The organism is Bacillus sp. CGMCC 1.16607 (assembly GCF_042683745.1).
GTDB lineage: Bacteria > Bacillota > Bacilli > Bacillales > Cytobacillaceae > Pseudoneobacillus.
Map to the genome: position 1 here is coordinate 1 of NZ_JBHUJX010000011.1, position 53,674 is coordinate 53,674.

Annotated in this window: 49 protein-coding genes, 1 tRNA gene, 1 other RNA gene and 1 riboswitch; of the genes, 17 read left to right on the forward strand and 34 right to left on the reverse strand. The window is 34.2% G+C overall.

Annotated features, from left to right (window positions below; translation table 11 throughout):
* Positions 1 to 157: 157 nt before the first annotated feature.
* The gene (locus ACFSO7_RS06935; RefSeq protein WP_377876576.1) at positions 158 to 781 is read right to left on the reverse strand and encodes a pyridoxamine 5'-phosphate oxidase family protein; all 624 of its coding nucleotides are present in this window, start codon (positions 779 to 781) and stop codon (positions 158 to 160) included.
* A 148-nt stretch (positions 782 to 929) separates the two neighbouring features.
* Here ACFSO7_RS06935 and ACFSO7_RS06940 point away from each other — a divergent pair, with 148 nt between their 5' ends.
* Positions 930 to 1,415, forward strand: a complete 486-nt coding sequence (locus ACFSO7_RS06940; protein WP_377876577.1) for an NUDIX domain-containing protein — start codon at positions 930 to 932, stop codon at positions 1,413 to 1,415.
* Positions 1,416 to 1,497: 82 nt separating this feature from the next.
* On the opposite strand, the gene ACFSO7_RS06945 is transcribed toward ACFSO7_RS06940, so the two are convergent.
* Positions 1,498 to 2,031, reverse strand: a complete 534-nt coding sequence (locus tag ACFSO7_RS06945; protein ID WP_377876578.1) for a DinB family protein — start codon at positions 2,029 to 2,031, stop codon at positions 1,498 to 1,500.
* A gap of 181 nt (positions 2,032 to 2,212) precedes the next feature.
* On the opposite strand from ACFSO7_RS06945, the gene ACFSO7_RS06950 reads away from it, so the two are divergent.
* Positions 2,213 to 3,148, forward strand: coding sequence for a DMT family transporter (locus tag ACFSO7_RS06950; RefSeq protein ID WP_377876579.1), 936 nt, complete (start codon positions 2,213 to 2,215; stop codon positions 3,146 to 3,148).
* Between the two features lie 30 nt (positions 3,149 to 3,178).
* Positions 3,179 to 3,375, forward strand: a non-coding RNA gene (gene ssrS / locus ACFSO7_RS06955) — 6S RNA.
* Positions 3,376 to 3,525: 150 nt separating this feature from the next.
* Here the strand turns inward: ssrS and ACFSO7_RS06960 are convergent.
* A complete protein-coding gene (locus tag ACFSO7_RS06960; protein WP_377876580.1) occupies positions 3,526 to 4,452 on the reverse strand; it encodes a manganese-dependent inorganic pyrophosphatase in 927 nt (308 codons plus the stop codon).
* A 182-nt stretch (positions 4,453 to 4,634) separates the two neighbouring features.
* On the opposite strand from ACFSO7_RS06960, the gene ACFSO7_RS06965 reads away from it, so the two are divergent.
* Positions 4,635 to 5,648 (forward strand): LCP family protein, encoded by a 1,014-nt coding sequence (locus ACFSO7_RS06965; protein ID WP_377876581.1) that lies wholly within the window; start codon positions 4,635 to 4,637, stop codon positions 5,646 to 5,648.
* A gap of 71 nt (positions 5,649 to 5,719) precedes the next feature.
* Here the strand turns inward: ACFSO7_RS06965 and ACFSO7_RS06970 are convergent, their stop codons facing one another.
* The 11 genes from ACFSO7_RS06970 to ACFSO7_RS07020 all read right to left on the reverse strand — a co-directional run bounded on the left by ACFSO7_RS06970 (position 5,720) and on the right by ACFSO7_RS07020 (position 18,480).
* Positions 5,720 to 7,297, reverse strand: a complete 1,578-nt coding sequence (locus tag ACFSO7_RS06970; RefSeq protein ID WP_377876582.1) for a hypothetical protein — start codon at positions 7,295 to 7,297, stop codon at positions 5,720 to 5,722.
* A 167-nt stretch (positions 7,298 to 7,464) separates the two neighbouring features.
* Positions 7,465 to 8,271 carry an alpha/beta fold hydrolase gene (locus ACFSO7_RS06975; RefSeq protein ID WP_377876583.1) on the reverse strand — a complete coding sequence of 269 codons (807 nt, stop codon included), beginning with the start codon at positions 8,269 to 8,271 and terminating at the stop codon, positions 7,465 to 7,467.
* A 1-nt stretch (position 8,272) separates the two neighbouring features.
* Positions 8,273 to 9,313, reverse strand: a complete 1,041-nt coding sequence (locus ACFSO7_RS06980; RefSeq protein WP_377876584.1) for a P-loop NTPase family protein — start codon at positions 9,311 to 9,313, stop codon at positions 8,273 to 8,275.
* A 164-nt stretch (positions 9,314 to 9,477) separates the two neighbouring features.
* Positions 9,478 to 11,265, reverse strand: a complete 1,788-nt coding sequence (locus ACFSO7_RS06985) for a S9 family peptidase (RefSeq protein ID WP_377876585.1) — start codon at positions 11,263 to 11,265, stop codon at positions 9,478 to 9,480.
* A gap of 161 nt (positions 11,266 to 11,426) precedes the next feature.
* The gene (locus ACFSO7_RS06990; RefSeq protein WP_377876586.1) at positions 11,427 to 12,074 is read right to left on the reverse strand and encodes a DUF3108 domain-containing protein; all 648 of its coding nucleotides are present in this window, start codon (positions 12,072 to 12,074) and stop codon (positions 11,427 to 11,429) included.
* A gap of 124 nt (positions 12,075 to 12,198) precedes the next feature.
* Complete coding sequence (locus tag ACFSO7_RS06995) at positions 12,199 to 12,891, reverse strand: ECF transporter S component (protein ID WP_377876587.1); 693 nt, start codon at positions 12,889 to 12,891, stop codon at positions 12,199 to 12,201.
* Positions 12,870 to 14,522, reverse strand: a complete 1,653-nt coding sequence (locus ACFSO7_RS07000; RefSeq protein ID WP_377876588.1) for an ABC transporter ATP-binding protein — start codon at positions 14,520 to 14,522, stop codon at positions 12,870 to 12,872. Before ACFSO7_RS07000 ends, ACFSO7_RS06995 begins: the two co-directional genes overlap by 22 nt.
* Complete coding sequence (locus ACFSO7_RS07005) at positions 14,504 to 15,382, reverse strand: energy-coupling factor transporter transmembrane component T (RefSeq protein ID WP_377876589.1); 879 nt, start codon at positions 15,380 to 15,382, stop codon at positions 14,504 to 14,506. The genes ACFSO7_RS07000 and ACFSO7_RS07005 overlap by 19 nt, the downstream gene beginning before the upstream one ends.
* A gap of 1 nt (position 15,383) precedes the next feature.
* Positions 15,384 to 16,133 (reverse strand): DUF4430 domain-containing protein, encoded by a 750-nt coding sequence (locus ACFSO7_RS07010; protein WP_377876590.1) that lies wholly within the window; start codon positions 16,131 to 16,133, stop codon positions 15,384 to 15,386.
* A 13-nt stretch (positions 16,134 to 16,146) separates the two neighbouring features.
* A complete protein-coding gene (locus tag ACFSO7_RS07015; protein WP_377876591.1) occupies positions 16,147 to 16,713 on the reverse strand; it encodes a class D sortase in 567 nt (188 codons plus the stop codon).
* Positions 16,714 to 16,719: 6 nt separating this feature from the next.
* The gene (locus ACFSO7_RS07020; protein ID WP_377876592.1) at positions 16,720 to 18,480 is read right to left on the reverse strand and encodes a DUF4430 domain-containing protein; all 1,761 of its coding nucleotides are present in this window, start codon (positions 18,478 to 18,480) and stop codon (positions 16,720 to 16,722) included.
* A gap of 126 nt (positions 18,481 to 18,606) precedes the next feature.
* A riboswitch (cobalamin riboswitch) is annotated at positions 18,607 to 18,801 on the reverse strand.
* Between the two features lie 141 nt (positions 18,802 to 18,942).
* Here ACFSO7_RS07020 and yfkAB point away from each other — a divergent pair.
* Positions 18,943 to 20,061, forward strand: coding sequence for a radical SAM/CxCxxxxC motif protein YfkAB (yfkAB, locus tag ACFSO7_RS07025; protein ID WP_377876593.1), 1,119 nt, complete (start codon positions 18,943 to 18,945; stop codon positions 20,059 to 20,061).
* A gap of 262 nt (positions 20,062 to 20,323) precedes the next feature.
* Here the strand turns inward: yfkAB and ACFSO7_RS07030 are convergent, their stop codons facing one another.
* Positions 20,324 to 22,114: a DEAD/DEAH box helicase gene (locus ACFSO7_RS07030; protein WP_377876594.1), complete on the reverse strand. Its 1,791-nt coding sequence runs from the start codon at positions 22,112 to 22,114 to the stop codon at positions 20,324 to 20,326.
* Between the two features lie 102 nt (positions 22,115 to 22,216).
* Positions 22,217 to 23,056, reverse strand: a complete 840-nt coding sequence (locus ACFSO7_RS07035; protein WP_377876595.1) for a GNAT family N-acetyltransferase — start codon at positions 23,054 to 23,056, stop codon at positions 22,217 to 22,219.
* A 145-nt stretch (positions 23,057 to 23,201) separates the two neighbouring features.
* On the opposite strand from ACFSO7_RS07035, the gene ACFSO7_RS07040 reads away from it, so the two are divergent.
* The gene (locus ACFSO7_RS07040) at positions 23,202 to 23,639 is read left to right on the forward strand and encodes a peptidylprolyl isomerase (RefSeq protein WP_377876596.1); all 438 of its coding nucleotides are present in this window, start codon (positions 23,202 to 23,204) and stop codon (positions 23,637 to 23,639) included.
* A 92-nt stretch (positions 23,640 to 23,731) separates the two neighbouring features.
* On the opposite strand, the gene ACFSO7_RS07045 is transcribed toward ACFSO7_RS07040, so the two are convergent.
* The 3 genes from ACFSO7_RS07045 to ACFSO7_RS07055 form a co-directional block, all read right to left on the reverse strand.
* Positions 23,732 to 24,292: an FAD-dependent oxidoreductase gene (locus ACFSO7_RS07045; protein WP_377876597.1), complete on the reverse strand. Its 561-nt coding sequence runs from the start codon at positions 24,290 to 24,292 to the stop codon at positions 23,732 to 23,734.
* Positions 24,293 to 24,480: 188 nt separating this feature from the next.
* On the reverse strand, positions 24,481 to 25,437 hold the full coding sequence (locus ACFSO7_RS07050; protein WP_377876598.1) for an alpha/beta hydrolase: 957 nt from the start codon (positions 25,435 to 25,437) through the stop codon (positions 24,481 to 24,483).
* A 15-nt stretch (positions 25,438 to 25,452) separates the two neighbouring features.
* A complete protein-coding gene (locus ACFSO7_RS07055) occupies positions 25,453 to 25,989 on the reverse strand; it encodes a helix-turn-helix domain-containing protein (protein ID WP_377876599.1) in 537 nt (178 codons plus the stop codon).
* Positions 25,990 to 26,194: 205 nt separating this feature from the next.
* Here ACFSO7_RS07055 and ACFSO7_RS07060 point away from each other — a divergent pair, with 205 nt between their 5' ends.
* Both ACFSO7_RS07060 and ACFSO7_RS07065 read left to right on the forward strand, forming a co-directional pair.
* Complete coding sequence (locus tag ACFSO7_RS07060; protein ID WP_377876600.1) at positions 26,195 to 26,410, forward strand: spore coat protein; 216 nt, start codon at positions 26,195 to 26,197, stop codon at positions 26,408 to 26,410.
* A complete protein-coding gene (locus ACFSO7_RS07065) occupies positions 26,410 to 26,844 on the forward strand; it encodes a spore coat protein (protein ID WP_377876601.1) in 435 nt (144 codons plus the stop codon). The genes ACFSO7_RS07060 and ACFSO7_RS07065 overlap by 1 nt, the downstream gene beginning before the upstream one ends.
* A 99-nt stretch (positions 26,845 to 26,943) precedes the next feature.
* On the opposite strand, the gene ACFSO7_RS07070 is transcribed toward ACFSO7_RS07065, so the two are convergent.
* From ACFSO7_RS07070 to coaW, 3 genes are read right to left on the reverse strand one after another with little or no spacing between them, the layout of a single operon-like run.
* The gene (locus ACFSO7_RS07070) at positions 26,944 to 27,750 is read right to left on the reverse strand and encodes a DODA-type extradiol aromatic ring-opening family dioxygenase (protein ID WP_377876602.1); all 807 of its coding nucleotides are present in this window, start codon (positions 27,748 to 27,750) and stop codon (positions 26,944 to 26,946) included.
* A gap of 10 nt (positions 27,751 to 27,760) precedes the next feature.
* A complete protein-coding gene (selB, locus tag ACFSO7_RS07075; protein ID WP_377876603.1) occupies positions 27,761 to 29,656 on the reverse strand; it encodes a selenocysteine-specific translation elongation factor in 1,896 nt (631 codons plus the stop codon).
* A gap of 52 nt (positions 29,657 to 29,708) precedes the next feature.
* Complete coding sequence (coaW, locus tag ACFSO7_RS07080; RefSeq protein ID WP_377876604.1) at positions 29,709 to 30,512, reverse strand: type II pantothenate kinase; 804 nt, start codon at positions 30,510 to 30,512, stop codon at positions 29,709 to 29,711.
* Between the two features lie 132 nt (positions 30,513 to 30,644).
* Here coaW and ACFSO7_RS07085 point away from each other — a divergent pair, with 132 nt between their 5' ends.
* On the forward strand, positions 30,645 to 30,836 hold the full coding sequence (locus ACFSO7_RS07085; protein WP_377876605.1) for a hypothetical protein: 192 nt from the start codon (positions 30,645 to 30,647) through the stop codon (positions 30,834 to 30,836).
* Positions 30,837 to 30,936: 100 nt separating this feature from the next.
* A complete protein-coding gene (locus ACFSO7_RS07090) occupies positions 30,937 to 31,395 on the forward strand; it encodes a GNAT family N-acetyltransferase (protein WP_377876606.1) in 459 nt (152 codons plus the stop codon).
* A gap of 158 nt (positions 31,396 to 31,553) precedes the next feature.
* On the opposite strand, the gene ACFSO7_RS07095 is transcribed toward ACFSO7_RS07090, so the two are convergent.
* The 4 genes from ACFSO7_RS07095 to ACFSO7_RS07110 all read right to left on the reverse strand — a co-directional run bounded on the left by ACFSO7_RS07095 (position 31,554) and on the right by ACFSO7_RS07110 (position 38,793).
* Entirely contained in the window at positions 31,554 to 34,691 is a 3,138-nt protein-coding gene (locus tag ACFSO7_RS07095; RefSeq protein ID WP_377876607.1) for an AAA family ATPase, read from the reverse strand.
* Positions 34,688 to 35,833: an exonuclease SbcCD subunit D gene (locus tag ACFSO7_RS07100; RefSeq protein WP_377876608.1), complete on the reverse strand. Its 1,146-nt coding sequence runs from the start codon at positions 35,831 to 35,833 to the stop codon at positions 34,688 to 34,690. The genes ACFSO7_RS07095 and ACFSO7_RS07100 overlap by 4 nt, the downstream gene beginning before the upstream one ends.
* Before the next feature lie 198 nt (positions 35,834 to 36,031).
* The gene (locus ACFSO7_RS07105) at positions 36,032 to 37,756 is read right to left on the reverse strand and encodes a methyl-accepting chemotaxis protein (RefSeq protein WP_377876609.1); all 1,725 of its coding nucleotides are present in this window, start codon (positions 37,754 to 37,756) and stop codon (positions 36,032 to 36,034) included.
* 173 nt (positions 37,757 to 37,929) lie between these two features.
* The gene (locus ACFSO7_RS07110) at positions 37,930 to 38,793 is read right to left on the reverse strand and encodes a hypothetical protein (protein WP_377876610.1); all 864 of its coding nucleotides are present in this window, start codon (positions 38,791 to 38,793) and stop codon (positions 37,930 to 37,932) included.
* Positions 38,794 to 38,999: 206 nt separating this feature from the next.
* Here ACFSO7_RS07110 and ACFSO7_RS07115 point away from each other — a divergent pair, with 206 nt between their 5' ends.
* The 3 genes from ACFSO7_RS07115 to ACFSO7_RS07125 all read left to right on the forward strand — a co-directional run bounded on the left by ACFSO7_RS07115 (position 39,000) and on the right by ACFSO7_RS07125 (position 42,040).
* Positions 39,000 to 40,088 carry a CotH kinase family protein gene (locus ACFSO7_RS07115; protein ID WP_377876611.1) on the forward strand — a complete coding sequence of 363 codons (1,089 nt, stop codon included), beginning with the start codon at positions 39,000 to 39,002 and terminating at the stop codon, positions 40,086 to 40,088.
* Positions 40,089 to 40,222: 134 nt separating this feature from the next.
* Positions 40,223 to 41,281, forward strand: a complete 1,059-nt coding sequence (locus ACFSO7_RS07120) for a spore coat protein (RefSeq protein WP_377876612.1) — start codon at positions 40,223 to 40,225, stop codon at positions 41,279 to 41,281.
* A 93-nt stretch (positions 41,282 to 41,374) separates the two neighbouring features.
* On the forward strand, positions 41,375 to 42,040 hold the full coding sequence (locus ACFSO7_RS07125) for a DUF2642 domain-containing protein (RefSeq protein ID WP_377876613.1): 666 nt from the start codon (positions 41,375 to 41,377) through the stop codon (positions 42,038 to 42,040).
* Between the two features lie 707 nt (positions 42,041 to 42,747).
* On the opposite strand, the gene ACFSO7_RS07130 is transcribed toward ACFSO7_RS07125, so the two are convergent.
* Together ACFSO7_RS07130 and ACFSO7_RS07135 are read right to left on the reverse strand one after the other, a co-directional pair.
* Positions 42,748 to 43,584 (reverse strand): hypothetical protein, encoded by an 837-nt coding sequence (locus ACFSO7_RS07130; RefSeq protein WP_377876614.1) that lies wholly within the window; start codon positions 43,582 to 43,584, stop codon positions 42,748 to 42,750.
* Positions 43,585 to 43,638: 54 nt separating this feature from the next.
* Complete coding sequence (locus ACFSO7_RS07135) at positions 43,639 to 43,821, reverse strand: hypothetical protein (protein ID WP_377876615.1); 183 nt, start codon at positions 43,819 to 43,821, stop codon at positions 43,639 to 43,641.
* Between the two features lie 161 nt (positions 43,822 to 43,982).
* On the opposite strand from ACFSO7_RS07135, the gene ACFSO7_RS07140 reads away from it, so the two are divergent.
* A tRNA-Sec gene (locus tag ACFSO7_RS07140) sits at positions 43,983 to 44,079 on the forward strand.
* Between the two features lie 109 nt (positions 44,080 to 44,188).
* Here the strand turns inward: ACFSO7_RS07140 and ACFSO7_RS07145 are convergent.
* From ACFSO7_RS07145 to ACFSO7_RS07160, 4 genes are all read right to left on the reverse strand, one after another.
* Entirely contained in the window at positions 44,189 to 45,316 is a 1,128-nt protein-coding gene (locus ACFSO7_RS07145; RefSeq protein ID WP_377876616.1) for a tyrosine-type recombinase/integrase, read from the reverse strand.
* A gap of 77 nt (positions 45,317 to 45,393) precedes the next feature.
* A complete protein-coding gene (locus tag ACFSO7_RS07150) occupies positions 45,394 to 45,612 on the reverse strand; it encodes a helix-turn-helix domain-containing protein (RefSeq protein ID WP_377876617.1) in 219 nt (72 codons plus the stop codon).
* A gap of 34 nt (positions 45,613 to 45,646) precedes the next feature.
* A complete protein-coding gene (locus ACFSO7_RS07155; protein WP_377876618.1) occupies positions 45,647 to 45,808 on the reverse strand; it encodes a hypothetical protein in 162 nt (53 codons plus the stop codon).
* A 215-nt stretch (positions 45,809 to 46,023) separates the two neighbouring features.
* Positions 46,024 to 46,872: a hypothetical protein gene (locus ACFSO7_RS07160; RefSeq protein WP_377876619.1), complete on the reverse strand. Its 849-nt coding sequence runs from the start codon at positions 46,870 to 46,872 to the stop codon at positions 46,024 to 46,026.
* Positions 46,873 to 47,377: 505 nt separating this feature from the next.
* Here ACFSO7_RS07160 and ACFSO7_RS07165 point away from each other — a divergent pair.
* From ACFSO7_RS07165 to ACFSO7_RS07175, 3 genes are read left to right on the forward strand one after another with little or no spacing between them, the layout of a single operon-like run.
* Positions 47,378 to 48,688 (forward strand): tyrosine-type recombinase/integrase, encoded by a 1,311-nt coding sequence (locus ACFSO7_RS07165; RefSeq protein WP_377876620.1) that lies wholly within the window; start codon positions 47,378 to 47,380, stop codon positions 48,686 to 48,688.
* Positions 48,681 to 49,793 (forward strand): tyrosine-type recombinase/integrase, encoded by a 1,113-nt coding sequence (locus tag ACFSO7_RS07170; RefSeq protein WP_377876621.1) that lies wholly within the window; start codon positions 48,681 to 48,683, stop codon positions 49,791 to 49,793. Before ACFSO7_RS07165 ends, ACFSO7_RS07170 begins: the two co-directional genes overlap by 8 nt.
* Positions 49,768 to 50,727, forward strand: a complete 960-nt coding sequence (locus ACFSO7_RS07175) for a tyrosine-type recombinase/integrase (protein WP_377876622.1) — start codon at positions 49,768 to 49,770, stop codon at positions 50,725 to 50,727. The genes ACFSO7_RS07170 and ACFSO7_RS07175 overlap by 26 nt, the downstream gene beginning before the upstream one ends.
* Positions 50,728 to 51,260: 533 nt before the next feature.
* On the opposite strand, the gene ACFSO7_RS07180 is transcribed toward ACFSO7_RS07175, so the two are convergent.
* Positions 51,261 to 51,428 (reverse strand): hypothetical protein, encoded by a 168-nt coding sequence (locus ACFSO7_RS07180; RefSeq protein WP_377876623.1) that lies wholly within the window; start codon positions 51,426 to 51,428, stop codon positions 51,261 to 51,263.
* 669 nt (positions 51,429 to 52,097) lie between these two features.
* Positions 52,098 to 53,285, reverse strand: a complete 1,188-nt coding sequence (locus tag ACFSO7_RS07185) for a hypothetical protein (protein ID WP_377876624.1) — start codon at positions 53,283 to 53,285, stop codon at positions 52,098 to 52,100.
* Between the last annotated feature and the right edge of the window lie 389 nt (positions 53,286 to 53,674).

Sequence of the window (53,674 nt, forward strand, 5' to 3'; positions counted from 1 at the left end):
CCTTTAATATCTTCAATTTTTCCTCTACAGGATAAGCCCTTTTAGACAAAATAAATACTCCCCTTGAGTAAACAGATTTTTATTTTTTAATCTGTCTACTTAAAGGGGAGCATATCATAGATGGTGGGGATTTATTTTTTTATTTCAATTAACAAAATTAGTATAGTCTTTTGATATACCCTTCTTCTAGCCTCTCCTTCATCTTTCTTTCATCCATACCAGGAATATTAACGTGAGCGGAAAGAATTTTTGCTGCAGAAGGCAGATTCCCATCGTTTAACCACGATTCTTGTTGCCAAAGCGATGAACGTTTTAACGCTTTACCACATTGAATAAAACACTCTTCAATTTCTACCGCAATCCCTACCAATGGTTTTTTCCCGTTAGCCACCATTTGTATCATAATATCTTCGTCTTGGATAATAGACGCTTTTCCATTAACCCTCAAAGTCTCTTTTAAACCTGGAATGATGAAAAGTAAACCAACTCGTGGATTTTGCAATATATTTCGTAATGAATCCACTCGATTATTTCCTTTCCTCTCCGGAATGACCAAATATCTCTCATTTAGAGTCAAAACAAACCCAGCCTGGTCCCCTCTTGGAGAAACATCACAAAAACCATCCTTATCAGTTGTGCTCATTACAAGAAATGGCGATTTCGAAATAAAATCTTGACAATGCGAATCAAGAAAATTAATCACTTTTTTCTGAGCAACCTCACTCGGTTTACCGATTAAATCTCTTAAAATATTTTCTGAGTCAATGATGCTATTAAACATAATACACACTCCTATTCTATTTGCTCATATTAATTTTTAATTGCTACCCTTTTTTCCTTTTTATGTGCTATTTTCGATATAAGATAATAATTTTCCGATTTTATACCCTTCATTTGATTTAAAAAATAAAATTAGAGAGGTCTTAGATATGCAAAAATCCATTTATGTTGATTGGAATGGCCACAACGTTAAACTTACATGGTATCCTGGTTTTCTACCTAATTATGATAAAGTGACAAGTGTACATGGTGTTTGTTTTGAACAAGAAAAAGTTTTATTAGTCCAAATTGAAGGAAGAGGTTTTAATTTCCCAGGAGGTCATGTTGAAAAAGAAGAGCTACCAGAAAATGCAATACATCGTGAAGTATATGAAGAAGGCTATGTAAAAGGAACAATTAAATTGTTAGGCGCTATCGAAGTAAGCCATAAAAATAATCCATTATTTGATCCAAACGGAAAATATCCACTCATCGGATATCAATTATTTTATCGAATGGATATTTCAGAATGTTATCCTTTTCTACGTGAAAATGAGGCTAAGACACGTATTTGGGCTGAACCAGCCGAGGTCCCGTTTATAATAAATGATCATGAACTTATTCATTTTATTCTTGAAAAAGCTTTAATACTATAGATAGTCAATGATTTCGTTTGATTTTTCGAAAGCCCTCATTTTTCGAAATACGTGCTAAAGGAGGGCTTTCTTCGTTTTATCATTATAAAGGATAATCCTCCGATTCCAGATATCGTTCTTCTAATATTTTCCGATGATGAAGTTCATGCCCTGCTATAATATATGCCAATGCATTGACAGTTACTTCAAATCCATTTGCATTCCCTCTTCGGTTCCAAGCTTGTTCATTTAAACTATTTAGTAATTGAAGTGTGGATTGCCTTACAACTTTCCAATTTTCTATCAGATCGTTCATTGACTGCATTTCAAACAACCCATTTTGAACGTATACTTTATCGTCATATCCCGGTAGATCCCCTGTTTCCCCCCTTGCAATACAAAGGAGACGGTAAGTCATAATTTGTTCCGTATCTGTTAAATGACCAATTACCTCTTTGATACTCCATTTATCTGTTCCATAACGATAATGTCCTTGATCCTCTGAAATACCCTTAAGTAAATGCAGTGATTCAATAAACTGCAGTTGAAGAATATTTCTAACTTCCCCACTGGGAACAAGTTTAATATAAGTAGCATAATAAGGTGCAAAGTCGTTCGTTTCTGGTCGCTTCTCCATCGCCTTTCCCCTCCATCTAATATGGTCCATATAATTCCAATAATAACATATATGTGAAAACCGTAATAACAAAATTCTCCTACTAAAGTTGTAGTCCAAGACCTTCCATCAGACGATTCTTCTGCCAAAAAGTGATGTTAACATGTAAATATGATAAATAGTTAGCAAAGGAGAGGTCCCCATGAAAAAGTCCGGATTATATATTGTATATATTTTTGCCATATTAAACGCGAGTATTGTTGGTTTATCCTTTTTATTTACCAAAACAGCAATCATGATTTCTAGTCCTTTAGATACTTTAGCATTCCGATTTACCATTTCATTTTTTGCCCTTTTAATACTTGCATTACTAAAGGTTGTAAAAATTAATATAAGCTTAATGACAATAAAGAAACTCATTCCATTGGCTTTATTTTATCCGACCCTTTTCTTTAGTTTTCAAGCATTTGGTCTTAAATACTCTCCATCTTCAGAAGGCGGCATTTTATTTGCAACGACACCAATTATAACCGCAATATTTGCATCATACTTTTTAAAAGAAAAAACAAATTATATTCAAAAGCTTTCCATATTATTATCTGTTTTCGGGGTTATTTTCATTTTTATCATGAAAGGAAGATCTATTGATCTGGATAATCTTTTAGGAATCAGTCTTCTATTATTATCATGCCTTTCGATTTCAGGTTATACCGTCATGGCTAGATCGCTAGCTAAAGATTTCAAACCTCTTGATATTACCTTTTTTATGCTTGGTTTAGGTTTAATTTTCTTTAATGGTATGGCTATTATTAACCATCTTAATTCTGGCACTTTAGTGGAATTCGTAGCACCATGGTCAAACATGAAATTCGTCATTTCCATTGTGTTTTTAGGAATATTTGCGTCTCTAGTTACTTCCCTGCTTTCTAACTTTATTTTATCAAAGATTTCAGCGTCACAAATGAGTGTTTTTTCAAATTTATCTACAATCGTCTCTATTATTGTAGGAGCTATATTCCTAAATGAAACCATTCATCTTCATCATATTGTTGGATCGATATTTATCATTCTTGGAGTTGTTGGAACGAATTATTTTGGAAATAAAAAAGAAAAGCTTAAAGGTAACAACTGCCATTGAAAATGGTAAATAATTAAGGTATTATACTAATACAAGCTGCGTTGTACGTAATGATAATTAAGTTTTAACCTTTAAGCTGTAATAGGGAGTTTTTATCGAAGGTGAAATGACATGCCTCTGTCTATACGACAAGGAGGACAAGCAGGAAACCTTTAGCGAACACCCACTTTGAGGAGTGGTGGTTTAAAACTTTCTTATCACATAAATACGGCAAAGGCGGCTACATAACCTTTCTAACAAACCAGTTCCTCATGGAAGCTGGTTTTATTTTTATCTAAAAACGAAAAAAGGACAAAAACTTGTGTTTTCATCCTTTTTGAATACGATAAAAGTGTAAATTTTTTAGTCATCGAAAAACAGAACAGTTCTTTTCTAATTTAACTAAATGTTGCAGTTAACGGTGGTACAATTTGCTTTTTACGTGAGACAACACCTTTTAGTGTTGCTGTGTTATTATCCAATGTAACATTAAATGCTTGCTCTACATTCTTTGTTGCTTCACCTAATGCGACTGCAATAGAATCATTCGTTAAAATATCTGTCACAACAAATACAAATAAATCTAACCCTTTTTCTTCAATAACTTCTGTAAGAGCTGCTTCAAGTTCTTTTTGACGAGAAAGGACATCATTTGTGTCTACCGCATTTACTTGGGCAACCTCCACTTTTGATGAACCCATTGGGAATACTTTCGAATCTAATGAAATTAATTCACTAATACTTTTTACACTTAAATTTGCTCCTGCCTTCAACAAATTTAAGCCATATTCCTCAATATTAACTCCGGCAATGGCTCCTAATTCAGTAGCAGTATCGATATCTTCTTTCGTACATGTTGGTGATTTAAATAATAATGTATCGGAAATAATAGCTGATAGCATTAAGCCAGCTATTTCTTTCGGAATAGAAACTCCATTTTCTTTGTACATTTTATTTAAAATTGTTGCCGTACAACCTACTGGCTCGGCACGGAAATACAAAGGATCTTTCGTTTCAAAATTTGCGATGCGATGATGATCGATTACTTCTAAAATACGAACTTCAGTAATGTCCTCAGCACTTTGTTGACGTTCATTATGATCAACTAAAATGACATTTTCCACTTCCGTTGCAACTGCTTCAACTAAACGCGGCTCTTTTACTTTAAAGTAGTCTAATGCAAATTTTGTTTCTTCACTTACGTGTCCTAAACGAATAGGCTCTGTGTTAAATCCTAATTTATTTTTTAGTTCAGAGTAAGCAATAGCTGAACAAATTGTATCAGTATCAGGATTTTTATGACCAAAAATGAATATCTTTTCCATTTTGACTCTCCTTATTTCTTGTAAATAGGAATAATCACTTTATTATTCCATCACTTATCTTACCATATGTTATCATTTTTTTTAAATAACAATTCATTTGTTTTAATAAGTCCAACTATCTTCCAATATTTAATATACTTAACTCCTTTAATTAGTGAAAAACTAAAATAGGAGGGAGGTGTATGATGTTTAAACTGTTTTCCATTTTCATTCTTTTATTGTTAACGTCATGTGCACAATTTTTCCCAGAAGACAATGAAGGAAAAACGCCTACTCAAAGTGTTTTACCCGAACAGCAAAAAAATCAAATAAAATTGCGCTTTTCCGATGCAAAAAATATCCAAAATGAAGATTTATCTAGATTGAAAAAAGAGCAAAATCAAGCTAAACAAATGAAGAAAATGAAGAAAAATGATGAGGGAACAATCAATTTCCTTTTGTTAGGCAGTGATACACGCGGGGAGAAAGTATCACGTGCAGATTCTATGATCGTTGCCCAATATGACTCAAAGCATCGAAATATAAAATTAGTCTCTTTAATGAGAGATTGTTATGTAGAAATTCCAAATTATAGTAAAAAATATAATAAATTAAACTTAGCCTATTTTCTTGGTGGAACAGAATTATTAAAAGAAACAATCAAGAAAAACTTTGATATTTCAATTGATCATACTGTAATCATTGATTTTCAAGGTTTTGTGAAAATTATCGATACGCTTGCACCGGAAGGGATTCCTGTCCATGTGAAGCAAGATATAGTCAACGATATGCGTCTAAATTTAAAACCAGGAGTTAATTCTCTTCATGGAAAAGAATTACTTTCTTATGTTAGATATAGACATGATGGAGAAAGTGATTTTGGCCGAGTTAGAAGACAACAAGAAGTCCTGACCCTTCTTAAAGATACATTACAAAATCGTCTAGTTTCATTTGAGGGTTTCACGAAAATGCCTTCACTTGTTTCCGATTCATTTGAACATTTAGATACAGATATACCATTAGAAAAAATGCTATCCATCTCATCAAAAATGCTTTTAAACCCAATAGATAAAGTAGAAACATTAAGAATCCCTGTCAAAGATGGTTATGTCAATGAACAATACGAACATAGTGGCGCAGTTTTGAAGTTAGATATGCCTAAAAATCGCGAGGTCTTAAAGGACTTCCTAAGTGAACCAGAGCCAGTGAATAATTAAATGAGCGGTCTTTACAATTCCCAAAAAAGAGCCGACAAGAAGTTTTTTACCTTCTGTCGGCTCTTTCAACCTTATCTTGCCACAGCATCTTTAGAGTAAGCTGTAACCGTACGTGAAATTCCATCTGGACCAGTTAAGAACCATGAAATTTCCGTCCCTTTAAAAGTTGTTTCAAATACATTCGTTTGTACACCTGGTTTAAACTGATCTTTTTTAGCAACTTCATTTTTTAATACTAGACCTTTGAAGTTACTACTACCAGCATTTACTTCCACAATGTTTTGATTCTGATAGCCCCAAACAGCAGTAAATGTTCCATCCCCGTTGTTATATACTTTACTTAAGGTCGGGATTAATGCTGAATACTTCGGTGCGTTAGAAGAATAGGCTGTAACGATTTTCTTCTGTCCATCCGGACCTGTTATTTCCCATATCAAATGAGTACCTTTAAATATTGTTGAGAAAGCCTCTTGATTTGTTCCTGCAATAAAATCATTCTTCATTGGTTGACTTTTGATGTCCACATCTCCAGAAATAAACTTACTTTCTTTTGCATCCACTGTTACATCATTCCTATTTTGATAACCCCAATAAGCTGTAAATGTACCATTACCATTATCGTAAACTGCTTTAACAGTTGGAAATAACTCTACATAGTTTTTAGCAAAACGTGATTCAGCAATAGCGGTATGACTTGTGCCATTTAATCCTTCTAAGTTCCATGACAGTGTTAATCCATTAAAATTCGTTTTAAAAGCTTCATGAACAAATCCAGGCAGAAAATTTGTTTTCATAGGTTGTAAATTATTTAGGGCCGGGGTTGTAAACTGGCTTACCTTTGAATCAACCTTAACATTATTTTCATTATGATAGCTCCAATATGCAGTGTAAGAACCATTTTGATTATTATATACAGCTTTTACTAAAGGTTGAACCGATTTATACGATTTAGCATTACTTGCATATGCAGTTGAGGTTCTCTTCACTTTATCAGGCCCAGTTAATTCCCAAGAAATAGAAGGACCAACAAATATCGTTTTAAAGGCTTCCTCCACTTTCCCTTCTGCAAAGCCTTTTAATATTGGAGCATCCCCTTTATAAACATACGCGGATATAAGCCTACTGTCCAATGCGTCTATCGTAACATCGTTCTCATTTTGGTAACCCCAATACGCGGTAAATGTTCCATCCCCATTATCATAAACATCCTTAACAAGGGGAAAAATTGGCTTATTTAAGGTAAATGTGGAATACTCATCTTTATCATCTTCTGTTCCATCTTCAGAATCTGAAAGATCGATCCAGTAATTAATTGTCCCTTTACTACCAGTAACTTTTGTAGGATTATAAGAATCTGTTTCATCATCTTCTTTAACTTTAAATGTGACATCCTTCGTAGCTTCAAACCCGCTCGGTTTACTTGCTTTGTAAAGTGAGCTATTTTGTCTACTGAAAGAAATCTGCTTCTCTTTATCTTTTTCCTTATAAATGAGAGTAACTTTTGCATTTTTGTTCAGCTCTCCACTTTGAATATGCAAGTGAATTTGCTCTGATTTACTTTTACCCAAGGTTGTTTGAGGTATTGCGAAACTAACAAATAATACAAATGCCATGATCCAATACACATTGATTTGAAAAAACTTCTTCATTCCTTTGCCCCCTATTCATTTTCGTTGTTCATTTTTACCTAAAATTATCTCCATGTATTTCCTTAAAAGGTTCGAATTCACATTTTTGGAATTTGGGGGTGTTTTTTGAATTTATTAAAAATAGGTAAGATGGCATAGATTATAATTTACTAATTAGGATTTCATGCCTACAAATATAAATCATTTAGAAAATTTATTACGGTTTGATTAAAAAGTTTGGGATTTTCTAAATTCATAAAATGGGCAACATTAGGAACCACTACTATTTGACTATTTTGTATTTGTTGATGATAAAAATCAGCCATTTGGTGGTAATCCTCAAAGTCTAATTCTCCTACTAGTATCAGAGTGGGAACATTGATCGTATGTAGTAACTCCCTTGTATCCCCCGTTGGAAGCGGCTTCCCGTCTCGGGGGACAATTGCTAGAGCATGCAGAAACATTTGATCAAGTAATTGGCAAATTTCATCTAAACCTTCTTCTTTCCGATACGGACCGTATACACTTTTCCATTTTAGAAGCTTCATCATCTCCTCATAATTATTTTCACTATATGTTTCTTGGAATCTTTTAAAATATACACTTACTTCGTCAGACCATCTGTGTCCAACCATTCCTGCACTCGTTAATATTAGACTTTTCACTTTTTCTGGGTATTTTATCGTAAACGATGGCGCTACTGTCCCGCCATAAGAGTATCCTAAAATATGAGCCTTTTCTATTTTTAATTCATTTAATAAATCATATAGATCATCAAGCAATTGAAATTCGCCAGCTGGCATGATTGTTTTACCAAATCCACGAAGATCGATTCGAATCGTTTGAAAATGCTGGGAAAATTCATTAAACTGAGGCTCCCACATGCGCGAATCTGAATCGATTCCATGGATGAGTAACAAAGGCTCCCCAGCTCCTGCCATCTCATAATACATTTCAACATTTGAAAGCTTTACATAACCTTTAACCACTTCCATCCTATTTTACCTCCTCTAGGTTTCCAATATAGATAAGTGACTCTACATCCACATGATCAAATTCCCCTTTAATAATCCTTTGTACCTCCGAAAGGGTATTTTGTAACGGTACAAATACACCTTGTTTTTTTGTAAATGGCTCAGCAATGAAAAATGTTTGAGTGAAATAAGCCTCTAAGCGGAGACCCTTTTGAAAAATTTCGTTCTCTAACGCAGGCATCTTCCCCTTATCCAAAAATCTTAACTCACGATAACGGCGAAGTATTTTTCTAGCTTGTTGTTGCGTTTGCATATGATTTTTATCTAAATGCGCCCCTTCAAGTAATACGGATGTTGAATAAATGGGGTTGATAGCTGGATACATTTTTCTTGATATAAGCTCTGCATCGAACTGCCATAAGGAATCAAGCGGTCCATAAGGGTCTTGTTCATCAACTGCATCTCCACGTAAATCCACTAATAATGTGGTCGTTAATACTCCAGCATTCTGAAGTTTCTCAATTAATGAATAAATTTCACCAGTGAGAACGTTTTGACGGTCAGCAGCTAGAAATATATTCTGTTTGTTATCGATTTCGAGGATTTTTTCATATACTTCCTTTGGAGAGTGACATAAATATTTCGTTTCATTGATCACATCACTTAAACCGGGCACATCTTCTTCCGGTAATAAAAAGACAGTTGGATGACCTTGTTGATTCATTCTGCGAAAGATTTCTGCCAACATAACTAATTGCCCCATTCCAGGCCTTGCCACAAATCCAATCGTTCCACCTCGAGTTAAAGGAGCAAACAAATCTATAACTTTAATTCCCGTTTCAAGCATCTCTGCTTCCTCCCCTCGAATAATGAGTTCATCCACTGAACATTCCGCAAGATTAGCAAGAGCTACAAGTGTTTTTACCTCTGCTCTTCCTAGCGGAATTTTCCCTGTACAAAGATTGGAGACCGTTGCCGGACGTAAGCCAACTGTGGCAGCTGCAACGGTTAGATTGTGAACTCTTTGCCGCAAAAGCTCAACATTTAATCTTAAATCATTCATTTTAACCTCTCCCTTTTTACTCTAAAGAGCAATAAAAAATACTTCTAACAGTAATATACATTTCATTCAATTCCAATGTCAACAAAATTTTCCAGCCCAAACAACAAAAAAATTCGCATATGAGTTCGTTTCCGAAAACACATGCGAATTTTGATTATATTTAACTAAATAAAACGGTCAAAGAATTCTAGAACGGCTCGGTATACCTTCATTTCGTTTTCTTTCTTCGAGAACCCGTGACCTTCGTCCTCAAGGACCATATATTCAACACTTGCACCATTCTTTTGAAGTGCTTCTACGATCTTGTCTGATTCCGCTTTGACAACACGTGGATCCGTTGCACCTTGAATGACTAGCATCGGCTTAACCATTCCTTCTAAATAGGTGATTGGTGAATACTCGATTAATTTTTCTCGGTCTTTTACAGGGTCACCTACCCATTGATTCATAGCTGGCTTCCAATGCTCCGGTACTGATTCGATGAATGAGAATAAGTCGCTCGGTCCAAATATATCAACAACTGCTTTAAAGTAATCCGGATGACGTCCATGAAGTAGTAAGGCCATGTAACCTCCGTAGCTTCCACCCATTAAAAGAATTTTATTACGGTCCGCGTAGCCGTTATTAATTAAAAACTCAAGACCTTCTACATTATCGAGACGAGGTCCGTGACCCCAATCACCTTCTACCATTTTCATAAATTTTAATCCATACCCTGAAGAACCACGGAAGTTCGGAGCAAAAATACTATAGCCTCTATTCACTAAAAATTGGAATAGCGAGCGAAATGATTTTCGTTCAGCTGATTGCGGACCACCATGAGGCCACAAAATAACGTGACCATTATTTGTTTCTTCCTTTGCTTTGAAAAATAATGCCTCGATTTTTAGACCATCAAATGAAGGATAAGTTAATACTTCTGGTTCGATTAATTCAATCACATCGACGCCTGGGACTCCATAGTTTGTTAATGCTTCCCAATTTGGTTGGGATGGCCCCTTTTTATAAATATTAAAAGGACTTGTTGCAGAGCGAGCAAGAAGATAGAGATTTCCGTTCTCTGTCACTTGGATTTTTTCAATAATGCTTGCAGGTATTTCTATTTTTGTTAATTCACCGGTTTGTAAATCGTAATGATAGAGATAATCTTCCACTCCTTTAGATACTCCTAAATAGAGGGCATTTCGGTTCTTATCATATTTAATTTCTGAAAAGTCTTCTCCATCTTTAGCTAGGACTTTCGTAAATTCTTTTGTGTTCAAATTAAATTTAGCCAAATAGGATAGGTCATCGTTATAATTTGTCAGAAGGCATAGTTCATCTTCTGATATATAGACTGCACCATTAATGGTGTGTTGTTCTACTGTTGCAGGTGTTAGTAGAATTTCTTCCTCATTCCGTTTAACGTATGCTAGCGTGTGAGTATTGGCAAAATGTTTGAAATATAAATAGCTTTTTTCCTCTGGGCTTGTATTTAACAAGTATGTTGCTGCATCTACACCTTCAATGACAACGGTTTCTTCTTCTGTTTCAAGATTGTAGCAATAGGCTTTTAAACAAGTTGGATCGTCTTTTGTAGATGTGTAATAAAGTCGTTTTCCATCCTTTGAAAGGAACGGACTCATATGACGATGGCCTTCTTGCGTTCGCAAAGGCTTTAATTCTCCACCTTTAGGAGGTAGTGCATATAATTGAGCATTCTCGTCCCCATCTTTATCAAAGCCAGCAATAACAAATCGACCTTGTTTATCATACACAATACCGTGACTACTTTGGTCAATAAAGGTTAGTGGGTATGGAAATACGTTAGGAAGATCCATTGCCCACAAGTTATATTTGCCACTAATATTTGTACTAAAAATAAGCTGTGTTTCGTCATGATTAACCGCAAAATCCTGTATAGCGAATGTACGGAAAAACTGTTCCACATCCGGCTTCTTAAAAGATAACATTCCTATTGACCCCATTTCTAAATAAATTCACTTATGTATATTCTAGTGAAAAGGAACTAATTCCTGCTTGTTTATTTTGAATATTTAAACAGTTCCTTTAGCGAATTAACGCATCCGGGGTCTGACCCCCGATGCGTTAATTCGTTAAAGAAAGTATTATTCTATCTCACAAAGTCAAAATAGACTCCTTCAGATAATTTTACGGATTGTTTTAATAGTTCCTTCGTTTTACTACTAATCCAATAGGTTTGTAGATTTTCTCCAAAATGAAGTTGGATACACCATGCATCAACCTCTTTTATACCGTCTGATATTTTATCTATTCCTGTCACTTCAATTTGTACGGGTACAGTAGCTTTTACCATATGATTAAAAGCCTCGAGCTCTGCTTTATAGCCAATATCCAAAGGTAATAGCCTTAGCAAAAGCTCAAGCGAAAACAAGTCAAAAGCTCCATGATCCTTATCAATGGTCATCGTTCGGATATTATCTCCATCAGTAACCTCTAAATCTATGTATTCAGTATGATATTCCAGTTTTACAATCATACTTCCTTCATCCAGGCAATTAAGAGGTTCGAAGGTTGAATGTTTAATCGCTAACTGTATCGTGCGACTTCTCTTATTTGGATCTAAAAACACTAATTTTTGCTGTCTGAAGAGGATATCGTTTTCTTCATCTAGCCAAATCTTTTCACTCGTCGTTCCAATCTGATTGGTCTGCCCGTTTTCCATCCAAACTACTTTTTTCTCATCGCTACAAGCCTTAAATGATTTCCAATCTACTACTTCATCCCCAGTTTTAATCATTAAATTCACCTCAACATATTCTTCTCACCTAATTATACCAAGGATAGATAATTTTGTATGAAAAATCTCTTTTTTCTAAAAATAGATAAAACCCCCAGAGTGATCCTCTGAGGGATTATATTGATTATTCTAGTAGACCATACTTTTTCTTAAATCTTGAAAGAATTTTCATCCAGACATTTCCGAAAACTAAAAGGAAAAAAACGTTTGACATGGAATGCATAAAGTCAAACAATGCACTTCCCACTAAATAGGTCAAAAACGATTTACTATTTAATATTTCGCCTGATTGAGTAAAAGAAAATAAAGACCATAAATTCATAATCCATCCAAAAAGAAAGCCCCAAATGACTCCAAATATGATTTTCCCCAAAATGCTATTCATAAATCTGGTTTTATTTAATAGTCCAGCTGTCAGACCAACAAACCCCCATGCCACCATTTGCCAAGGTGTCCAGGGTCCTTGACCCAAAACCATATTTGAGGCTAAAGCTGCTACTGCCCCAATCATAAAGCCACTTTCTGCACCAAATACAAGTCCTGACATCATAATCACAAATGTTGTAGGTTGAACACTGGGAATACTTGCAAACGGGATTCTACCAACTGCCGCAATCGAAGCTAACACGGCAAGTAGAACTAGCTCACGTGCATCCACTTTTCTATTCTCAAATCGAAAAATTAGATATAGAATGGATAGGATAACAAGTCCAAAACTCAATAATAAGTAATTTTCATCCCATATAAGAGATACCCAAAGTAACACTGTGACCAAGAGAATAAGTGCAGGCAATGCTACTTTTGTTCGATTCCGCAAAGTAGACGCGCCTCCTCGAATGTCACAATATCAACATCAGGATGGTTCCTAAACAATCTTTGCACCATCGTTGTGTAAAAGAAATTCCCTTTGAAAAACTTTCTCGGACTATTTTCTGAAGTAATATTCCCTTGAAACATCATTCCGCATTTGGTTGCGTACTGTGCCGCGAATTCCACATCATGGGTAGACATCAAAATCGTCATACCACTTTCCTTTAACTCTAACAAAATTTCTGCAAAATTTTCCTTTGAAATAGGATCTAACCCTTTTGTTGGTTCATCTAGTAACAATACTTCCGGTTTACGTAAGAGCAAGCAAGCTAATGCTGCTTTTTGAAGCTCTCCTCCACTTAAATCATATGGGTGACTTTTCCGAAGATGTGCGATTCCTAATTGGTTTAATAATAAATCTACTTCCTGTTGAGACGTTATCCCCCATCTATTCATCGTTTCTTCGATTTCTTTTTCGACCGTATCATGGATAAAGAAGATTTTTGGATTTTGAGGTAAATATCCTATCCTTCTTGATAGTTCATTTTTTCCCCATGATTTTAGTGGTTGATTATGAAGGAATAACTTACCTTGAGTTGGCTTATGTATTCCCGTTAAAAGTTTTAAGAAAGTTGACTTCCCAGAACCATTTCCCCCTAGTAAAGCATAAATTTCTCCCTGCATTAGAGAAAATTGAAAGTCCTTTAATACGAAGTCATCTTCTTTACTATAACGATAATATATGTCTTTTACGTCTAACACCTTTTGAGTGCTCTGTTTCCATACTTCTTGATTTCCCTGGTTTTGTTTCTGAAGTGTTTTCTCTCTTATCCAATTTCTCCCATCCTTTACTGACAAAGGGACCTTTTTATCTGCATCTTTTTTTGTGCTACTTAAATAAAGTGATGGAATCGATGGGACAAATGCATGTTGTCGTGAATTCCATATCGATTCCATGACCTTTTGTGGTTCACCATCTGCAATAATCTTCCCATTTTCCATCATGACAATTTTATCTGCAATCGTGAAAACCTCATCTAGTCGATGCTCCGCAAGAATAATAGTCATACCAAACTCTTCGTTTAAACGAACTAACATATCTAAAAACTCTCTTGCACTTACAGGATCTAATTGAGCAGTAGGTTCATCTAGAAGCAATATTTCAGGCTGCATGAGTAAAACGGAAGCTAAATTGATTTGCTGCTTTTTTCCACCTGAAAGTTCATTTGTTTTACGATGAAGAAGTGATTCAGCTCCAAAGAAATGAACCATCTCTGCTACTCTACTTCTCATCTCATTTGTCGAAAGACCGATGTTCTCTAACCCAAAAACGAGTTCATCAAGCACATCCTCCGCAATCACTTGATTTTCAGGATCTTGAAATACAAATCCAATTGAGCCTGAATGTTGTCCATCACCTTTAAGGTTTAGGCCGTTTATGAAAATTTCACCATCTAGTTTTCCATGCGGCTGAATCTCTTTTTTTAATAATCGTAAGAGCGTACTCTTTCCTGAACCTGAAGCTCCAAAAAGGACGACAAATTGACCTTTTTCCACCTGAAAATGAAGATTACTTAAAGCAACAGATTGAGACGTTGGGTAGGTAAAAGAAACATGATTCATTTCAATAAACGCCATCTGATTACACCCCCCAATTCAACAAATAATGGAAAACATAAAAGCAATGCATAAATGAAAATCTGGATTAACTCAATCGGTACTAATTGGATCGATTCCATTCTTGGGTAAATAGTGAGGAAACCATACCCTAAGAAACGACCATATAAGAGAGAAAAAACTAAGCTAAATATATAAATAAAGGCAAATATGTCCGATTTTTTCAAAGAGAAATGTTCATATGAGGAGCGATTTGGTTTGCCATAACCTCTGGCTTTCATCGAATCAGCTGTTTGGATGGCTTCTTCTAATGAGTAGGTTAATAATACTTGAATGTAAAGCATCCCTTTTTTTAGCCGATCCCGCCACGGTCCATGATTTATATAAATCCCTTTGCTTTTTTGAACAGCCGAAATATCCTCGATTCTTCTTCTCATTAACGGAATAAATCGTAGTGTTAGCATTAGCAAGATTGCAAATTGCGGAATGATTTTTGAAAATAAAAATAAAAGTTTGTTTGTTGTCATGATTTCATTGTAGGAAACAAAGATCATCATGACTCCGAGGATAGAAATGGCGGACATTCCACCGTAAATGGCAGCCTCGGCCGTTACTCGATGCCCAAAGATTTCAAATAAAACATTACGTCCCCTTTCATTAAAAAGGGGATTCATTAAGAAGATGAGTAGTCCGCTAATGATCATAAGAAAGAGCCAACGCCGCAAACTTTCAAATTGATCATGGACAAAATGAATAATGATTAGAATGCAAAAAGCTACTGTTAAATAGAATGGATGCATAAATAGCATAAGTAATGCTAGTGAAACCATGTAATAGCAAAAAGTAACACTGGGATGAAAAGCACTAAAATGGGTTTTCATTTTATTCCTCCGAATAATCCTCTGAATAAATCCATTCCATTTGGTCGTCTTTTTTTACTTTTACAATTCCTGAGCTTTTATTAAGAGTGGATCCATTAAGCTTTGCAGTCCAGCCACTTTTAGGACCGTAATCAAATTCATAAACATCATCAATCCCACTTACATAAGCCATTGCCCCAGAACCACTATAATCCACGAAAATCTTCTTACCTGTTGCCATTAGAAGAATGTCTAACACTGTATCGCCATCCTTAAAGCTAATATTCGTTTTCCCAAGTACAATGCCAATGTCTTTAGGACCAATAATAGTGATAGAAACGGTAGAAGCTTGAGGTGGTTGTTTTTTAATAACTGTTTTAGGCTGTTTTGTAGTTTCACTTGGTTTTTTATTCGTTTGATTTTCTTTAGTTGTTGGTTTTACAGTAGTAGACGATTGAGCTTTTGGTGAGCTAACATTAGTTGATGAATTAATGCTTTGCTCATTTTTTAAGGTAGTCTGAGTTTGATTATTAGTTGAGTCTGTGGTATCCGTTTTTATCTCTTTCTCTTCTACCTTTTTTTCCTCTGTTGTATTGTGTGAATCTGATTTCTCATCTAACTTGGTATCAACATTGGACTGTTTTTCTTCCACTTTTATTTTTTCTTCATTCGTCTCACTTTTAGATACATTTGAGGTTGAACTACAACCAATTAAGCTGAAGGTAAGAATTAAAGCAAAAATATAAGTTAATTTCTTCATTAATCGGATCATTCTCGAACCCCCATTACTTTCGAATTGCATTTATGATATAGCGCTGTGGTGCATTTCCAACGAAATGGAAAGGATAACAAGTCGTTAAGGTTAGTTTTTCAAGTGGTGCTGTCGGACGGATTACTGTTCGGTCATCAGCATCGACAATAAAAGTCTCGTCAATTATATAAGAATATGACCCGTATGTCATATCAACAATGAGTTCATCGCCCACCTTCAACTCTCCTAATCTTCTAAAGACGGTGTCCCGATGTCCAGATAAGACAATTTGGTCGTTTTGATTTGGTAAGGCTGTCCCGTCATAATGACCAACCCCTTTTTCAAGTGCATCTTCGGTTACACCTTTAACAATTGGTAATTCTTCTTTTATAGTTGGCAGACGCAGTAGTCCTAGCACTTCTTCATTTTTAATCGTCACTGCTGAACCATCAAGTATCTGTGCCTCTTTCACTTTTACAACTTCCTTTGCCTTTTCCAAAGTGGCAGTTTGGATATTTGATGACTTATATTGTTGGATTCCAGCCACACTGATAAAAAAGAGCCCTCCTGCCAAAAACAAGAGGGATATTTTCATTTTCATAGAGCATTATGCCTTCTTTCTTTTCTCTATCATAAAGAGGATTGCCCCAAGCAGCAGTAGAATCAGACCAAATACGAAAAGATTATACGTATTCGTTGCTGTATTTGGTAGTAGTTTACCTTCTACTACTTTATTGATCGGATTAGAAATTTCACTATTGTCATCCACTTTTGAGCTACTTACTGGACTTTGAGATATCTGATACAAAGAACCATTATTATTCAAGAATAACTGATATGAAACAATCCCTTGAATTGCTTGACTCGTTGACATTACATCGCTTACGTCCCCACCTTGCCAATCGAATCCACCATCTTTATTTTGGAAGGTTAATAAATAAGTCATCAGACTCGCTTCTTTATTGGCAAATAGGTCTCCATTTGCATCGATCCCTGCAGCGGAAAGGGCGATGATTACTTGTGCTGCAGTTGAGCTATTATTGATTTTTGCTGATGCATATTGTTTTGATAAATAGTTTACTGTTGTATCCATTTTGAATTTAACGTTTTCTTGATTTATATAAGGTGCAAGAGAAGTTAATACCATGGCTGTCGTATCGATATCACTAGTAGCGCTTCCGTCCCAAGACCAGCCACCGTCTTTATTTTGTTTTTCTAGAAGGTAATTGATTAATTTTTCACGAGACCATTTAGCTGTTTTTGGAATCTCGAAATTTGCACTATCCAATGCGATTAGAGCATATAGAACTCCGTTTAATCCTTGTTTTGTGACTTCACCATTATAAATATTTTCAATTAAATTATATCCAGCGATATTTGAGGGATCTCCACCTGCAGCCACAATTCCTAAAGTGTATCGCTCATAATCTGTAATTTTCGAAAAACGTCCATTTCTATCCTTAATCACTTTTTTAATATTTTCTAAATAGTTTTTTGATAGTTCCTTTCCAGCTTGTTTCAATGCAATGGCTTCCCACTCGCCAACTTGATTTTTGACGACGTATTGGCTTGCAAGATCAATCGACTTTTGCATTTTCTCACTGGAAATCGGTTCACTAATTGGCTTGCTAGTATCTTCTTTTGGCAGCTCCTCAGTTTCTTCCCCTGGCTTTTCCCAAGATTCATATTGAAAGCTTATTTGATCTCCTGCTTTTAATTTATAGCTGTCCGCACCAACCGTTGCTATTTGTCCATTGACATAAAAAGCCCAGTAATATGTATCTTTTCCTTCAAGACCATCAATGGAAGTAATCATTTTTCCATATTGTGATTCCGTATATTTTACTTTATCGCCTAAGACGACTTGAAGTAATTGAAATGCTGTTGGTTCATTCTCAAAAGCAATATCCGTAGCTTCTTTCATTAAGCCAGTATTACTTATAACTTTAAGTGTAGCCGCTTTTAGTGGGGCTGCTTTCCAGTCTACGTAGTGAAAGCTAATTTGATCTCCCTTTTTAACTATATATTGATCTGCTCCTACTTGTGCAGATACTCCATTAATATAAAAAGCCCAAAAAAAGTTATCTTTTGCTTTCAACCCTTTAATTCCTGTTATCATCTTACCGTAAGTCGATTCGGAAATCTCAACATTACCTGAACCTACTGCATTTATTAAGGTTTGAAGAGCTGTTGACTTTCCATCTGGATTGATTTCCGTTTCAGATAATAAAACTTCCGTTTCGTCAGTTCCTACAACCGTTATCGATTCTTTCCCAGCTTCTGCTGCAAATGAAGTTGTTTGAAAGCTCCCTGCAAATAAGGCAAATACTAGCCCGAATACTACGGCTATATTCCATATTCGTCCCATCGTGTTCTCTCCTATCTATGTTTAAAATATACATAAAAAAATCCCCCTAAAAAGGAGGAGTTAAGGTTAAGTACAATGAACGTCATGAAACGCCGCTGTCTTAACACCCTCCTATCCGCGTAGGCAAAGGTGCAAAAAAAACAGGCAGGTTTCCTGGCTCATGATCATCGCTCCCTATGTCTTCCCATCCATTTGGACAGTGACTTTCTATAGGTTACTCTCATTTACAGTGGCGGGACCGCGTTGGATTTTAACCAACTTCCCTATTAAGCTAAAATTTTATAAAAATAAATTTTTCGCACCTGTTTTTTGCCGATTCAATTTTTTTATGATGGTTTCATTATACTGAAAATAATGTCGATTTGTATATAATTTTAAAAATTTCATGATTAATCTTGAATGGGATTGACAACTAAGTATCCTCATAATCTATAATTACTAGTGTTTTGAAAGGAGTATGTGATGAAAACTTTGCAAGCCATTACACCACAGTATGACCCATGGGAAGCGTACATGGATATAGATCAATACGGTCAATTAACCCTAACCAATATCGAATTTACAACAACTACACTATGCAATATGCGATGTGAGCATTGTGCGGTCGGTTATACTTTACAAACGAAAGATCCGATTGCTTTACCTATGTATTTAATCTTAAAAAGATTAGACGAAATCCCGACACTTCGTTCCTTAAGTATTACAGGTGGGGAACCGATGCTAAGCTTATCATCTGTGAAAAACTATGTAATTCCTATTCTAAAATATGCACATGAACGCGGAATCCGTACTCAAATAAATTCTAATTTAACAATGGAACTGTCACGTTATGAAATGATTATTCCTTACCTAGATGTCTTACATATCTCACATAATTGGGGAACTTTAGATGATTTCGCAGAAGCAGGCTTTGCCCGAATGGAATTAAAACCTACCTATGAACAAAGGATCAAATATTTTGATCGAATGATTGAAAATAGCCGAGCTTTAGTGAGCGAAGGAGTAATTGTGTCAGCGGAGACGATGTTAAATAAACGAACACTACCTCATTTGGAAAAAATTCACCATCAAATTGTTGAGGATATGCTCTGTCAACGCCATGAGGTACATCCTATGTATTCCAGCGATTTTGCTAGCAATTTAGAAACTTTGTCTTTAGATGAAATCCGTGCAGCCATTCATCATTTGCTAGACATCCGCAATAAAGATGCATGGATGCTGTTCGGGACTTTACCCTTTTATGCTTGTAGTAGTCAAGAAGAGGATTTGGTCTTGCTAGATCGATTGTATAAAAGTAAAAACGTGACGGTTCGAAATGATCCCGACGGTCGTTCTCGTTTAAATGTTAATATTTTTAGCGGAGACGTCATTGTGACAGATTTTGGTGATACTCCTCCGCTCGGGAATATTAAAGATACTTGTTTACAAGACGCTTTTGAGAAATGGAATTCCTCATCACTCGCAAATGAACTCAACTGCCATTGTCCTGCAGTAAAGTGTTTAGGTCCGAATATTCTGGTGAAAAACAGCTATTATCAAAATATCGATTTTAGTAACTTGAAGGCAAAAATCACAAGATAAGAAAAGCCAAGCGCCTTGATCAGCCCCGACAAGCAAATGCTTTGCCAGCCGGAAAGTCGGTTCTTTGACTTTTTGGCTGGCGAACATTTGACCTCGAGGTCGACAAGAGCGCGATGTCCTGTCGCATTGTTGACAATAATACATCCTGTACGTCGGGGCTAGGACGCTTGCGCTGGACAATTTTCGAAGTCCAAAGATATTATACTTTCTTATCTTTTGATAAAAAGGCTGATTCAATAAAAACATTGAATCAGCCCTTTCTTTATTTGTTTCTAGAACGTAGACTACCGTTGCTTCTATTCGGTTTTCTCGATTGCTGACCGAAAGACTTTTTACCTTGGAAACCATTCTCTGTTCTGTTTCGAGGACTTCCGTCTCGTGATGCCCTTTTTGGGCTTGGACTTTGGAATCCGCTTTCTGAACCATTTCGTGGATTTCCATCTCGAGATTCCCTTCTCGGACCTGATCTTTGGAACCCGCCTTCTGTACTGTTCCGTGGATTTCCATCTCTTGATTCCATTGTCGGACCTTTACTTCTGAACCCGCCCTCTGTTCTGTTCCGTGGATTCCCGTCTCTTGATTCCCTTCTCTGGCCTGAATTTTGGAATCCACCTTCTGTTCTGTTTCGTGGATTTCCGTCTCGGGATTCCCTTCTCGGACCTGTACTTTGGAATCCGCCTTCAGTTCTGTTTCTTAGATTTCCGTCCCGTACTTCTCTTCTTGGACCTGCACCATGGAATCCACTCTCCGTTCTGTTTCGTGGATTTCTGTCTCTTGAATCTCTTCCTTGCCCAGTTACTTTCATATCCCTGTTATTGCTTCTTCTGTTAGCCTGTCTTTCGTTTTTCCCTTTTTTCGCACGTCTTTGTGGTTGTGATTCGATTGACTGTTCCAAATCAAATTCCGATTCACCAGTTACTATCCCCAGATTCCTTTTTTCGTTACCAATATTCTTTTTCGGTATAGAAAGGTTTAAGTCTTTTTCAATACTTAATAGGTCTTCACGATCTTTTGGGGCGTACAATGTTACAGCAAGACCTTCACCACCAGCTCTACCTGTTCTCCCTATACGATGGATATAGCTTTCCGTATCTTCTGGAATGTCATAATTAAATACATGGGTGACACCCTCGACATCAAGTCCACGAGCGGCCACATCTGTCGCAATTAAAAACTGAATTTCAGCCTTACGGAACCGCTTCATTACTTGCTCTCGTTTTGCTTGTGATAAATCCCCATGCAATTCATCACAGTTAAATCCTTCCGCCTTTAAAGCTTCATAAAGCTTGCTAACCCGCCGTTTTGTTCGACAAAAAATCACACCAAGAAATGGACGATATAAATGAAGTAGTTCGATTAAATCTCTTTGTTTTGCACGGTCAACGGTTGAAATCGCCATTTGCTTTATATTTTCAAGTGGTGCTTGCGTCTTTTCCACTTGAATATTTTGAGGACTCTTCATATGACGACGAGCTAATTTGCGAATTTCTTCTGGCATCGTTGCAGAAAACAACATCGTTTGACGACTAGCAGCTGTTTCATTAATAATTTGTTCCACTTCCGGTAGGAATCCAATATGAAGCATTTGATCTGCTTCATCTAAAACTAAGAATTTTGTTTTTGAAAAATTAACCGTTTCTCTTCGAATATGATCTAATAATCTTCCTGGTGTACCAATTACGATATGACTGCCATTTTTCAATTTCTTTAACTGTTGATCAACGTCCTGGCCGCCATAAATAGCTAAAACTTTGATCTCTTGTCGATCCTCAATTAACTTCTTTACTTCATTTGTGATTTGTAAAGCAAGTTCTCTAGTAGGTGTCACGATCAAGGCCTGAATATGTCTATTGTTCGCATCTATCTTTTCTAAAATTGGCAATATAAAAGCAAATGTTTTTCCTGTACCCGTTTGGGATTGGGCAATTACATCTTTACCTTCCAATAATAATGGTATAGCTTGTTCCTGAATGGAAGTTGGAACAGCAATCCCTTGCGTTTTTAATGTATTCACCATAGACTCGGAAATACCGAGCGTTAAAAAATTTGTCAAAAAATACCCCTACCTTCTTTGCTAAAAAATACTCTTTCTATTATGACCTAAAAAGGAGGGATAAGCGAATATTATTCTAATTTTTAATGAGCACTTTATTTTCTACTCATTAAAATGAATAACGATCGAATCAAAAACAGGTTTATACCCTATTTCCATATATATTTTATTGGAGGTTGGATTGTCTAGATCGGTATATAGACTTGTTGTTTTATAACCACTTTCCAACATTAATTCTGTTATGGCTGAAACACAACTCGATGCATAACCTTTTTTCCTTTCAGAAAGTGGTGTATACACGAAGTTAACCGTAATATTTGAAGATGTCGGTCGTGATGCATTTGCCATCGACACTAGTTCTCCATCTACTTCCCACCCATAAATTCTTCCACGTTCAAGGATTTCAAACGCTTTTTCTTCTGCTTGTTCCTTACTCATTTTTTCATCTATATCGATACAGAATTGGTATAGCCATTCTTTAACAAGAGGTAAGTCTTTTAAACCAAGATGAACGAGTGAACCATTTAATTCTGCTTTCTTTGTTACTGTATCTAACCGATAAATGCGTTGATTCATATGGACTGTTGGAATTTTACTACGTAAATGAGTGATATATTTTGATAGCTCGATGATAAGATTCCTTTCCCCTATAAAACCCGGAAGGTCAGCAACACTTACATTTAATAAATTTGCAAATTGGTTGATTTCATCTGTAGTTAGATCTTCCGATTTCGATAAAATCATTTGTTTCGGGGACGTTTGAAAAATAACAAGAACGAGACTTTCTTCCCGAGTGAGAGTAGCCATAAATATCGGTTGAGCATCCTTAACCGCTAATAACAACCCTAATAATAACCCATTTATTATTTCATCCTTCTCTAGAAAGGGAATGACTTCATTTTTAAATACTTCCACATCATTATATTGATTTAATTTCAGCATAAAATCCTCACTCCTTTTATTTTTAATTCAATAGAATATGGAAAAAATCCTTTTCACTTACCTATTATTTTCTTTTTCATTTTGAATAGCATATAATTGAATGGTATGCTTTTACATATCGAAATTTTGAAAGGGGTTTATACATATGAGCAAATATGCAGTAATCGATTTAGAAAAAGGCGGACAAGTGAAAATTGAGTTATTCGAGAAAGAGGCTCCTGGTACAGTAGCCAATTTTGAAAAATTAATTAAAGAAGGCTTCTATAATGGCTTGAATTTCCACCGTGTCATTCCTGGATTCGTAGCACAAGGCGGCTGCCCTGAAGGCCGTGGGACAGGCGGACCTGGATACACTATTAAGTGTGAAACACAAGGTAATCCACATAAGCATGAGCGTGGCGCACTTTCTATGGCACATGCAGGAAAAGATACAGGCGGTTCACAATTTTTCATCGTTTTTGAACCACAACCGCATTTAAACGGTGTTCACACTGTATTCGGAAAAGTAGTTGAAGGTATGGAACACGTAGACCAAATTAAACAAGGCGACAATATGAAAGAAGTAAATATTGTTGAGGCATAAAAGAATAAAGAGGCTGTTGAACCTTGTTCAACAGCCTCTTTTAATTAAAAGTTATATAAAACTTGTTCAAATATTGAGCAATAGTTCATCGTTTATTTCATCAAATCATGGTCAACATATCTTTCGCCATTTAATTCACTTAGGAGATTAATCGCAACTTTCGCTCCATCACCTGCTGTAATGATCGTATGTACACTGACACCTGCACAAGTCCCTGCAGCCCATATACCTTCAATATTTGTTTTCCCTTGCGAATCGACATCAAATACGGTTTTTATTCTTGGTTCAGTACCATCTTTTGTTTTAAGTCCTACTTTATCAGCTAAATCAACTAATACACCAGTAGCAATAATAATGTTTTTCACTTCAAATGAATTTCCTTCAGTTTGAACTGAAAATCCACCATCTAATTTTTCAATTCCGACCACTTTTTCTTGAACGAATTCAGCACCAAATTTCACAGCTTGTTTTTTCCCAACTTCAATGAGGTCGGGTCCTCCAATAGCATCAATACCATAATGATTTTCCATCCAAGCTCTTTTTGTCATACTTTGATCGCTATCTAGCAATAGTGTCTTTTTCCCAGCCTTTGCTGAAAAAATAGCCGCACTACCACCTGCAGGCCCTGCTCCAATAATTGCTACATCAAACATTTTCCCTCATCCTTCCAATCTATATTCTTGCATAAATAATTCAAACTGCTACTTATCAGTATACCCATATATTATTTATTTTTCATTTATTTAGATTTGCTAAAATCTCGTTTCTAAAATGGATTTTTCAGCGAAAAAAATTCCCCAAAAGACCTGCTTTTGGGGATGCTCATAAGTTCTTCATTTAATCAAACAGCAATCTCTGTTCTTAAGTAGGTTTGTAACCAATTTTCCAAAGAGCGAACAAGTTCTGGATGTACAGGTGATTCACAATCAGCAATGATATCTTTCTTTGCAGAGAAGATCGAAGAAAAATTTGCTTGATATTTAAGTGAATGATTCATGTCTTCAATAACTTTGAACTGTGCATCCACCTCAGTCACATATTTAGGTAAGTCTTTAAGTACATCAGGATTTGCTTGTATATCTCTTGAACCAGTTATCGCTAATATAGGACAAGTCACTTTCTCTAAATCCTCACGAACATTATATGCATAGTGCTCACGCATCCACTTTGCATTAGTTGGGAAAAGTCCAATTCGAATGGAATCTTTATCGGTTTTCAATACTTTATCGAGATACTTTTGAGCTTGTTTTTCAAGTTTATTTTGGACACCCATAAAGCGAAGTAATGATGCTTGAAATCCCTTACCATTGATTACGTCTATCCTTGCAAGTTCTCGTTGACGAGCCAATGCTTCGGTTAATCTTTCTACCGCTCCAGCAAGAAGAATTAATCCTCCAAGATTTTCTCTGGCAGCCACTGCGGTTCCTAATGCAGCCCCTTCACTATGCCCAAGAACAATTACTTTTTTAGAATCCACCTCTGGTTGCTCTTTTAAAAAATGAACAGCCGCAATGGCATCATCCACTAAATCCCATAAACCTGTTGTAATATAATTCCCCTCACTCTCACCTACTCCGCGCTTGTCGTATCTCAGCGTTACAAACCCGATGGAAGTAAGGAATTCCGATAGCTGGCGATATAGTTTTAAATCTATTTTTGTATTTACACGACCATTTCGATCAAGTTTCCCTGTTCCAGGAATAATTAACACTGCTGGTGCTTTTCCTTGACAATGTTTTGGGATACTTAAAGTCCCTTTTAACACCACTTTACTTTGAATCATAATCTCTTTCTCCATTTTTCTCTCTCCCCACTAATTATCTTTTGGTTCCGGAATAATTATCGTTCCGAATGTTCGTTTTTTTCTATCTGAATTAGGCTCATTATTACTTGCTTTACCGAATGCATCTCGAATCTGCTTAATTACTTCTAACAACTCTTCGTCTGTCAAATACAAACTCACTTGTCTTAAGGAAACCATATCCTTAACTAAATCAATTTTGTCTTGGCTTAAATATCTTTCATATTCTCCCATTAAGTTAGCCATAAATTTTATAAAAAGGCTCATATGGTCTTCCCGAGAAAGTTGGCTCAAATACTCGAGATCAATGGAAATATTCTCTTGGTAAATGGTATAAATTTTTTCTACAGTCCCTCGAACAGGGATTTCATCAACAATTTGTATAACGTTAGCCTCAAGCAATCTTTTCAAATGGCGATATAAGGTAGCTTGTGGGATATCTGGAAATAGTTCTTTAATTTGTGATGCAGATAATTTTTGATTCAATAGGGATTGTAGGATCCTCATTCGAACAGGATGCAGGATAATGTCCGCCTTGGTTTCTCTCATTTACATAACACCTTTTTCTTTATTATCATTATCGATAATGATAATAATATATACTTTGATAATTGTAAATAGGGAAACTAACGATTTAAAATATTTCTATTTATTTAAAATGTGTACATGCTCTGATCCATATACCCTATCACAGGGTGAATTTTTTACATATAAATATAAAGAAAACAAGCTTAGATTAGGAGTGATAAAGTTTATGGAAAATTTAAAGAAAGTTATTGATTCTACTTTAAGAGTTCATCCACGTGGGACGATGGCGGACATGCTGTTGTCTCATACTCTTAAACGCTATGGAATTCAAGATACTGTTTTAAAAAATCTGTCACCTGAACAGAAGCAAAGAGTAAATCAAATCGTTTCAAATATTCAAGCTGAGCTTGGAAAAGTATTAGATCAAGGAGGTGAAAAATAATGAGTAATAGAAGAAGATGGAGTGCATTAGATCCTTCAAGTTCTCATCCTTCGTTTAGAGACCCAGTAATTGGCCAAAAAGCTAAACAAAATAGTAGAACAAAGCAATTCTCAGAAGAGTACATTTATATTATTGACTCTGCAGATGTCGAAGTGACAACGACTGAAACTCAAGTTGCACTTTCCATACAGGCCGCTCTTCAAGCAGCAATTGCGATTATCTTAAGTATTTCCATTGCTGACAGTGAAAAATCAGATAAGATTGCGCAAGAACTCTTCGAGAATGCTTCAATAAAACAAACAAACCGCCAAAAAACCTTCATTAAAAATTCAAGAGGTGTAAGAGTTACAACAACTGATACAGATATCGCGGTGAATATTCAAATTCTCCTACAAATTCTTTTAGCTTTACTTGTCAAAGTGGATCTATTATAGAAGTTCCCATATGGAAGCCCCCCAGTTTATTCAACTAGGGGGTTCATTTTATATTTTTTGGATTAGTCTCCTTTGTTTTATTAGATATCGAGTAAATTTTTAAATAATCGAGGCACAGATAAGACCGAAATAAGTAGGTGCCTCATATGATAGAAACTCCACTCTTCGTTCCTCAGGCTTTATAGCTCCTGCAAGAATTAAAGTTTGCCAAATTCCATCGGGTTTAGCTGCATCAACAAATTCATCCGTAAATTCACTCATTTTTTCCAATTGATTTTCTTGAATGAGAGCTACTACTTCTTCATCCAATTGCTTTGCCGCTGGATTATAACCATATGGACCATTTTCATCATGGGCATGGGCCCAGTCACAGCTAGCTATTAAACCGATTCTTTTATTTGATGCACTTACAGCCTCTCTTAATGATTGACCAAACTGAAGGTGTTTCTCATAAGGGAGCTCCCTTGAAGGAGTAATAACAACGATAGGAACATTAGGCATAAAACGTAGTGGCACAATTGCTCCCCAATCAAGTGGTAAACAAGAAAGCGGACCTGTAGCTGTTGCGAAATTAATTGTCCCTACTGGTATCTCGAAACTCTTAGCATGATCTGCAATACTTCTTGCTAATTCTCTATCTACCCTTTTCTCTAAAGTAAAATTGGATTTATTCTCTTCCACAATACCCATCATTCTTTCTGAGTCGGAAATAGAAAATTGACCATTGATTCTTGTCCCATGTGGAGTGAGTACGATAATAGTATCCGGTCTAGCCTTTTCCATTTCTAAACCTAGCTTTGTTAAACTATTACGTGTTTTTAGCATTCGATTTGGTATGTCACCCGCTAATTCAGGGATGATTTCTCCACCATGTGGAGCAATGCAAGAAAATACAAAGGGATTCATTTTTTACACCTCATATTTTATTAGAATTTGTCCAAATTCGTTTATTCTCGACTCTTTTTGTTAATCCCATTTTATCAAGACGTTCTAAAAAGGGGATCATATACTTTCGTGATAAATCCAAAATTTCCTTTGCCTGTCCAACGTCAAATTCCGATGTTGTCCCCTTACGCAATTGTTCAACAGCTGTTTGAAATACCTCTCCAGCATAATAATATTGATCATCTAGTGGGACGATTAAATATTGCTCCTCTAGGAATCTTTTTAAATCTGGGATGATTGAATTAGGGATCCCTGCTTTATTCAAATAATCTGCTAGAATGCTTGGTTTTAAGCCATCCTTATTTAAATCCGCTAATAGATTTTCTACCCGTTTTTGCCAATTTTTTTCAATATGTGGAACAAATTCAGCTAAATAAACAATGGAACCTTTTCTTGAAACTTTGCCTTGATCAATCATCTTCTCAACAGCAAAGTCGAGCATACCCTTCGGATAGTATCGCAATAACATTTGTAATAACTCAGCCTTATTTAATCCTTGTTTCATCACGTTTGTTTTATGATAATCCGTTAAAAGACCGATCATTTCTTCTTCAACGTTATTTATGATATTGACCAGTGTATATTCTTTTCCATTGATACAAATAAAATAGTCCAACTTTAGTTGTTCTTCTACCGTTTCCTCATCCAGAGAGGTACGCTTTATCAATTCATCTATAGTTAAACTTTTCCCCTCATTTAAAGCAGCTGCTAAGCGTTCAACAGGAGTACCGAACTTCTTTTTCTCTAACTCTTCAATCGTTTTTTCACCAAAGCGATATTTATTCCCACGAGGATCAATTACCCAGCCTCCACCAATTGTCTCTTGTGGACTAGGCCGACGAATAATAAAACGATCACCACGCTTTGTTACAATTTCATCTTCTAGTCGAAGTTGGCAAAGGATTTCACCATTTGCTTCTTTTAACTCATTTCGGTCAAAAAAAACAATTCGTCCCATTACATCTGCCGTTCCAATATGAAGTTTAATCGGCATCCTTTGTTTAACCATATGATCAAGATCTTCAACGACTTTAATGGCGACATCAATGGTATTAGTGACAATAAAATGTTCCGAAGAAACAAGAACATCGCCTCGTTCTAAATCTTCCTTCCCAACACCGGAAAGATTGATAGCAACTCGTTGACCCGCATAAGCTTTTGCTGCTGCTTGATGATGAACTTGAAGTTGTCTTGCACGGACTTCTGTTCCTTTTGGCATTATTTTTAACGATTGACCTTCTTCAATAGTGCCTTCGTAAACCGTTCCTCTTATGACTGTACCTTGTCCTTTTACTGTAAAGACCTGATCGATTGGAAGTCGAAAAGCCCCTTTAGAGTCACGTGTATTCTGACTTTTTAACGTATCGATTACTAAATCTTTTAATTCCTCTATTCCCTTATTAGATAAACTATCGACCATGACAAATGGTGAATGTTCAAAAACAGTTCCCTGTAATTTTTCCAAAATATCTTCCTTAACAAGTTCGATAAATTCTTCTTCTACACGTTCAATTTTTGAAATAGCAATAATTCCATTTTTTATCCCAAGAAAACGTAATATATCTAAATGCTCCTGCGTTTGCGGCATGACACCCTCATCTGCAGCAACGACTAGAATAACCAAATCAATGCCAGCAACACCTGCAATCATTTGGCGGATAAACCGCTCATGACCAGGAACGTCTATAACTGAAATCTGCAGCTCTGAATCTTCATATAATGGTGCGAAGCCAAGTTCAATCGATATTTGCCTTTCCTTTTCTTCTTTCAAACGATCCGTATCAACATTCGTTAACGCTTTTGTTAGCGATGTTTTTCCGTGATCAATATGTCCAGCCATCCCTATTGTGAAATATCGTTTATTCAAAACTGACACCTACTTTTATGTATCTATCTATTTAATGATAGCTTTTCTGTAACTATAAACTCAACATCGCACCCATTGCCCCACTGTATTCCCCATTTTTAAGAAATCTTGTATTTAAACCGAGCATACCCTTGTAAGATTCAAGCACCTTTTTTAATGGTTCATTTCCAGCTAATGTACTTCCCATATAGACAACATCCTGCGTTTGATAAATAGAAGTCGCTTGTAAAGTTAAAAGCACAATCGTTTCTGCAATCATATTTGTTACAGATGCCATTAAATCCTGTGAAGATTGCTCATCCGTTCTCCCTTTAGCAAAATTGCTTGCGGTTAAATTTCCAGCAACAGGTGTGTCTTCACCCATGTAAATATCACTTACAGTTAAATCAACCTTCCCTTTATTCCCATTAAGTGACATATGAACGAGATTTGAAAACCCACTTTCCCCCGTTAAAAGTTCACCTAAACCCATGAAAGTACCGCCACCAATTCCACTTCCAAGAATTCGTTCCTGTTTGTCACCTTGCAAGAAAAACCAAGAGGTTCCCGTTCCAATATTAACTAAAATACAAGACTCAAGTTTATTGCCATCCAATGCAAGAAAAAAACGAGCACCTTCACATGCTGCTTGAAACTCAGGAATTTGGATCGCATTTGTAAAATAATGATGATGTAAAAAAGCTGCCTTCCCCCCGGTTAGTGCAATTTGTGCTGTAGGAGCAGTAATTTTTAACCATTTCATTGCACTTTCTAATTGCGAAATAGGAAAGGTTTTAAAATGGTTTCGCCCCTCTTCTACATACACCATTTTGATTAACGAACCACCTGCGTCAATCCCTATTTTTTGAACACTCATGAAAAATCCTCCAATAATATTATTACCTTCATTATAATCTATTTTTTCAGTTTAGGAGAATACTCAAATCTTATAACTACTATCCAACGTTGAAATATTGTGATATTTTTTAAAATAAGGAGAGTGTTGCCAATGGATACTTTGCTGAGCTCGATTATTTCATTTGGATTCCTTTTATTCATTATTGCCATTATCATCTATGTCTTATATAAATTATCTTTAATCTCATATCAATTAAAGCTTATTATCAAACATTTTGATATAAAGGACCAAAGAGAACATTTGATGTCAGATGAAGAAATTGAAAAGGAATTAGGTGAGTAAATATGGAGTTTAATATGATCTTTCAAAATGATAAATTATTAGTCCGTCAATTAGTGGACCAGGACAATTTCTTCTCGAAAAATGGCTCACAAATCCGAAAGTGTTGCAATTTTACGAAGGAAGAGATAGACCACATACCATTGAAATGGTTGAACACCATTTTTACAATAGAAGAAATGGTGTCGTAGGCTGTATCATCGAATATGAAAACACGGCGATAGGTTATATACAATATTATCCAATACACTCAGATGAGAAACGCAAATATCAATTACCGATAAGTGAAACGATTTACGGAATGGACCAATTTATAGGTGAAATTGAGTATTGGAACAAAGGAATTGGTACTCTCTTAGTAAAGTCAATGGTAGCTTACCTTAAAAAAGATAAAAACGCCGATCGAATCATTATGGATCCGCAAGTTCAAAATAAACGCGCTGTCGCATGTTATGAAAAATGCGGCTTTCAAAAGGTGCGTCTATTACCTAACAATGAATTGCATGAAGGCGAATATAGAGATTGCTGGCTAATTGAGTACATAAAGAAACCTACCTTTTAAGGTAGGTTTGCTTTTTAAGTTTATGCCTATTATAAAATATTCTGTTGTTTACGCGGTTCTTTAGAGCACTATTATCATTTTGTATCCTTTTGAACGGCATTTTGTTTGTTGATTTACTTCGTTTTGTCGTTCATTAGAACAACAATCTCTAACAAAGCTTAGCTAGAAAAAACAAATTCAGTTCTACTACCTATTTGAGTAGCAACCACTTCTAGCCGTGCATCAATTCTTTCCTTAAGTTCTGGAACATGAGAAATAATTCCTACTAAACGTCCACTGCTTTGGATATCCATTAATGCCTCTATTGCTTGGTCTAGTGATTCAGGATCTAATGTACCAAATCCTTCGTCAATAAACATTGTTTCCATTGAAACGCCACCTGCATAGTTCTGAACAACGTCTGCTAAGCCTAAAGCAAGTGCTAGGGATGCTTTAAAACTCTCACCTCCAGATAATGTTTTGACATGACGTTCCTGACCAGTATATTGATCAAATATCAGTAATTCTAGTCCACTTTGGACATTTCCTTTGGAACGGTCGGTTTTTCGTGCTAGTTGATAGCGGCCGCTCGTCATTTTTAGTAATCTTCCATTTGCCTCTCTTAAAATATCATCCAAAAATGCAGCAAGAACAAATCGTTCAAAGGTAATACGATAAGTATTCTGCCCTTTTGATATTTCGTAGAGGTGACCTATGATTTTAAAACGTTCTTCTAACACTTTCATGGATGAGTTTAATTCTTCTACCTTTTTTAATATTTCCTCATTGTCTCTTTTTTGAATAAGTAAAGTTGTATAATTACCCTTAATCATTTCAATTTGTTTCGTGACTTCGTCTAATACTTCTTGTAATAGATATAAATTTGGTATTTCCACATCTTTTAAAATGAGCGATATTTGTTCCAATTGGTCTGACACAGACCGATATTCTTCTCGAAATTGACGAACATGTTGTTCAAGTATTTGGATTTGGGATTCGCTTCTTTTTGCCCCATGATAAATAGGATATGTTTCAAAGCCTTGAGCCACCATGTTTTGTAAAAATATTCCTCTCTCGTCATCCAATTCCTTTTTCTTTTCCTCTAAACGAGTTTGTAGATCATTGAATCGAGATTTTGCTGTATCCAATTTCATTTTCGTATCTTGGAACATACTTTGCGATTCTTCAAGATTTTTAATCATTAATGAATGATTATTTTGAGCCACTGAAAGTGATTTTTCATATGCTTCGATTGACTGTAAATCGTTTGGAACGGTGGAACGAATTCGATCTAGGATTGCATTTTTCTCCGCAAACAATAGCTTTATCTGGTTCAGTTCGGTCTCTAACATTTCATGTTGATTGGATCGTGCTAATTGGTCACTCTCTAGAGCAACTTTTTCCTCTTTCAACTTTTGTAATTGCTCAAACCTTGATTTTAGAACATTTTGCTCCGTATTAAGTTGATTGATATCAAATTTGAATTGTTCAATTAGTTGGTGAATTTGTGATTCTTCATAATGTTGATGAACTTTATTAATTTCTACATGTACTTCTTGAACATTTTGATGAATAGCTGTGGCTTTTTCCCGACTTACAATATATTCATTTTCAGACTTTGACTTTTCCTTTTCTAGCTGAGTAAGTTGTATTTTTGCTGTTTTTAATTCTTCTTCAGAAGGAAATGTTGAAATATGTGTATTTGCTAATTGTGGATGATGGTTAGATCCACAAACTGGGCATGCCTCCCCATCATGTAATTTACTCGCTAAAATGGCAGCTTGTCCAGATGTCCAAGCTTTTTCTAATTGATCAACTAATGATTTCCCATCTAAAAAATGGGCGCTGGTTTGATCAAAAATATTTCTTTTCTCGTTTAATTGTTGTAATTGGTTATGATATTGTAAAGACTGACGCTCTAGTTTTTCAAAAAGTGTTAAAGTATGTTGTAACCGATCTAGTTTTCTTTCATTTTCAAGAAGGATGATTTGTTCTTTTTCTATTTCGCTCATTTTCTCGACAAGAGCGGTTATTTTCTTTTCACCTATTTGAAGGTTCTGTTCGATGACAAGATATTGTTTATACTTAGTATCTAGTTCGGTTGCAATTTGATTCGTTTCTTGATTCAATGTCGCAAAGGAATAAACGTCTTCCTTCATCCTTAGTAATTGGTTCATTTTTTCAACCGCTTGATTACGCTCATTTTCTCGTGATATTTCAAGATTTAAAGATTGCTCACGAATTGAATAAAGTTCTGATAGCTTTGAAACAAGTTCTGTTTGTGTCCCAAAATCATTTGCCAAGCTATCTAATTCTTTTTTTAACCTGTGGCACAGTTCTTCTTGTTGTGCTAAAACAGCTGCCTTTTGAGCAAATTTTATTTCTCTATCTTTTGTTTCCATATTCACTTTTTGTTCTTCTAATTGTCTTTTACGATTATTTAATACGTCTTTCCTTTCAATTTGGTCAATAATTTGCTTTGCAGCAAAAATTTGTTTCTGTATGACATCTCTTTCTTTTTGTTTTTCTTCGTCTACTTTCTTAAGTTCTGACAAATTTTCTGACATCATTTTGATTTCTATTAGAAGTTGAGGAAGTATGAGGACATCATTATCGCTTCCGGCATCAAGATATTCTTTTAATTGTACATTGTATTCCGAATGGATTTGATGAATGACTTCATTTCTCTTTCGAATTTGATCTTCCACTTTTCGTTTTAATTCCGTTGATTCATCCTTTAGCTTTTCCTCGATAATTTTATAAATTTCAGTATGAAATAAGCGTTGAAGAATCGCCTCTTTATCTTTAGAATCAGATGTCAAAAGTTTCCGAAATTCCCCTTGGGGAATCATTAGTATTTGTCTAAATTGATTACTATCAATAAGCATAATTTCTTTCATTTTTTCTTCCACATCACGAACATTTGCGGCTAGAAGCTTTTTTTCTCCTGTTGCTTCTATTTCATAGAGCTCAGCCTTTGCTGTAATCGTTGTTGTTCCCTCACCTGATTTCTTTTTACGATCTTGCTGTGGTGAACGGGATATGATATATCGTTTACTGTGAATAGAGAATTCAAGAGTCACCTCTGTCACTACATCCTCATCAGCAAATTGACTTCTTAACTCTGTGCCATTACGATCTTCTCCACTCGCTTTACCATATATCCCATAGCTGATCCCATCAAAAATCGTCGTTTTTCCCGAACCTGTTTTTCCAGAAATAACAAACATGGTCCGATTTCCAAGCTGAGTAAAATCAATTGTCTCTTTACCGGCATATGGTCCAAATGCTTGAAGTGTTAACTTTAGTGGTCTCATTTCACCGATTCCCCTTTCAACACGTTTTCAATTACATTTGCCATGACTTCCTTTTTTTCCTGATCAAAATCTGCGGTGGTCATTTCTTTATAAAATTGCTCAAATAAATCAATTTCTGATTTTTTCTCATCTTTTATGGAAGTAAAGGAATGCTTTTTCTTCATATCAATAATGTTTATTTTTCTCTCAAGATGAAGAACATTAGGAAATATTTGACGAAGCTTATTTATCGGATCAAGTAGTGCCCCTTCATCCAAAAGGGTGATTTTTAAATAATCATCTACTTTTTGTTTTTCATAAAAACTAGGATCTAATAATTCCTCTAAATAACCCTCTATCTCCCTCATATCTTGTCGTGGTGTTAATGATCGAAAGCGCTGCTCGAATGAACCATCTTCATTCATTTCAATGATCGAAATTGACTTTTTTTGTTTAGCTTCTGAAAAGGAATATTTTAATAGCGAACCAGAATATTTCACTTTGTCATGACGAATAGCGTCTGGACTATGAAGATGCCCTAACGCCGTATAGGAGAAAGAATCGAATAAATCTGCGGTTACACATCCTGAACCACCGACAGATAAAGTTCGTTCAGAATCTGAGGTTTGGCCACCTAATACAAAGGCATGTCCAACAAAAACATTGGGCTCATCTGGGTTTAATTTTTCCTCTATTTGACCAATTAATGCTTTCATCGCATCTTGGTGTGAATGAATCGTGTCATCCTCTAATAAATATCGGATCGTTCCGGGTTCTGCATAGGGAGCTAAATAGAAGTTCACTCCATTTATTCGGACTGGCTCTATATTCGTTGATAGTTTTCCAGATAGATACAATCCACTATGTTTATACCATGAACTACCAAAGGAAAGTCTCTCTGCACTATCATGATTACCAGTAATCGCCACAATCGGTGTCTTGTACTCTACATTTATTTTAAATAGAATCTCATCAAGCAATTCTACCGCTTCTATTGGTGGAACAGACCGATCATATAAATCACCTGCGATGATAATTGCGTCTGGTTGTTCTTCCTCAATTATTTGGCAAAATTGGTTTAATGCCTCACGCTGATCATATGTCATATACACACCATGAACTAGCTTTCCTAAATGCCAGTCAGCAGTATGAATAAATTTCATTTACCTCACCCCATCTCGATTATTTAGATCCACTTCCATTCTATAATTATACCAAATTCATTCAAAATCATAATGTGTAATTATTACAAGCTATAAGAACATTTATTCTAATAATTAGACATCTTTTATTTAACTAACTTTTAAAAAGTCTCTTTCAACAAGAAAACTACTTCGTATTCGAAGTAGTTTTCCTAAAGACTAAAGTTGAAACTTTTGCACAAGACCTCGCAGTTCTTCTGCCATTCCGTTTAATTTCTCAATTTCCTGAGACATTTCTCCAACATGTTTTTCTTGCTCAAAGACAACATTTTCAATAATTTTTGTACGATTGGCCGATTTCTCTGCCATGGAGGACGACTCACTTACAGTAGCCGAAATCTCCTCTGTAGAAGCAAACATTTCCTCTGAGGTTCCAGATACCTCTTGAATTTTATAATCAATTTCTTTCATCGCCATTAAGATTGTGTGGAATGACTCTCCGGCTTTTTCTACAACATCAATTCCTCTTTGAACATCATTGATGACAATATTTAATGTCGAAACCGTTTGGCTTGTATCCTCACTCATATTCATTATTAATTGTTGGATATTCTCTGCAGAGCGCTGTGATTGTTCTGCTAATTTTTTTACTTCATTCGCTACAACCGCAAAGCCTTTTCCGTGTTCGCCTGCTCTAGCTGCCTCGATTGCAGCATTTAAAGCTAGAAGATTTGTTTGTGACGAGATCTCACTTATCATGAGGACAATATTTGAAATCTCTTCTGAACGTGTTTCTAACTTCTTCATTGCTGATTCAGACATTTGTACCGAATGATTCATCGTTCCCATATGATTGACTGCATTTTCCACTTTTTCAAAACCTTTTTCCGCTTCTTTTAGAGTGGAGGCAGATAGTTCTGTGACTGTGGAAGATGCTGTTGCAATTTGCTGGATTCCTTTTGTCATTTCAACCATTGCTGAAGCACAATCTTCTGAGCTACGATATTGAGTTTCCGCTGTTTGTGCTACTTCATGTATTGATGAAGAAACTTGTTCACTTCCTATTCGTACTTCTTGTGTATGACTTAATAGTTGTTTAGAGTTATTAATTAATTGATTCGAATTTTGATTGATTCCTTGAATCATCATTCGTAAATCAATAACCATCTGTGAAAAAGCTTTCGAAAGGATTCCAATTTCATCTGAACGTTCACTAGGTGTAAAAATTGATAAATCCCCTTTTCTAATCTTTGAAACTTGCGCGGTTAATTGTTTTAATGGTCGAATCAAATAATGTGAAAAGGCAAAAATGAACAAAATACTTATTATTAATATAACGAGAGTTATGACGATCATACTCTTTTTATTCTTATCCAATAATTGATACACATTTGTTACATCAAAATCCGCTCCGATAATTCCAACTAATTTTCCATTTGCATCTTTAATCGGAATATAAGTCGAAACCATACCACCATATTCTTCTGTATAGGTCATATCACTTTGAATTTTCCCTGTTTCAAATGCAGCGACCATTTTAGGAAAATCTGTTTCAGCACCTTCCTCCACATCTCCAAGATTTGATGCATTTTCATCCTCAGGGGGCATTCCATCGACCATATAATAGTACTCGTATGTATTTCCTTTTTTCTCACGCGACATCGTATAGAGATAAACCAACCCAGTTATATTTCTTAATTGGTTCAACTCATTTCTTAGTTCATGATAGTATTCGTTTTCACCTGATTCAATATTGATTTCTTTATATTTTTCAACATCAATAAGCTTTCCCGCTTGACTTGCAATTAAACCTGCCTGCTTACTTATTGTTTCTTTAACGAGATTCGTAGTCGTAAAATAGTTAACTGCTGAAATGATTAAACACACTGCAATAACTATTATCGAAAAGCTAAATAGCATTTTAAACTGGATGTTTTTTCTCATATAGTTGCTCCTTTTGACTAACGGAAAATAAAATCAACAGGAATATTTTACTAGATTTATTTTATTTATTCAAATTTTATTATGTTAAAGCGTTAAAAAAAAAAAACTATAAATTCAATATTACTGAATTTATAGCATTTGGGGTTCCGTCTATTATTTTTCTAAAATATGATTTAATTATTTTCTAATCTTAGCATATTCATATTTCCATCTTGCCAATATCTTCTTTGTGTATTAAATGTTGCTGCTTCTCTTCGTCTACTACGACTTCTACTTCTAGAACGTCCACCTCTTCGTGTAGATCTACGTGAGCTACGACGGGACGATCTTCTTGTGCTGCGGCGAGATGATCTTCTTGTGCTTCTACGTGTCGTTCTTCTTGTTGTTCGACGAGTCGTGCGGCATCTGCGCGTTGTTCTTCTTGTTGTTCTTCTTGTTGTTCTTCTCGTTGTTCTTCTTGTCGTGCGTCGAGTTGTACGGCATCTGCGCGTCGTTCTTCTTGTCGTACGGCGAGTCGTTCGACGAGTTGTACGGCATACCCGTGTCGTTCTTCTTGTTGTCCGACGTGTTGTTCGACGAGTAGTGCGGCATCTGCGCGTCGTTCTTCGGGTTGTTCTTCTTGTCGTTCTTCTCGTTGTTCTTCTTGTCGTGCGGCGAGTTGTACGGCATCTACGAGTCGTTCTTCTTGTCGTACGACGTGTTGTTCGTCCTCCTCGCCGTGTTGAACGTCTTGTAGATCTTCTCGTTGAACGACGAGTACTTCTCCCTCCTACCATTGCTGTAAATCTTGTCATACGACGAGTCATTTGGCTAGCTACTCGATTATTTCTTGTCATACGACGAGTCATTTGACCGCCTACACGGTTATTTCTTGTCGTACGACGATTCATCTGACCTCCTACACGACTATCCCTTCTAGTTGTACGACATGCTGTGCGACCTTGCTCACGTGGATCATTGCGCATAAAATTATCTAAACCTTCATTGGCAGCTTCTTGTGCAGCGCGTCTAATATCGTCCCTTCTAAAATTAAACATTAAAAAGCCTCCTTATTATTAAAATAGAAAAGCAAAGGAATCTTTTTATTGGATTGATCGCTTTTCTCTTTATACTAAAATACGTCTATAAATGATATTTGCCTTAGTCAAACGTCCCAATTTTTAAAAAATAGACACTTATCCAATGTGACCATTTCCATCATATATACATACTATTTATTAGGTTTTAGGAGGAGGTTTAATTAATGTCAGAGCAGAGCCAGTTACCTACCTATCAAGTTTTTATTCATCCAAATGACTATAAGGAATTAAGAAGTGATATTTGGTGTGAGGATCCTGTTGCTGGATATTTAAAAATGAACAAAAAAAAATGGGATATTGATATTGTTTATAGGGGTTCACATACGAGGAAATTTAAAAAAAAATCTTTTCATATTGCTTTTTTCCAGCCCAAACTTTTCCTTGGAGCAAAAGAAATCCATTTAAATGCAGAATATAAGGATCCTTCATTAATGAGAAATAAATTATCCTTTGATTTCTTTCGGAGTATTGGAGTGCTGGCGCCTGAGTCTAGACATGTTATTTTAAACATCAATGGGAAAACAGAAGGTGTATACCTACAAATTGAATCGGTTGACGAGAATTTCTTTCAAAAAAGAAACTATCCCCTCGGAGCAATCTTCTACGCAGTTGATGGGGATGCAAACTTCTCCCTATTAAGCGATCTAGATAATGATGTGAAAGAATCTTTAGACTTAGGCTATGAAATGAAAGTCGGAAATCAGGAAGATCTAGGACATCTTCAAGAATTGATTTACAAAATTAATACTTTATCTCGGGTTGAATTTGAAGAAAACATCCATAAATATGTGAATGTAAATCAATATTTACGTTGGTTGGCTGGAGTGATATTCACCCAAAACTATGATGGCTTTGTACACAATTATTCTCTTATTCGAAATGCGAGTACAGGTCAATTCGAAGTATCGCCATGGGATTATGATGGTACCTGGGGCAGGGATGTAAATGGTAAAGTCATGGAATACGATTATGTAAGAATAGAAGGGTTTAATACACTAACAGCACGTATTCTTGATATTCCTTCTTTTCGAATGGAATATCGAAGTTTATTAGAAAGTATTTTAGAATCTGAATATACAGTTGAACGCTTACAGCCCCAGATTATGAACCTCTATCACTCTCTTAGACCCTATATTTTAAAAGACCCCTATAAACAACAACAATTATCCCAATTCGATCAAGAACCAGAATTCATCCTCGATTTTATTAAAGAACGAAGTAAATATATATATGAAAAACTAAGGGATCTTTAAAATGAATCTGTATTATAGGCATGAGTTGATATATTAAAAAATAGGCCCTTTTATAGGGTCAATACCCCTACATGACACGTATATATAGAGTAGAAATTACCTATTATGATAAATGCCAAGGAGGAAAAATTAAAATGACCAAAAAGTCAAATGACAATACAGTTAGAAAATCGAACCCAGACCCTTATCATTCGTTTCTAGAATCTTTAAAAGGTAAAGAAGTAACCATTTATCGTGGGGGGCCAGAATCTAAATCTGGTGTTCTATTAGATGTCCAATCAGACTTTGTAACCGTTTATGCAAATAACAATAATAACAATAACAACAACAACAATAATAACGATAAAAATAAGAATAAACAGAATAAAAACCAAAATAATGCTCAAAACAACAATCAAAATGATCAACAGCAAAATCAAAATGTTGTCGTTTATTATAACATCAGACATATTGCAAGCATCAGTGAAAATTCCGTATCCAATTCGACGCTTACTCTTCAGCAGCAAGGAACAACTGAAACACAAACGCCAGAATTTATTCAATCCGATTCTTTTACTGGTGTTGTTCAACAATTAGAAGGAAAATACATTCAGATCAACCAAGGAGGACCTGAGTCTAAAAAAGGGCAAGTTCTTGGGAATGTAGATGATTATATCGTCTTATTTACACAAGATGATGGTGTTGTTTACTTTAATCTTCAACATATTAAGAGTATAGCTGAATACAGCCAAAACAACCAAGATCAAAACAATGGAATGAATACAAATACCATGGCTGTCCAAACCGTGATTCCAGAATTTGAAAATGTAGGCAGCTTCCATGATATTTTCGGAAAAATGTCACATAAATGGATTGCGATTAATCGTGGCGGCCCTGAAGCAATGGAAGGTATTTTAGTAGAAAATGCAGGTGGACACTACACTCTAATTAATAATCAAGAAGTTATGCGAATCAACCCTTACCATATTAAGAGTATAAGCTCGGGTCCAAAAGGCTCTTTACAACAAAATAACCAAAACGATCAAAATAACCAACAAAATAATCAACAGCAAAATAATGAAGCTAATGCTCAATCTCAAAGTAATGAAAGTAAATCTGAAGATAAAAATCAAGGAGAATCTAGAAAAAGAAGCTCTAGAACTTCTAAAGAAAAAGTGACTAAAACAATTGATTATGTATGGAAATCAAGATAAACATACCTCCTAACGGCTTTTTATGTATGTGGTGCATTAGTCAAACTTAACTAGTGCACCTATTTTTTCATCAACTACAAAGGAGGTATTCATTTGAAAGGAATTTCTAATTTTATTGGAAAACAAGTTGACTTGGAAATTACAGGGAAAACAACCTTCGTCGGCATTCTTATTGATGTTGGTCTTGATATTTTAGTATTATTTGATGGAAAGCAATATTTATATATCCCGCTTCTCCATTTGCATAATATTAAATTAAGTTGTAATGAGCCGATTGAAATTATACATCAAGATAAGCAACCTTTTACGGATGACACTGATACGATTTCTTATCGAAAAACACTTAATAACGCAAAAGGCATATTTGTTGAGATCTATGTTACTGGGAACAAATCCATCCATGGTTATATCACCAACATATTAAACGACTATTTTGTATTCTACTCCCCTGTTTACAAAACACTTTTTATTTCCTTAAGTCATTTGAAATGGGTTACTCCCTACTCATCCAGTTTAACCCCCTACACTTTAAGCAATGAAGTGCTACCTGTACAGCCTTTAAGCATTCCACTATCACGTACATTTGAAGATCAATTAAAGAAATATGAAGGAAAACTCGTAGTATTTGATACGGGAGATTTACCTGACAAAATTGGACTTGTTAAAAACATCCAAAATAACATTGTTGAACTTGTCACAGCCAATGGTGAAACAATGTACTGGAAGCTAATTCATCTAAAATCTGCCCATCTTCCATAAGTAAAACTCAAAAGGACCTTATGAATAGGTCCTTTTGAATTGTATACTAGAACGCTTTTTTCTAATAAGGATTTTACCAATTTACACTAATAATAGCCAAGATCTCCTTTTAAAAAATTTGTCTAATAACTCTTGTTTTCACTACGTTCACTTTGTTATAAGATTAGAGCAACTTTAATAAAGGGAGGTGATTTACCTGAAAAAACAGCTTATTCTCACCCTTTTCGTTTTTTTCATAACAATTTTGGGAATTCACTTTTCAGCTTCTAGTTCAAATATCCATTCTAACGATCATTACCCTATTCTTGTCCTAAACACTCACCTAGATGTTAGCCATGATTCAATTTTTGACGACGATAAGAAGCATTTTTTCATGGTCCTCTCTAATATCTTAATTGTTGTAACAGTGATGAATTCCTATCATAAGTTAAAACTCCTCCAAGGATTCCAGCATTTAAAACGATTATTCTATCATCCAATATTTTATCAATCAAATTATATTAAAGGTTTCCTCTTTGAAGTTTTTCAATAAACTTACAGGAGGAATCATTATGTGGTTTAGAGCAATCATGATCGGATTCTTTTCACTCTCAGCAACAAGTTTTCTTCTATATCAAGGATTTGAATTTTATCATGCGTTTGTAGATTTGTTCAAAAATAAATAAGAAAAAAGGCTAAATAGATGTATCAGCATCCATTTAGCCTTTTTAATTTTCAAATACTATTTTTTTTAATTTTGCAATCAAATAAATCATTCCTATTTGTAACCCGCTATTTAAAAATAAAAATTTAAAATCACTTTTAAATAGGGTGAATTTTTTAAAAATTATATCGACAATTTTAATGACAAATAGAGACCTCAGCTTACCATTAAAACCATCATTATTTTTAATAGACCAACTACTTATGATTGATAATGCCAAAATGTAGAAAGGAATAATTTTAAAATGTTCTTTCCAAGTACGTATGAATCCAAAACCAAAGCGATAATTCCGGAATAAAGAGAACAAAATATAATATAAATTTGTCCATGAAACCATAATTATCATAAAAAAAGAGGAACTTAAGATTACTTTGTTTCTTTTTATTAAAAGCTTAAACCAAATGTCACTTATTTGGAAGGAAAATGGGATTAATATTAAGGTGAAAATAGTTCTCCACCAATTCGTTTTAAATATTTTCATTCGAATAAAAACTCTTTCCACAATTGCAAAGTATACACCTAATAAAACCTTTACCTTCCATCCAAAGCCAAAAGCAGTAATAAATGTAGCAGTAAATGGGACAAAAATACCTTGTGATAAGATTGCTCCCAAAATATTATCTAAATACCTTTTCTTTATTAATTTAGGCTTATAAACATAAGAATGAAAATAATTTAAAATAATGTAATCAAAAAGATAAGCAAGACCAATATTTGATGAGAGTAAAATAAATAATGTTTTTCGATCCTTTTTTCGAAAAAAAGTATAAATGATGAGAGTTGAATGAATAAAGCATAACAATAGAAACGGTAAGTTATTTCTTTTAAATCGTCGTTTCATATAAATTTCTCCCAAATTTTATTCGATCGATCGAAGTAGTGTTCTAATAACTTTCTATTTTTCAGTGGTAACTATTGCCCCATTTATGTTTTTATTTATTATTTCATTTCGTTCTCCTCCGTCAGACAGCTCCTCCGAAAACTCGTGTTCCTTTTTATCATTGACTAGTTTTGATGACTTTATCGTTGTTGATGACAAATTGTTATTTGCAGCTGCTTGTTCATTCCACTTATCCAAAAAAATCATCCTTTTATATTTTTCCTTAGTTTAACTTGGATTACTGATTTTCATTCATTCCATCGTAAAGGAAAACTTTCACTTTCTAAATAGCCAATTATCTGATAATCTATTGAGGTGAATAATTTTATTAATGCTACTTTTATATCAATAGAATATTTGGGGCTGATTGGGGTACTGGTGTCCTCCACGGTCTTCAAAACCGCCTGTGTCCTGCGTGCCAGGATAGCTGGGTTCGATTCCCAGGCAGTCCCGCCATCCCTTACACACCAAGGGATTGAGGCTTTTCACTTACGAAGTTGCAAGCCTCGCTTTCAATCCCTTCCTCGATTTAAGTGCCATTTTGGTGCCAAATAGCTCGTTTTCGCTAATTGTTATCCATTTCATCATCAAATACTTCAATTGCCTGTTCTTGAAGAGTAGGAATCACATGACTATATAAATCTAATGTAATTCCAATTTTAGAGTGACCTAAACGTTCACTAACAATTTTGGGATGTACATTTTTTTGTAGTAAAATTGTAGCATGAGAATGTCTTAGGTCGTGAAAACGGGAATCTTTTAATCCTGCTCGCTTAATAGCTCTTTTATGAGCTTTGTGTAACTCACGCATGTTAAGAAAATGACCATTTGCATTGAAAAACACTAGATCTTTGGGATTGAAGTCTTTTCCTAAAAGACTTTTTAATTCCTGATATCGTTCGTAGTGGCTTTTTAAAAAATTCAATAGCACTTTTCCAATCACAATCGTTCGATCTCTTCCACCCTTTGTTAGATCTCGGATTTGCACTTCTCCCTCTTTATCCCTATAAGCAGACTTGGTAATAGTCATACGCCGCTTATCAAAATTGATATCTGTCCACTGTAAGGCACGTAACTCACCTAAACGCGCCCCAGTATGACCTGCATTAAAAATTATGGGGTAATAGACCTTACTCGATTTTGCTGCTTCAAAAAGACACTCTAATTCCTCTTTTGAATAAAAAGTCGGTCTAAATTTTTTGGGTTTTGGTGGTTTGGTTTTCAGAGCAACATTTTTGTTCACAAATTCCCAATCTACTGCATCATTTAATGCTTTTGATAACAATCGATGTAGATGTAAGACCGTTTGAGCTGAAATATCGCCCAGTTTTTCTACGTAATAATTCTGTAATTGTAAGGGTCTTAGCTCTTGCAACGTGATATGTCCTAATCCTGGTTTCAAATGAACACGAATGATTTGCTCATACCTTTTGTAAGTATTAGGTGAAGTATTTGATTCAGCATATGATTTAAGCCAAAAATCTAAATAATCACCCAGGAGCAAATTCTCTTTAGACTCCTTTTCCTCCACTACTTTTTGCATTTCCGCTATTGCAAGTTCTAAAGCTTCTTTCGCTTCTCTTTTAGTTTTAAAATTCTTTTGAACCTTTCTCTTTCGATTTCCTTTTGTACCAACTTCAATTGTAATATAATAAGAACCTGTTATTTTGTCTTTGGTTATGCGACCAGTCATAGATCAATTACCTCCTTTAAGTGACTGGGCACCCAAACTCAAATCACCATTACCAGTATTACTTAGTGTTTTATGTATTAAACCTTTGGTGGAGTGAGTTTAAGAGCGGAAAATTTTTTATCATCTCCATCTAACCATTTTTGAATGGATTTTTTTGGGATGAGTATCCTGGTACCGACTTTAACTGTATAAAATTCCCCAGAATGAACCAACTCATAAGCTTTTGTCCTACTAATTCCTAAAAACATTGTGATATCTTTTACAGTTAAAACATCCTTTAAGTCATCATATCGCATACTTCTTCTCCTTTACTTGTAGCAGATTTATTATTCATCTCTCCTTGTCTAATAAATGATTTGGTTTGCCTTTAAACATATCTTTACAATTTGAATTATTATCTGAATAGTGATTACTTAACTCTTCACTCCATTCTTTAATGAGTTCCAGTGCATTTTTTCTTTTACTATCAAGAACTTTATTTTTTAATAACATAAAAAACCTCCTAAAAGAAATTTTCTTTAAGAGGTTTTCTATTGAAAATAATTAATATTCTTGTGGTCAATTTTTTGTCCATGTAATTTGTTAAGCAAATATTCTATGAATTATGATGTTTGTATATGTTTAGTTAAACAATCTTCGAAAAAATCTATCATCAAAACCTAATCATTTCATTTATGGATTACCTTTGAATAAGTGTTTCTAGATAATTAAAATATCTGCTTTTCTAATAATAACTGTTCACTTAGATAAGAAGGATGTATAAAATTCCCTTCTACTCCAATCAAAATTATTAACTTCTTATAATCTCTTAGAAATGCATCTCGATAATATACTTTTCCACGTACATCTAAATTTTTTAATATATTCAAAATTTTTTTAAGTGTAATCATTTCAGTTACTTGACTATTTTCTAAATAAATCTCAATAGTAATGAACTGTTTTCTTATATCTACCCGAGTATAAAAATACTTAGCATTTCTATTTTCAAAAAATGAATTAATCAATTTAATCCCATATATTTTACGGTTAAAATGCTTTTCATGCATCACTAAACTCGTTTCTTCTATTAACTCTTTTAATGATAGTAATCTAATATTAATTCTTTCATACTCCTCAAATGTATTTATTAATTTGTATTCAGCATATTGATCTGCTAAGAAGCGGTAAGGAAGATCAAAAATAATCGATAATTCCCGAATAAAATCTGCCGAAAAATTCCTTGTAGAATTTGCATCAGGATTTTCATTAATTTTAACAATTTCTAAATTTTCCTTAATAAATCCCCCAATTACTGATCTAACATGTCTGACATTATCTTCTATTTGTCTATCCGTTAAATCAAAAATAGCTTTCATTACAAGGCAGCGAACACCTATAGATACTTTACTTAAAAATAAATTTAGAATATTGGGATTACCGTTAATTAAGGCTTTTACTTCATTTAACTTTGTTAATTTATTTGCCTTATATAGGCCTCTATCTTTTAAGTATTTTTCAAAATTAATTTCTTCTCTATTATATTTTCCCATTAAATTTAAGTAATCAGGATCTTTCATGTTTGATCATCACCTGATTTTGATTCTAAACACCCATATCATTATAAGTCTGCAATGGTCGATATTTTGACCATTGATTTAATTCATATTTATTATAGCCATGATAATTATGACAAATTTGATTAATGTAAAGTGATAAATATCCTTCCGCGCAATTGTATAGGTCTTTTTTCACATTGACACCTCCTATAAAGTTGCGTGGAACTTAAATTCCACGCAACTTTTTTTAATAAAAATACATTAATAGGAAAATAATAGTTCTAAATACTCATTCACTTAATCCGAACATTGTCGTTTTTTTTCAAAATAAAAAACACTTTTGAAAAATGAACATACGAATCCCATTAGGATTGTTTGAACACTAATCAAAAGTGTTTTGAATGAACTTCCACCGTCTGGCTGAAGCCGAAATTAAAAATAACTATATTTTCATTATAAAGGGAGGTTTACAAAAATTCAAATAAAAATTACAAAATTTCAGAAAAATTCGGAAGGAGCAATGTATATGGAAAATAAAAATTTAGATATAAATTCAAGTCATTTATTTATAAATGACCTATCCTTTAAAAAAATTGTTGATGAATTTATTAAAACTATCTCAACTTATAAAAAAACAAAATATGAGGAAGTATTAAACATCTTTTACAGTATCTTAAAGAATGAATCGAATATTTTTTCTAGAAAAGACTGCACTCTTCAAATAAACAAGCTACAGTTAGAACATTTATTAAAAATACAAGATTATATCGAAGCTTTAGTTGATAATGCTGATATGGATAAACAAAATGCAAAAACAATCTTAAATTATTTAAACGACTTCTGCAAATTTTTAACAAAGAATAAAAAAGCTAAAATATATTATAAAGTTCCAATTAAACAAGTTACTCAACCAAAGAATGAAAAAAAACATTCTATAACAGTAAAATTCCAACATTTCATGCTAAAGAAAAATTACGCAAAATCTACCTGTAAAAGTTATGCCACAGCCGTAGAGTATTTTTTGAAAAATACTAATTATAAAGAAGAATTAGTATCTAACACTGAATTTTGGGTAACAAGTTTTAAAAAATTCGAAGAAAAAATAACTAGAAGTGTTTTAACTGAAACAATCACCCCTGGCTCTGGCTACGCATATCTAAAAGCAATTAGTTTATTTTCTAAATTTCTAGTTGATGAAAAAATAACTAATTATAAGTATAAGGTTCCTAAGAGATTAATTTGTAATGGAAATAGATCGAACGATTACGTTAAAGAAGATGAAATATTAGTAGTCCTAGAAAATATTTTTGAGTCATCGAAGCACGTCTTAAGGGACATTTCGATATTAATGATACTTTTAGAAACAGGTTGTCGACCTATAGAAGTTGCAAATCTAAATATTGATGACATTAATATAAACGAAAAACTTATTGTCCTTACGAGCATAAAATCATCCCAAAGAACACTAAAATTATCAGATACTGCAATAGATATTATTAAATCATATTTATTAATTCGTAGAAATTATTTTCCGATTGAAAATACACGAGCATTATTTTTATCTACTAACGGAACCGGAATGCCTAGTAGTTCAATATCGTATTTGATAAGGGATTTTAATATGAAATCATTTAAAGAAATTAAGTTTACAGCAAAAACCCTCAGACACAGATTTATTACCAATGCACTAAATGCAGGAAATGATTTAGATCAAGTGAGAGAGTGTGGTGGACATAAGCATCCAATATCGACCCATTACTATTTTTATCGGGATATCAATAAATTAAAAAAATTATTCATGGGAAAGAGTTATATTTGGGGTGATGATAATGTATGAGAAAAAAATAGATCTATCAATTGAAGAAATTTCTATACAACTGGGAGTCTCTGAGAGTTCGCTATTAGATTTTCTTGGACAATGTGAAAATGAAAATTATATAAAATCAAATATGATTAATGAGGAAAAATTAGTTATTTTTATTCTAGAGGAGTATGAAAAACACCTCGAAGCGTTGGTAAGAAATGGAGTGCGATCAACTAGTACTGGAAAAACTTATAAGAACTTTATCTTTAGGTTAAAGGAATTTCTACAAATCAACTATCCCAAATTAAAGGCAAATGAAATAAATGAAATAATTTTAAATGAGGCACTCATCACCAGTAATAAGAATAATAAATACTCAGTTAGAACTCGCAATAAATACAATTCGATTCTTCGAAGTATTTTAAGGTTTGCATATCATATGGAATTTACCAATAAAGATTCCCGTAGCAAATTCATTATAGAAAAGTCGTCATTAATTCCCCGCTATATAAAACATAAGGATATAAGAAGAGTGTTGGAAATTTCAGAAACTCTATATAAGCCTTTTCGTTGTAGAGCTATAATATTGTTTTTATTATTAACTGGATGTAGGGTTGGTGAGGTTTCCAATATTAAAGTAAAAGATTTTGATATTGAAAACAACTTAATTTATATTCAAGGTGGAAAAGGGGATAAAAATAGGATTATTCCAATGTATGATGAATTAAAGGAGGAAATCTTACTATATCTTAACAAGAGTGGACTTTCTAAATGGAATCCATATAATAACGGTTTTTTGTTTGCACGGGATGAGGGAATTGAAAGAAAAATAAAGATACCAATTAGAACAATCGAACACTTAATAGAAAGAATCAGGAAGAATATACCTGAATTATCATATATAACTGTACACACTTTTCGTCATACATTTGCGGTTCATTGTTTGAAAATGGGAATGAATGTAAATAACTTGGCGGAAATTTTAGGTCACACCGATCCAAAAACTACAATGATTTATACAAAATTAGACGGTCAGGATTTAAAAGAATTAATTAAACAGAAATTCCCATACCCCTTGGAAATTTTATTAAATACAATAATGGAGGATGCTAATGAAAACAATAAGAGAGGAAATTGAAACTTATCGAAACAATGTAAGGTTAGCCGAAAAAACAATTCAAAATTATACTATCTACTTAAATAAATTTGTCACTTTTTTATCAAATGAATTAAATGAAAACCCGCATAACATATATTTAGATAAAATATACTTATTAACAGATAGAAATGGGAGAGCTATCAGATATTTACCTATTGATAGTATTATTATTGATAATTACTTCCAATTTATAAAGGATAAAAGTTATAACGTTCTTAAAGACAATTTAAAGTCTTTGAATAACTTTTTTAAATTTCTTGAAAACAATTATAACTTTAATAATCCTATGAAAAATATAATTTTTTCACTGAAAGATTATTTACCAGAAGTAAAGTATTCAAAAATATTAACTAGGGGGAATTTTTTAAAATTCCTTAACTCTGTTATTCGAAATTCTGTTAATTTGGAAACAGACTTGCTACTTTTCACTTTACTTCTTTCAACAGGATGCAGAATTTCAGAAATTCTCGGATTAAAATGCAATAATATTGATTTTGAAGATGACTCATTTTTATTAATAAATACTAAGAATAAGCATCAAAGGATTGTATTTCTAAGACCTGGAATGGGAAAAATTATAAAGAATTATATTATAAATAATAATCGTGAAGATGAAGATTATTTATTTATGAAAAAAAATTCAAAAAAATTCTCCAGCTCCGAAGTAGGAAAATTATTAAATGAATACTTAGGGTTAGCAAATCTACCACAAATGCACATCCATTCTTTCAGACATACTTTTGCGACTCTAATGGCAGAGGAAGGGACAGATAAACTGATAATTGCACAATTATTAGGTCATGAAAGTTTAAGTTCAACAGAAATATACTTAAAACCACACTATGTTAGAAACAAAAATATAAAAATGCCAGAGAATGAAATGATTATAACTTTTTTAAAAAACAAAATATGAACTATTAACAAAAGTGCAAATTTATTAAGTTCTTTAATTAAGAAATTCTTACAATTTCCCATTATAAGTCATAAATATCTAGGCTAATAGTTCAGCTTGAATATTTATGACTATTTGATTTCAAAATCAATCATATTTCTATTCGTTTAAAGTATGTATTATCAACTTTTGAATATCTACTTTTTTGAATTGTTTTCCCTTTTTTGGGATTATTTCGAAGTTATATTGAACAAAACTTTAAAGATACCTGCCTTTATAAAATCTTTAAATTAATAAGACATGGAAAATTATTAAGGTAGTCTAGAGGGGTATGCAAGTGAAAGTACTCATCAACTTTACCAACGTAGGGATAAAAATAATATCGCCTTTTTTTCTAATAGTAACTTATATATTTCATATGATTTTTTTAAATGATTGAATGGACTGAGCTTTGTATTTATTAGTCAACCTGGAAAAGTGGATTTAATTTTCAATCCACTTTTCCAGGTTGACTAGTCGCTAATCCATGTCAATTACTCTGTTAATCAGGTAATCTACTTCAAAATCTGTTCTTCTTGTTGATTTTTTAGTAACTCGACAACATCTTCTGATTGTAAAACTTCAATTCTAATTACCGTTTCTTTAATTACTTGGATATCCGTTTTTACTTCTTTCATATCCTTCTGTAGATCCAGTAAAATTTCTAACAGTTGTTTTTTCATGTCAACATCCTTTGATACTGTGTATAATAAATTAAATAACTCTTACTTGCTATTTTATTATTTTTCTACTTTTACTCCATCTATCAAAGGAAAAGCACTTATAGTTTTTTTTGGTGATCTTAACGGGATAATTATAATTGGTATTTTTACCCAAACCCAAATTTTCGAATGGCCTTTACTAACTCCCTCTACTAAATCCAAAATGTATTCGGTATATAAATGTCTTTTTTGATCGTTCCCTTTGATTCTGTTATTTTTCCTTTACTTTTAGGTCCTACCAATAATATCTTTCTTTTCCTTTGTATTAGATACATTCATTGTATAAACCAATAGCTATCCCACCAATAGTGACATATAATCCTACAATGAAATTAAATATAAATATAAATACCACACAACAGAATTTTTCACATTTTGTAATGCCACAGCTTTTTCTCTTAAATTGTAGTTATCAGTCATTAATTTTTCTAAATCTTTGTTGATTTGTAGTATCATTTTTTGATGCTCATTGTACTTCTTCTCTGTGTTACATTTATTTGCATCACGTAAAGAAACAATTATGTCTTTTAAGTTATTTCGTTGTACTGTGCAGCAAATTGCATTGTTTTAGATTTCCTTCTAATTAAAGGTTTAATAATTTCGTTGTCCATATCAAAAATAAAGCAAATGTTAATGCACTTCTGTAGTTCCAATGTATAGGTTCTCTTTATCGAAAATGAGTTCAATTGGGTGATTATATTGTTTTTTAACTGTATTAATTTTTTCAACGAAAGGTCGGATATAATCGTTCTGCTTTTCTATAAGTTGTTTAAATTGTTTCATAGACTGCTCTGTTCTTTCTGAACGTTTCTTTTCTAGTTTTTTACTGCCTAACACTATACATTTTTTTATGTCTCGATCCATTGCTAAATTATCTACTATTCCTCTACCAACGCTTGTCGATCTCCTATATATTTTGGATTGTAATGAGGACTGGGTATATCCTTCAATTTGGTCATAGCACTTAGTGTAGAGTTCACTATACTTAAGTGAATAATATTCTATTTTTTTTGTAATACCATCAAGATATGATGACTCAAAGTTTTCCAAAAGAATTATTTCAAGGAATGAAGAAAAGGAATACGAATATAAAGCAAGTTGGTAGTCTTCAAACTCAGACTGAATTTTTTTAATTAGCTTTTCTACCCATTGATCCGGATGAACAAAAGACGACTTCTTATTTATTTCAGTTGTTATCAAGGCTCCGTATAAATCAATTTTTCTTTCTGCCTCCTGCTTGATACGCAGGACTATATTATAATAGCTATTTATATATGTATCGTTGTTCCAGTTGTGTTTATAATTATTAAGAACATCCGTCATAAAATTGAGATCACCCTTAAGATCGGACCTCTCTTTTTGAACAAGAAAATCAAGGATTTCTTTCTGCATTTCTTGGATGTTGTCGAGTTTTTTATCAATGGTCGCTAGAGTTGCAGCCATACACAGCATTGCCGGATTGCAGACAAGAGGATTCAACACGGCCTGTCCGCCACCTACCGCTCCGTTTTTCTTCAAAACACTTCCTAAGTATCCAAAACCATTTTTAAATTCTGCTAGTCGTGTACCTTTTGGAATCGTTACTTGATATAATCCGCTTTTAGCTTCACCACCATTTATGACACTTCGAAATGCCGCTGCCAAAGGCTCAAAGGCGGTTCCGAAGGTTGTAACTCGCGATAAGGACAGCTTTGTGTATTTATCTAAACAGATCTGTTCTTCTATAATGGCAGGGTAAAATTCAACATCTGTCATTGCTTTTACAATTTCGCTTTTCCGCTCATCGATTTCGTTAGTTATTCCAAATTTATCTGACACATCTTACCCTCATTCCTTTTTCTTAATGTACTGCAATTTATACCATACCTTATGATTATCAAACTCGCTCAATCAACAAAGTGTTTCTCCATTATATAAACCTTTGATTAGAATCCGATTCACCGACTAATATAATCTTTTACAGATTTGTCACCTAAATGGGATAATTTATTTTTAGAAAACTCCAATACCTACCATATCCCTCACTATTATTTTCTCATATATCTATTCCCTATCATCTGCTTTATTTCCTTTTCAAAGGGAGCAGAGAAATGTTTTTGGCAAGTAGGAAATGCTTTAAATGGCAATTAAAAATGTAAGACTTGCCAACTCCCATAAATTATCTGTTTTGTAAAATTGAATCCTTCATTCGATGACTTGGCCCATTA

Bases quoted from the DNA above. Each gene is read 5' to 3' on its own strand.
- ACFSO7_RS06935 (WP_377876576.1), bottom strand. From the start codon at position 781: ATGTTTAATAGCATCATTGACTCAGAAAATATTTTAAGAGATTTAATC.
- ACFSO7_RS06940 (WP_377876577.1), top strand. From the start codon at position 930: ATGCAAAAATCCATTTATGTTGATTGGAATGGCCACAACGTTAAACTT.
- ACFSO7_RS06945 (WP_377876578.1), bottom strand. From the start codon at position 2,031: ATGGAGAAGCGACCAGAAACGAACGACTTTGCACCTTATTATGCTACT.
- ACFSO7_RS06950 (WP_377876579.1), top strand. From the start codon at position 2,213: ATGAAAAAGTCCGGATTATATATTGTATATATTTTTGCCATATTAAAC.
- ACFSO7_RS06960 (WP_377876580.1), bottom strand. From the start codon at position 4,452: ATGGAAAAGATATTCATTTTTGGTCATAAAAATCCTGATACTGATACA.
- ACFSO7_RS06965 (WP_377876581.1), top strand. From the start codon at position 4,635: ATGATGTTTAAACTGTTTTCCATTTTCATTCTTTTATTGTTAACGTCA.
- ACFSO7_RS06970 (WP_377876582.1), bottom strand. From the start codon at position 7,297: ATGAAGAAGTTTTTTCAAATCAATGTGTATTGGATCATGGCATTTGTA.
- ACFSO7_RS06975 (WP_377876583.1), bottom strand. From the start codon at position 8,271: ATGGAAGTGGTTAAAGGTTATGTAAAGCTTTCAAATGTTGAAATGTAT.
- ACFSO7_RS06980 (WP_377876584.1), bottom strand. From the start codon at position 9,313: ATGAATGATTTAAGATTAAATGTTGAGCTTTTGCGGCAAAGAGTTCAC.
- ACFSO7_RS06985 (WP_377876585.1), bottom strand. From the start codon at position 11,265: ATGTTATCTTTTAAGAAGCCGGATGTGGAACAGTTTTTCCGTACATTC.
- ACFSO7_RS06990 (WP_377876586.1), bottom strand. From the start codon at position 12,074: ATGATTAAAACTGGGGATGAAGTAGTAGATTGGAAATCATTTAAGGCT.
- ACFSO7_RS07000 (WP_377876588.1), bottom strand. From the start codon at position 14,522: ATGGCGTTTATTGAAATGAATCATGTTTCTTTTACCTACCCAACGTCT.
- ACFSO7_RS07005 (WP_377876589.1), bottom strand. From the start codon at position 15,382: ATGAAAACCCATTTTAGTGCTTTTCATCCCAGTGTTACTTTTTGCTAT.
- ACFSO7_RS07010 (WP_377876590.1), bottom strand. From the start codon at position 16,133: ATGATCCGATTAATGAAGAAATTAACTTATATTTTTGCTTTAATTCTT.
- ACFSO7_RS07015 (WP_377876591.1), bottom strand. From the start codon at position 16,713: ATGAAAATGAAAATATCCCTCTTGTTTTTGGCAGGAGGGCTCTTTTTT.
- ACFSO7_RS07020 (WP_377876592.1), bottom strand. From the start codon at position 18,480: ATGGGACGAATATGGAATATAGCCGTAGTATTCGGGCTAGTATTTGCC.
- yfkAB (WP_377876593.1), top strand. From the start codon at position 18,943: ATGAAAACTTTGCAAGCCATTACACCACAGTATGACCCATGGGAAGCG.
- ACFSO7_RS07035 (WP_377876595.1), bottom strand. From the start codon at position 23,056: ATGCTGAAATTAAATCAATATAATGATGTGGAAGTATTTAAAAATGAA.
- ACFSO7_RS07040 (WP_377876596.1), top strand. From the start codon at position 23,202: ATGAGCAAATATGCAGTAATCGATTTAGAAAAAGGCGGACAAGTGAAA.
- ACFSO7_RS07045 (WP_377876597.1), bottom strand. From the start codon at position 24,292: ATGTTTGATGTAGCAATTATTGGAGCAGGGCCTGCAGGTGGTAGTGCG.
- ACFSO7_RS07050 (WP_377876598.1), bottom strand. From the start codon at position 25,437: ATGGAGAAAGAGATTATGATTCAAAGTAAAGTGGTGTTAAAAGGGACT.
- ACFSO7_RS07055 (WP_377876599.1), bottom strand. From the start codon at position 25,989: ATGAGAGAAACCAAGGCGGACATTATCCTGCATCCTGTTCGAATGAGG.
- ACFSO7_RS07060 (WP_377876600.1), top strand. From the start codon at position 26,195: ATGGAAAATTTAAAGAAAGTTATTGATTCTACTTTAAGAGTTCATCCA.
- ACFSO7_RS07065 (WP_377876601.1), top strand. From the start codon at position 26,410: ATGAGTAATAGAAGAAGATGGAGTGCATTAGATCCTTCAAGTTCTCAT.
- ACFSO7_RS07070 (WP_377876602.1), bottom strand. From the start codon at position 27,750: ATGAATCCCTTTGTATTTTCTTGCATTGCTCCACATGGTGGAGAAATC.
- coaW (WP_377876604.1), bottom strand. From the start codon at position 30,512: ATGAGTGTTCAAAAAATAGGGATTGACGCAGGTGGTTCGTTAATCAAA.
- ACFSO7_RS07085 (WP_377876605.1), top strand. From the start codon at position 30,645: ATGGATACTTTGCTGAGCTCGATTATTTCATTTGGATTCCTTTTATTC.
- ACFSO7_RS07095 (WP_377876607.1), bottom strand. From the start codon at position 34,691: ATGAGACCACTAAAGTTAACACTTCAAGCATTTGGACCATATGCCGGT.
- ACFSO7_RS07100 (WP_377876608.1), bottom strand. From the start codon at position 35,833: ATGAAATTTATTCATACTGCTGACTGGCATTTAGGAAAGCTAGTTCAT.
- ACFSO7_RS07105 (WP_377876609.1), bottom strand. From the start codon at position 37,756: ATGAGAAAAAACATCCAGTTTAAAATGCTATTTAGCTTTTCGATAATA.
- ACFSO7_RS07110 (WP_377876610.1), bottom strand. From the start codon at position 38,793: ATGTTTAATTTTAGAAGGGACGATATTAGACGCGCTGCACAAGAAGCT.
- ACFSO7_RS07115 (WP_377876611.1), top strand. From the start codon at position 39,000: ATGTCAGAGCAGAGCCAGTTACCTACCTATCAAGTTTTTATTCATCCA.
- ACFSO7_RS07120 (WP_377876612.1), top strand. From the start codon at position 40,223: ATGACCAAAAAGTCAAATGACAATACAGTTAGAAAATCGAACCCAGAC.
- ACFSO7_RS07130 (WP_377876614.1), bottom strand. From the start codon at position 43,584: ATGAAACGACGATTTAAAAGAAATAACTTACCGTTTCTATTGTTATGC.
- ACFSO7_RS07145 (WP_377876616.1), bottom strand. From the start codon at position 45,316: ATGACTGGTCGCATAACCAAAGACAAAATAACAGGTTCTTATTATATT.
- ACFSO7_RS07150 (WP_377876617.1), bottom strand. From the start codon at position 45,612: ATGCGATATGATGACTTAAAGGATGTTTTAACTGTAAAAGATATCACA.
- ACFSO7_RS07155 (WP_377876618.1), bottom strand. From the start codon at position 45,808: ATGTTATTAAAAAATAAAGTTCTTGATAGTAAAAGAAAAAATGCACTG.
- ACFSO7_RS07160 (WP_377876619.1), bottom strand. From the start codon at position 46,872: ATGAAAGATCCTGATTACTTAAATTTAATGGGAAAATATAATAGAGAA.
- ACFSO7_RS07165 (WP_377876620.1), top strand. From the start codon at position 47,378: ATGGAAAATAAAAATTTAGATATAAATTCAAGTCATTTATTTATAAAT.
- ACFSO7_RS07170 (WP_377876621.1), top strand. From the start codon at position 48,681: ATGTATGAGAAAAAAATAGATCTATCAATTGAAGAAATTTCTATACAA.
- ACFSO7_RS07175 (WP_377876622.1), top strand. From the start codon at position 49,768: ATGAAAACAATAAGAGAGGAAATTGAAACTTATCGAAACAATGTAAGG.
- ACFSO7_RS07180 (WP_377876623.1), bottom strand. From the start codon at position 51,428: ATGAAAAAACAACTGTTAGAAATTTTACTGGATCTACAGAAGGATATG.